Here is a 54,708-nt window from a genome sequence, read left to right as displayed (position 1 = left end):
TGATGTGCACCGTTTTGCTGAAGGCGATTTCATCACTCTGGGCGGCGTGCGGATTGCACACAGCTTCGGGCTGCTCGCCCACTCCGACGGCGACGTCTTGCTGCACTCGTTGAGCGATGCTCTGCTCGGTGCGGCGGCGCTGGGTGATATCGGTAAACACTTTCCGGACACCGACCCGCAATTCAAAGGCGCTGACAGCCGTGTACTGTTGCGTCACGTTGTCGCATTGATCCACGCCAAGGGCTGGAAGGTTGGCAACGTCGATAACACCATCATTGCCCAGGCGCCGAAAATGGCCCCGCATATCGAATCGATGCGCGCGCTGATTGCCGCGGATCTTCAAGTTGAGTTGGATCAAGTGAACGTGAAAGCTACCACCACCGAAAAGCTCGGCTTTGTCGGTCGCGAAGAAGGCATTGCCGTGCATTCCGTTGCCTTGTTGCTGCGCGCATGAATGAACTGCAACTGCTCGGCCCGCGTGCCTACGGTGAAGCCCTCGGTACCGCGGTACTGAAAGCCATCGCGGAAGATTTTCAGGTCGATGAAGTTCTCGACATTCCGTTGACCGGCGAAGGCGAACACCTGTGGATCTGGGTGGAAAAACGCGGTCTGAACACTGAAGAGGCGGCCCGGCGGATTGCCAAGGCTGCCGGCGTGCCGTTGCGCACCGTCAGTTATGCCGGTTTGAAAGATCGCCAGGCTCTGACCCGCCAGTGGTTCAGCGTGCAATTGCCCGGCAAGGCCGATCCTGACTTGTCCGCTGCAGAAAACGACACGCTGAAAATCCTCAAGACTGCACGGCACAAACGCAAGTTGCAGCGCGGCGCGCATTCGGCCAACGGTTTTACCTTGCGCCTGACTCAGTTCACCGGTGACAAGGACGCGATTGACGCGCGTCTGCAACTGATCGCCAAACAAGGCATTCCCAACTATTTCGGTGCCCAGCGTTTTGGCCATAACGGCGGCAACGTGGTAGATGCCCGTGACTGGGCGGCACGCAAAGCCTTGCCAGAGCAGCGCAACGTGCGTTCGCGTTTACTTTCCACCGCCCGCAGCTTTTTGTTCAATCAGGTGCTGGCGGCGCGAGTCGCCGATGGCAGTTGGCAGCGCGCCCAGGTGGGCGACTTGCTGGCATTCACCGACAGCCGCAGTTTCTTCCCGGCAGGTGAAGCCGAATGCAGCGATCCGCGTCTGGCGATCCTCGACCTGCACCCGACCGGGCCGCAGTGGGGCGAGGGCGAGTCACCGGCTACCGGTGCGACTCATGAACTTGAGCAACAGGTCGCGGCACGTGAAGCGGATCTGCGCGATTGGTTGATAAACGCTGGAATGAGCCATGAACGTCGCATCCTGCGGCTGCCCATTGGCGGGTTGACGTGGCATTATCCCGTGCCTGACATTCTGCAACTGGAATTCGTCCTTCCGGCCGGATGCTTCGCCACCGTATTGGTGCGTGAGCTCGTTGATCTGGTGCCGGTGGGGCAGACGGACAGCCCATGCGTATTCTGATTTCTAACGACGATGGGGTAACAGCACCCGGTCTCGCCGCGCTTCATGCTGCGCTGGCGGATTACACCGAGTGCGTGGTTATCGCCCCTGACCAGGACAAAAGCGGCGCCAGCAGTTCGCTGACGCTCGACCGTCCGTTGCACCCGCAAACTTTGGCCAATGGCTTTATCAGCCTTAATGGTACGCCGACCGATTGCGTGCACCTGGGCCTCAATGGTCTGCTGGAGCTCGAGCCGGATATGGTGGTTTCCGGGATTAACCTGGGGGCCAACCTGGGCGACGATGTGCTGTATTCCGGCACGGTCGCGGCGGCGCTCGAAGGGCGTTTCCTCACGCTGCCATCGTTTGCCTTTTCGCTGGTATCGCGGCAAGTCGAAAACTTGCCGACGGCGGCCTACTTTGCGCGCAAACTGGTAGAGGCTCATGCCGAGCTTGATTTGCCACCGCGCACGGTGCTGAACGTGAACATTCCCAATCTGCCTCTGGATCATATTCGAGGTATTCAACTGACCCGCCTGGGCCACCGTGCCCGTGCAGCGGCGCCGATGAAAGTCGTCGACCCGCGTGGCAAGTCCGGCTACTGGATTGCTGCGGCCGGCGATGCGGAGGATGGCGGACCGGGCACGGATTTCCACGCGGTGATGCAGGGCTATGTTTCGATCACGCCGTTGCAACTCGATCGCACCTTCAATGATGCCTTTGGAAGTCTCGATGGCTGGCTGGAGGGATTGCGCTGATGGCTCGTGAGCAAGACGATATTCTGCGTCGTGGTATCGGGATGACTTCCCAGCGCACGCGCGAACGGCTGATCCAGCGCCTGTATGAGGAAGGTCTGTCTAACGCCAAGGTGCTGGAGGTGATCCGTAGTACGCCGCGTCATCTGTTTGTCGATGAAGCCCTGGCGCACCGTGCGTACGAAGACACGGCATTACCGATTGGCCATAACCAGACCATTTCCCAGCCTTATATGGTGGCTCGCATGAGCGAGTTGCTGCTGGAGGCCGGTCCTCTGGATAAAGTGCTGGAAATCGGCACCGGATCCGGTTACCAAACTGCAATATTGTCGCAATTGGTCGAGCGGGTGTTTTCCGTCGAGCGTATCAAGGTCTTGCAGGATCGGGCCAAGGAGCGCCTGGTCGAGTTGAACCTGCGCAACGTGGTGTTTCGCTGGGGCGATGGCTGGGAAGGCTGGCCGGCGCTGGCGCCGTACAACGGCATTATCGTCACCGCGGCAGCCACCGATGTGCCTCAGGCGTTGCTTGATCAGCTGGCGCCCGGTGGGCGGCTGGTGATTCCGGTTGGTTCAGGGGAGGTTCAGCAACTGATGTTGATCATCCGTGAAGAACAGGGTTTTTCCAGGCGCGTTTTGGGGGGAGTTCGCTTCGTGCCATTGCTCCATGGACCACTGGCTTAAGCATTTATTCAAAGACGCTGAATTCTGTTCATTTACCTTGGTCTTACAGCGGCATTACCTGGTTAAACACGATTGAACGGCGATCGGCAAACGTGTGCGCGTATCGATTTCGCTTAGTCGACGGTAAAGCCCGAATGGCCAGTTATACTTGCGACATTTCATGCCTGAACAAGGCGATTTTTATCTTCAGCCACCACAAAGGGAGCGGCGGGTGAGTCTCACAGTCATTGCGCAGCGTATTGGTACAACAAGCTTTCAGCGCCTGGTGACTGGCCTTGTCTTGAGTTCCTTGTTGGTCGGTTGCTCCAGCACGCGTTCAAGCGATGTGCGAGTGGTCGATCGTAATAACGCGGCGGCCCAGCGGCCTGCAGTAACCACCGGGCAATACGTAGTCCGTCGCGGCGATACCTTGTTCTCGATCGCCTTTCGCTACGGCTGGGATTACAAGGCCCTGGCGGCGCGCAACAATATTCCTACGCCTTACACCATCCATCCAGGTCAGACGATTCGCTTTGATGGACGTTCCGGTTCAACACCGACAGAGGCGGTGGCCGAGTCTGGAACCAGCACTTCTTCGTCGGGCAAATTTACCGTAACCCGGCGCCCGGCATCGGGTGCGAGCCCCGCCAAGGAGGCGGCTGCGCCGTCCGTCGCAAACAAACCAGCCCCTGCGCCACTGCCTCCGGCAGGGCCCGCGCCGACAGGCTGGGGATGGCCATCTAATGGCATTCTGATTGGGAAATTCTCTTCAAACGGTAGTTTGAATAAAGGAATTGATATCGCAGGGGATTTGGGACAGCCTATTTTAGCTGCGTCTGATGGGACGGTGGTTTACGCCGGGAGTGGCTTGCGGGGCTACGGTGAGCTCGTCATCATCAAACACAGCGATACCTACGTCAGTGCCTACGGTCATAACCGCAGGTTGTTGGTTCGGGAGGGACAGCAGGTCAAAGTCGGACAGACAATTGCCGAAATGGGGTCAACGGGTACAGACCGGGTGAAACTGCATTTTGAGATTCGCCGACAAGGTAAACCTGTAGATCCGCTGCAATTCCTGCCACGTCGTTGATTTGTTACCAGCCTGTTCCGTCACGTAGAGGGAACAGGCTCCAGCGTTGCCAAGGATAAAGGCGTCGCTTGAGCTTGAGGTCGAACTCACCAAAGGACTATAACAATGGCTCTCAGTAAAGAAGTGCCGGAGTTTGACATCGACGATGAGGTTCTCCTGATGGAGGCCGGCGTCGCATCGGATGAGATGTCGAATGAAGGGTCAGCTACGCCTTCAGTTCGTGCCAAATCCAAGCACTCCGCAACACTTAAGCAGCACAAGTACATCGACTACACCCGGGCGCTCGATGCAACTCAGCTGTACCTCAATGAAATCGGCTTTTCCCCCTTGTTGTCACCGGAAGAAGAAGTTCATTTTGCGCGCCTGTCGCAAAGTGGCGATCCGGCTGGGCGCAAGCGCATGATTGAAAGCAACTTGCGACTGGTGGTGAAAATCGCCCGGCGCTATGTCAATCGTGGGCTGTCACTGCTGGACCTGATCGAAGAGGGCAACCTCGGGCTGATCCGGGCGGTGGAAAAGTTCGATCCAGAGCGGGGCTTCCGCTTTTCGACCTACGCTACCTGGTGGATTCGTCAGACCATCGAGCGTGCAATCATGAATCAGACCCGGACCATCCGGTTGCCGATTCATGTGGTCAAAGAGCTCAACGTCTACCTTCGGGCAGCACGGGAGCTGACGCAAAAGCTTGATCATGAACCCTCACCCGAAGAAATCGCCAACCTGCTGGAAAAACCGGTGGGAGAGGTCAAGCGCATGCTGGGCCTGAACGAGCGGGTTTCTTCGGTCGACGTCTCGCTGGGTCCGGATTCGGATAAAACCCTGCTGGACACCCTCACCGATGACCGCCCTACTGATCCTTGTGAGCTGCTTCAGGACGATGACCTGTCGCAGAGCATCGATCAGTGGCTCTCGGAGCTGACGGACAAACAGCGCGAGGTGGTGATCCGCCGCTTCGGTCTGCGCGGCCACGAGAGCAGTACGCTGGAAGACGTGGGCCTGGAGATTGGCCTGACCCGTGAACGAGTCAGACAGATTCAGGTTGAAGGTCTGAAACGCCTGCGTGAAATCCTTGAGAAGAATGGCCTTTCGAGCGAGTCGCTGTTCCAGTAGCAGGAACGCGTTCACCCGATGACAATAAGCCCCGCCTGTTTCGGGGCTTTTTGTTGTTCGCAGATTAGTGCGGTGTTTAACCTTTGTAAGTGCTATCTGGACTCTTTCGCAGGTTAGCGTAAGCCATGGCTTACTCTCTCGTAAGTGTTCGGTTTTTCTACCCGGTAGTGGTCGTCTATTTCTGTTGACTAAATTGACTATCTTTATGATTTATAACGATATTTTTTATAGTTAAACACATCGTTTCACCCAGGCTTGCCCGTAGCAGGTGATTGCTCTTGTCGGGGAACTCTTTAGTATCAGCACTGTGTCGACGGATAGACACAGCCATCAAGGATGATGGTTAAGGAACATCACAGGGACGTGATTCATCAGGACGATGAAAAGGAACACAGGGAATAGGGAAAAAATGTGGGCGGGTCATACCGCCCCTTTTTTTGCCCGCAATTCCCCGTAGGAGCTGCCGAAGGCTGCGATCTTTTGATCTTTGATAAAAACAAAAAAGGCCCGCAAGGGGCCTTTTCGAGAGCGCCGCGATGATCAGCGAGCGAGGTCTTTGATCTTGCCTTTGACGCCATCAAACTCCGCCGCGTCTGGCAGCGGATCTTTCTTCTCGGTGATGTTGGGCCAGATTTCGGCCAGATCAACGTTCAGCTGAATGAACTCCTTCATCTCATCCGGGACTTCGTCTTCGGAGAAGATGGCCACAGCAGGGCATTCTGGCTCGCACAGGGCGCAGTCGATGCACTCATCCGGGTGAATCACCAGGAAGTTCGGGCCTTCGTAAAAGCAGTCCACCGGACACACTTCTACGCAGTCGGTGTACTTGCACTTGATGCAGTTGTCGGTGACGACGAAGGTCATTTCTAATTCTCTCCTCAGGCGCGGCTTGCTGCGCCCCTTCACGGTGGGGTCGCCAGGTTTGGGAGCGATAGTCTGCAGACCAGGCTATTTGCCTGCAGCATCCCAAACCGCGCGAGATTCTAACAGCTTGCAGGCATCTGCGTTAGATCCGTGTCTTTAATGTATAGAGCATTTCCAGTGCCCTACGCGGGGTCATGTCATCCAGATCGAGCTTGGCCAGTTCATCGAGCACCGGATGCGGCAGGCTGGCGAACATATCGCTCTGTTGCGGCGCTGCCGGTTTGCCCTTGGCAGGTGCTGGCACTTCATGCGGCAGACTGGTGGTTTCCAGTCGGCTCAAGTGCTCGCGAGCCCGCACGATGACCTCGGTTGGCACACCAGCCAGTTGCGCAACCGCCAACCCATAGCTCTGGCTGGCAGGGCCAGGCAGCACGTGGTGGAGGAACACGATGCGCTCGTTATGCTCGGTGGCGTTGAGGTGGACGTTGGCCACCAGCGGCTGGCTTTCCGGCAGTACCGTCAGCTCGAAGTAGTGGGTGGCGAACAGTGTGTAGGCGCGCAGCTGAGCCAAACGCTCGGCTGCTGCCCAGGCCAGCGACAGGCCGTCGAAGGTGCTGGTGCCGCGGCCGACTTCGTCCATCAGCACCAGGCTACGTTCGGTGGCGTTGTGCAGGATGTTCGCGGTTTCGCTCATCTCGACCATAAAGGTCGAACGGCCACCGGCCAGGTCATCGCTGGAACCGATCCGGGTGAAGATCCGGTCCACCAGCGACAACTCGCAACTGGCTGCCGGCACGAAGCTACCGATATGCGCCAGCAGCACAATCAGCGCAGTTTGCCGCATGTAAGTGGATTTACCGCCCATGTTCGGACCGGTAATCACCAGCATCCGCGTGCTGTCGTCCAGGCTCAGATCGTTGGCCACGAACGGCGTGGTCAATACCTGCTCGACCACCGGGTGACGACCCTGGCTGATGCGCATGCACGGCTCGCTGACGAACCGTGGGCAATTCAGGTCCAGGTTCAGCGCGCGTTCGGCCAGGTTGCTCAAGACGTCCAGCTCGGCCAGTGCCGCGGCCGTGTCCTGCAGCGGTGGCAGTTGGCTGATCAGGTCTTCGAGCAGGGCTTCGTAAAGCATCTTCTCGCGGGCCAGTGCACGGCTCTTGGCTGACAGGGCTTTGTCTTCGAAGGCTTTGAGTTCTGGCGTGATGAAACGCTCGGCACCCTTGAGAGTCTGGCGGCGGATGTAATCGGCCGGCGCCTGTTCCGCCTGCTTGCTGGGCAGTTCGATGAAGTAACCGTGAATCCGGTTGTAGCCGACTTTTAGGTTGGCCAGGCCGGTACGAGCCTTCTCGCGGGCTTCGAGGTCGATCAGGAATTGTCCGGCGTTCTCGCTCAGCGATTGCAACTCGTCGAGCTCTGCGTCGTAACCGGTTTTCAACACGCCGCCGTCACGGATCACCGCCGGCGGGTTGTCGATGATGGCTTTTTCCAGCAGGGCGGCCAGCTCGGGATAGGTGCTGGTGGTCACGGCCAGTTGATTCAGGTGTGGCGCTTCAAGCTCGGTCATCGCCACTTGCAGCTCGGGCAGGGCACCGAGTGCGTCGCGCAGGCGAGCCAGATCACGAGGGCGGGCATTACGCAGGCCGATACGCGCCAGAATCCGCTCGATGTCACCGATTTCTTTCAGCTGCGGTTGCAGCTTTTCGAAGCGGTAACCGTCGAGTAGGCAGGTGATCGAGGTCTGGCGCGCCAGCAGCACGCTCAAGTCGCGCAACGGGCGGTTTAGCCAGCGGGTCAGCAAACGGCTGCCCATGGCGGTCTGGCAACGGTCGACCACAGACTGCAGGGTGTTTTCGCGGCCACCGGCAAGGTTGGTGTCCAGCTCCAGGTTGCGACGACTCGCGCCATCCAGCACCACGGTATCGTCCAGACGCTCATGACGCAGGCTGCGCAAATGCGGTAGGGCGGTGCGCTGGGTTTCCTTGGCGTAGCTCAACAGGCAACCGGCGGCACCGATGGCCAGGGTCAGGTTCTCGCAGCCGAAACCCTTGAGGTCCTGGGTGGAGAATTGCTGGCAAAGACTTTTCAGCGCCGAATCACGCTCGAAATCCCACGGTGCACGACGACGAACACCACGACGCTTCTCTGCTGGCAAATCTTTAGGCCAATCATCCGGAATCATCAGCTCGACCGGATTGACCCGCTCCAGCTCTGCCAGCAGGTTTTCCCAGCCTTTGATCTCCAGCACGCTGAAGTTACCGCTGGTGATGTCCAGCACGGCCAGACCGAACAGGCGCTCGTCACCCAGCACGGCGGCGATCAGGTTGTCGCGACGCTCATCCAGCAGCGCTTCATCGCTGACGGTGCCGGGGGTGATGATCCGCACCACCTGGCGATCCACCGGGCCTTTGCTGGTCGCCGGGTCGCCGACCTGCTCACAGATCACCACCGACTCACCGAGCTTGACCAGTTTCGCCAGGTAACCTTCCGCAGCGTGGTAAGGAATCCCGCACATCGGAATCGCCTGCCCAGCCGACTGCCCACGGGCGGTCAGGGTAATGTCCAGCAACTTGGCGGCCTTCTTCGCGTCTTCATAGAAGATCTCGTAGAAGTCACCCATGCGATAGAACATCAACTGGTCAGGGTGCTGGTTCTTCAGACGCCAGTACTGCTGCATCATCGGGGTGTGGGAAGACAGATCGGAGAGTGCTTTATTCATCAGGTAATCAGGCGAATTCGTTGAAAGGGTGGGGCAAAAATGGGGCATCGGCCCGGTTTTTCCGCGATGGGCGCAAGGTTACCATGGGCAGTCCGACCTACGCAGGGATGAAAGGCCCACTGCACATTTCTGCGATTTATGCACTGGCTATGCAAATCAGCATTTGTCATCTTCGAAAAGAACAAGCACTATGCGCGTTATGCAAAAACGCAATGTTTCTACCGTCTTAAGAGCGCTGCTCGATCAGCATGGGATCTCCCCCACGGAGCTTCACCGTCGCACGGGCGTGCCTCAATCCACCCTCTCGCGGATTCTCAGCGGGAAGATCGTCGATCCTTCGGATAAACACATCTCGAAGATCGCCGAGTACTTCCGTGTGAGCACTGACCAGTTGCGTGGCCGCGCCGACGTAGCGCCGGCCATCGCGCCTGCACGCGACGAGTCGCATTCGGAACTCAAGGACATAAGCCTGTGGGATGACGATACCCCCGTCGATGACGACGAGGTCTCGGTCCCCTTTCTTCGAGAGGTTGAATTGGCTGCTGGATCAGGAAGATTCGTCATCGAAGAAAGCGAGCGCTCAAGCTTGCGCTTCGGCAAGCGCAGCTTGCGGCATAACGGTGTGCAGTTCGACCAGGCCAAATGCGTGACGGTGCGCGGCAACAGCATGTTGCCAGTGCTGCGTGATGGCGCGACGGTTGGGGTCAACGCCGGCAAGTCCGGGATTGGCGACATCGTTGATGGTGATCTGTATGCCATCAACCATAACGGTCAATTGCGGGTGAAGCAGCTCTATCGTCTGCCTACCGGCATTCGTCTGCGTAGCTTCAATCGCGATGAACATCCGGATGAGGACTACAGCTTTCAGGAAATCCAGGAAGAGCAGATCGTCATCCTTGGTCACGTCTTCTGGTGGGGCATGTACGCCCGCTAACCCTTAGCTGTCAGACAAAACCCGCCATCGAGCGGGTTTTTTTCGCCTGACGAAAACCATCCCAGCCTTTGTTTGCAGGGCTTTCATGCGCTCGTGCATTTCTAATGCATAAATAATTGCATTAATGCATTGACTGTATATGCATCCATGCATATTCTTTGTCTCAAGCCGCTCAACAACGGCTCGTAACGAAGCTCTTTAGTTCCACAGCAAAGGCAGCGATGAACCGGCCTCAACGGTTCAGAGGGTTGGCAACTGACCCGGGTGTGCAGCGTAAAGCACCGTAAGCAGTTATCCGGCGGACAGGGTCGCGGTCGGAGGAACAATTTGAATGGATCCGTACCGCGCCAGTAGCGCCGAAAGATCAGAGAGCAGGACCGTATTACTGAAAAGCCCGGGCGACCGGGCTTTTTGGAATGCCTACCTACCGTCAGGCACACCAAGAGACAACGTTTGAACAACACACAAACCCATCACCTATTTATCAACGCAGGAGGCGTGACATGACAAACGAGCAGCAAGCGTTGCTGGACATGCCTATCTGGCTAGTCATTGCCCTGGCGGTGGTCGGCGGGGTGTCCGGCGAAATGTGGCGCGCCGACAAGGAGGGTACCCGCGGCTGGCCACTGTTGCGGCGCCTGGCACTGCGCTCCGGGGCCTGCATGGTCTGCGGGGTCTCGACCATCATGCTGCTGTATGCCGCCGGCGTATCGATATGGACCGCCGGCGCCTTTGGTTGCCTTACCGCGATGGCGGGTGCCGATGTCGCCATCGGGCTTTACGAGCGCTGGGCGGCCAAGCGGATTGGGGTAGATGACCCCACTGCGCGCAACTCTCACCCGGATCAGCAGTAAGTCCCGCATTGGGATCAGTCGCAACAGAAATATTTGAACAGGAAGCCGTTTATGTCTCCAAGAGTTATTGATAAGCCCTCGGAGCTGATTTTCGCTATCGGTGAGGCACTCAGGCCGATTTATCCAGGCCTGAAGGTCGGGAGATATCAGGACTTTGATGGCGTTGTCGATGATGCCTGGGTCCTGATCGCAATTGAACGCGATGCCCCAGGCACCCGTGCCAACGATGGGCGTAAAGCGCATGTCCTGACGATCTCGCTGCAGGGCGTGGTGGCTGGGAAAAGTGGGCTTGAGGCCTGCAACCTGGCCAGCGCGCTGAAGGATCTTGTCACGGATAACCGTTGGGGCGTGTCGGGAGGGCAATGCGACCTGCCGATGAGCATCGAGGCAGTGCCGTCGACGTTCACCCGCGGTGAGCAGGTATACGAGGCATGGACGGTTTCGTTTTCCCAGACGCTGTATTTCGGTCAGCCGTTGCTCGATGACCCAACGGGCACACCGAAGTTCGCTTTCAGCTGGGAGGTCTCGAACATCGACGATCCGGATCAATACACAGAGCTTCAGTCACCAGCACTCAAGGGGTAGCCAATGTTTGACGCTCTTCTACGTATGCAGCTCGGCCCGATCATTGAACGCTTGGCCGAGATGGAGACCGAGTTCGAAGATCTGCACCGGCGTGCCGACAGCTTTTGTCGCATCGGTGTGTGTGTGGCGGTCGATGCCGCCAGCAACACCTGCAAAGTCAGCCACGGGGATCTGCTGACGCCAGCGATCAGGTTCTTCAACCCGAGTGCTGGCGAGCAGAGCGAGTCGCGCATCCCGTCCGAAGGCGAGCAGTGCTTGCTGCTGAACTATGGCGGCGGTGATGGCGGTGGGCAATCGGTTGCCTTGTTCGGCCTCAACAGCAACCAGTTCCCGCCGGTTTCGACCGTGGCCACGTTGACGCGTCGCCGACACAAGGACGGCACTGAAAGCAGCTACGACGATGCAAGCCATGTTCTGAGCTGGACGAACGGACAGACAGCGTTCAAGGGCTCGCGTGAGTCGGTCGAGTTGAGCGTCGGCCCGGCCCGGCTGGCACTGACCCCTGAGGCAATCGAACTGAAGCTTGGCGCGGTCGGCGTGTTGCTAGACGGCTCTGGAGTTCACTTCCTCGGCCCTTTGGTGGATCACCAGGGACGAGTCATCAGTACTGCATAAGGGACTTCCCATGATTGGAGTCGATAGAAACACCGGGGCAGCGGTCGACGACTGGCTCCAGTTTGTGCAACGCGCAACCCGCGCACTGACCACGCCGCTGGGCACTCGTCAAAAGCGCCCTCTGTATGGATCGCTAATCCCTGACTTGCTGGGGCGGAACGTCGGCGACGACGTGTTGATCCTTGCGCAGAGCCATGCGGCACAGGCGTTTTACAACAAGGAGAACGGCATAGGTGATTTTGAGCCTGAGGTCATCGTCGCCAGTCGTCGAGGTGCGGGGCTGCTGTTGCGCTTCGCCGGCACCTGGAAAAACCGTAAACAGACATTCGAGGTCGTGACATGAGCATGCTGATACCCGGTCAAAACCAGTTGGCTGAGCCGGCGATTGTTACGGTCGAGACGTTCGAGGCGCTGCTCGCTGAGTTCAAGGCGTTTGTCGTTGACTACGTGGCTGCACGCTCGCCGGAAAATGCAGCCAAGTTGCAAGTCAGCCTCGACAACGAAAGCGAGCTGTTGACGCTGGCCCTTGAGGCCTTTTGTGTGCGGCTGCAAACCCACGAACGCAAATACAACGCCCGCATCAAGCAGATGCTCGCGTGGTGGGCGACCGGCAGCAACCTCGATGCCCGCCTCGCGGACATGGGCCTCGAGCGTCAGGTGCTGGACCCGGGAGACCCGGCGGCATTTCCGCCGATCAAACCCACCTATGAAAGCGACGATGACGCCCGGCTGCGTTACTACCTCGCACCTCATGCACCGGCAGCGGGTTCGCGGATGCAGTATCGACGCGAGGTATTCACCCTGGGCGAACGCCCCGTGGTGAAGGTAGAAACCACGGCTCCGGGCGTGGTGACGGTTACCTACAGCTTTGATCCAGATGGCTACGCGGCACAGGTCAAGGATGGCAACGGGCGCCGTACGGCTCCTGGCGAGGTGATGGTCACCGTGCTTTCGCGAGAGGGAGACGGCACGCCGTCTGCAGACCTGCTGGACGGAGTTCGCCGGCACTTTGCGCGTCCTGATGTCAGGCCGGAAACGGATCTGGTTACGGTGCAGGGCGCCGAAATCAAACGCTACAAGATCCGGGTCGTCGCCAAGATCAATGCCGGGCCTGACTCGGGCCTGACAAAGGCTGCCGTTGAGCAGCAATTGCAGGCGTATGCCGACTCGCGCCACCGGCTGGAGGGGCGGGTCGATCCGAGCTGGATCGATTACACCTTGCACGCCGCCGGTGCGGTGCAACTGGAGATTCTGGAGCCCTTGGCGCCGATCGTGACAACGTTCTCTCAGGCGCCTTATTGCACGGCTGTCGACGTTGAGGTGATCACGCTATGAGTGATGAAACGCCTCGCCCGAGTCTGTTGCCAGCGAACAGTTCGCCGCTGGAAAAGGCCCTCGATCTCGGTTTCGGTCAATTGCTCGATCGCATCGCGCTGCCGTTCCCCGAGCTGATGGACCCGGTCAACACGCCGTTGGCGTTCTTGCCGTATCTCGCGGCTGATCGTGGGGTTGCTGAATGGAGCTCTGAGGCTCCCGAGGCTGAAAAGCGTTTAACGGTAGAGCTCGCGTGGTCAACCGCTCGACAAGCTGGCACGCGAAAGGCTCTGGCGAACGCCGCCAAGGGCTTGCAATTAGTGCCGGAAATTCGCGCATGGTACGAGCAGACGCCGCTTGGCAAACCCTACAGTTTTTCAGTCAGGGCCTTTTCCGAGCGGCCCTACAGCGAAGAAATCGACGCGCGTCTCGATCGACGTTTGGCGGACGCCAAAAGTGAACGCGACATCGTGTCGGTGTCCGTGGGCTTGAGCGCATTTGGCAACCACGTTATCGGCGCAGCCACTGTGTGCGGTGAGCTGACCACGGTTTATCCGATTGTGATCGAAGGGCTTGAAGCCTCGGGTCAGGCCTTTATCGCCGCCGGGCTCTACAGCGTCGAAACATCCACTATTTATCCTCAGGGGTCCTAAATGGCCGACTATTACACCCTGCTCACGAATGCAGGGATCGCTTACGAAACTACCTGCAAGGCAGCGGGCGTGCCGATCAAGCTGTCACAGATTTCGGTCGGTGACGGCGGTGGCGCGGTTTACAACCCGGCCGCGACTGACACAGCACTCAAGCGCGAAGTATGGCGCGGGCCACTCAATGCGCTGTTCCAGGACGAGAAAAACCCTAGCTGGTTGCTGGCTGAAGTCACCATCCCGCCCGAAGTCGGCGGCTGGTATGTGCGTGAAGCGGGGATCTGGACTGATACCGGTATTCTGTACGCCATCGTCAAATACCCGGAGTCGTTCAAGCCGGTACTGGCGACGTCGGGATCGGGGAAAGAGTTTTATATCCGGTCGATTTTCGAGACCAGCAATGCCTCTTTGGTGACGTTGCTGATTGACGATACGGTCGTCAAGGCGACGCGGGCCTGGGTGTCGAGCTATGTCGCTGACGAGCTTGCGAAGCTCGATAGAAAGCAGTCTGTGCGGGTAGCGACGACGGGCAACATTGTTTTAAGTGGTGCGCAAACGCTTGACGGAATCGCGGTCGTCGCAGGCGATCGAGTCCTTGTTAAATCCCAAGCTTCGGCGAAAGACAACGGCATTTATGTCGCCGCAAACGGTGCATGGACTCGCGCAAAGGATGCCGATGCGAGTGTCAAAGTAACTTCGGGATTGAGTGTTCCGGTAGAGGAGGGGGGGACGCTCGCCGATACGACTTGGCAATTGGTCATGGACGGGGTGATTGTGCTGGGCACTACTGCTCTGACTTTTCAGAACGTGACCCAAGGGTTTGCATCGATAAACTCGCCAGTGCTGATCGATCCAACTGCAAACACCCCACCTCGGTTTGATAATACCAAGAAGATTGTAACGACTGAGTGGGCTAGATCCAGAGGATTTGAGCTTAATGGTTTCTATGTATTCACCGCCGCATTAACCGGTATTGCGGCGCACATTGGCGGCATGGTTCACGCTTACGGTAGTGGTCCTGCCTCCTACAGTATTCCCGACTCGGTGGCCAACAGCGTTCTGCCTGGCGGCACTATTCGTTTGCAGAACTGGTCAACCGCGAAACTGATCCTGGTCACCCAAGGTGCAGACAAGATGCAGGAAAGTCTCTCTGTACCGTCTTCTTCTGCCAGCCGTTCCATTCCCCCAGACACCTATGTAGACATCACCTTCATTGGCAACGGGAACTGGTTGCTGCTGGGGACTGGGGTGCTTGGTGCTACTGCCCCCTTTGCCTCATCGCTTGGTGGGACTGGTTTTCAAAAAATTGCGGGGGGATTAATTCTTCAATGGGGGGTGGCTGTTACTAATAGTGCTGGTAGGGCCTCTGTTACTTGGCCTATTGCCTTTCCTAATTTTTGCTCTATGGCAGTGGGAACTCATAGCGGTGGCGGCGGCGCGATTGTAATCGTTGACACCGGAAACGGCGGTTTGACGAGTACCGTCGGGAGTTTTGCACTTGCGAGTTCGGCGTTCGGCGCAGTGGGTGGCAGCGGGTTAAGTTTTTACTGGTTTGCACTTGGGAAGTAGTGGGGGGTTCTAATGGCTATGTTTTATTCAGTGTCGCGAAATACGTGCTATGGCGGAGACAGTCGTAATGATTACGATCTTGCAGGAAGTTGGCCGGAGGATGCTGTTGAGATTACGAATGAAACTTTCGAGAGAGTTGTTTTGCATCGTCCGCCTGACAAAGTGATTTCCCCGGGGGCGGATGGCCTACCAGAACTTGCAGATATGCCTGTCCCATCAGCGACCGACTTGGCCGCTTACGAAAGGTCATGGCGCAACAGTCAGTTGCTAGCAACCGACCCGCTGGTCGCTCGTCATCGCGACGAGCTAGAGGAAGTCTCGGAAACCACATTGACTCCCGCGCAGTACGCCGAACTTCAGGCGTACCGCAGAGCACTGCGCAACTGGCCGGAGGCGGGAGAGTTCCCGTTGATTGATCACCGTCCGCCGTCGCCTCTTTGGCTGATTGCCCAGCTCCAATAAACGCCCCGCACCGACGGGGCGTTTTCTTTTCCGCTGCACATAACGCGGCACATCCCTAACAGCCCCGCTCATGCGGGGCTTTTCGCTTCTGGAGATCCTGAAATGGCAGAACGCCAAACGTACACCGTGCTCCTCCCATTCCCCACCGGTGGTGGCCATTGGTCGAGTGTCGGCCAACAGCTTGAGCTGCTCGATGTGGAGGCCAACGCGCTGCGTAGCGCTGGCCGTCTCGAGCTAACCAGCGTCCTCGAGGCCGAGGCCACCCCAACCACCCCGGCCCAAACGGCCGCCACCAAGAAGGCTGAATAACCATGGCTGAGGTTTTGAACTTCGAGCACAACGGCATTACCGTCAATGCCACCGAATCCCCCGAGGCCATGGGTGGCCTCGGTGACAACGTCATCGGTCTGGTCGGCACCGCGCCGAAAGCGGATCCACTGATTCCGCGTAATACCCCGTTCCGCATCAACAGCTTCACCACCCAGGCGCTGCTCGATCCGACAGGTGCCGAGTCGGGCACGCTGTATCAGGCGGTTTACCAGATCCTGAAAGTGGTCAAGGTGCCGGTCTATGTGGTCATCGTCGAAGAGGGCGCGACCCCGGCCGACACCCTGAACAACGTGATCGGCGGCAACGAAGCGCTGACCGGTCGCAAGCTGGGCCTGGCCGCGCTGAGTGGTGTGCCTGAAGACCTGACCATCATCGGTGCGCCGGGCTTTACCGGCACCAAAGCGGTGGCCAGCGAGTTCGCCTCGTTCGGCAAGCGCATCAAGGCCCGTGTGGTACTCGATGGCAAGGACACTTCGGTCGCCGATCAGGTGACCTACAGCAAGGAACTGGGCGGTGCGGATCTCGGTTTCGACCGCTGCCTCGTCGTGCACAACATGCCCGCGGTTTACTCCAAAGCGGCGAAGAAAAACGTGTTCCTGGCGCCGTCGAGCCTGGCCATCGCCGCATTGGCCAAAGTCAAGCAATGGGAGAGCCCGGGCAATCAAGTGACCTACGCCGAGGACGTATCCCGGACCGTGGAATACAACATCCTCGACGCCTCGACCGAGGGCGATCTGCTCAACCGTTACGGCATCAGCTACTACGCACGGACCGTCCTCGGCGGGTTCTCGCTGTTGGGTAACCGCTCCATCACCGGCAAGTTCATCAGCTACGTGGGCCTGGAAGATGCGATCAGTCGCAAGCTGGTCAAAGCCGGTCAGAAGGCCATGGCCAAGAACCTGACCAAGTCGTTCATGGATCAGGAGGTCAAGCGTATCAACGACTGGCTGCAAACCCTGGTCGCCGACGAAACCATCCCCGGCGGTAGCGTGTACCTGCACCCGGAATTGAACAGCGTCGAGAAGTACAAAAACGGCACTTGGTTCATCGTCATCGACTACGGCCGCTACGCGCCGAACGAACACATGGTTTATCAACTCAACGCCCGCGATGAAATCATCGAGCAGTTCCTGGAGGATGTTCTCTAATGTTTACCAACCGCGTAAGACAGGCCATCGCGGCCACCCTGCAGGGCCTGCCGTTGTCGGCGACGGTGGAGGATTTCACTCCGCCGAAGATCGATTTCGACATGGAGCCGATGACCGGCGGGCGCTTTATCGCCGAGGAAATGGCCAAGAGCGGCAAAGTGCTCAATGCCACGTTGAACCTGCAAGGCACTGGCCCGGAAATCATGCTGGCGCTCGGTGTGAAACTGGGTGAAGACATCCTGTTGAATGTCCGCGAAGCCGGTCAGGACCAGGACGGTAACACCTGGTTCACCTACCACACCGTCGGCGGCAAGCTGAAATCCCTGGCCGAGGCCAAGCTGAAGATGGGCGACAAATCCATCACCACCCTCGAGCTGTCCTGCCGCACCTACAACCGCCTGGAAAACGGCATCCCGGTGATCGACATCGACGTGCGCACGCAGAAATTCGTGCTCAACGGCGTCGACATTCTCGGCGACGCCCGCCGCGCCGTGCTGCTGCCGTAAGCCTCGCAACATCCTCGATGCCTCTCAGTTAAAGCGGTAAACCTGTGGGAGCGAGCCTGCTCGCGATAGCGGTGTGTCAGACACATTGATTTTGAATGTACCGCCGCCATCGCGAGCAGGCTCACTCCCACAGAGTGCTTGCCAGACTTGAGATTTGTGTTAGCTGACCGGCATTGCGCAACACCTTCCCATGATTCACAAAGGAATTCATTTCATGTCCTGGATGCCTCCTAAACATGTCCTGTTGTCGCCGATCACCGGTGACGATCAGTCGCAGATCGAGCAGATCCAACTCAAACCGCTGTACTACGCCGCGCAGAAAGAGGCGTTAGCCCGCGCCGGCGATGATGAGGACGATCAGTTCTTCGAGTTGGCCAAATTGGCCACGGGGTTGTCGGTCAAGGAACTGGACCAGCTCAAACGCCCGGACTACGTGAGCATTGCGCAGTACGTGCATGAGATGTCGACGCGGCCGGCTTCGTACTTTCTGCAGCAGCCTACCGAGGCTGACGAAGCACCGGGCGTCGAACCGTCGGACGATCCCGATCAAGTGCAACTGCTGCAACCGCTCAATGTGGCGGGCCGCAGCATGACTTCGCTGACTCTGGAAATGCCGGTGCTGCGTGCGACCAAGGCGATGAAAAAACTGAAGACGGCCAAGGAGCGCGCCGAGTTCATCACCGCCCATTGCACCGGGCTGATGCTTCCCGACCTGGCCTCGCTGACCGTGCCCGACTGGACCCAGTTGCAGGTGCGCATCGACGATTTTTTAAACAAACCGGCGGACTTCTTTCGGAACGCGACATCGAAGTAATCCTCGATGTGGTGCCACTCATTTACCCGGTAAGTGAGGCGGAAATTCTGGAGTGGGACGCTGGCAAGGCATTACGCCGCTACGACATCGCGATCACTCGCCTTGGCGTGAAACAGGAGTAGAGCGGGATGGCGGACGATAGATATTCGCTCAAATACGCGGCCCTCGACGACAGTGGGTTGGCGTTCGGTAATACCAGCCTGACTACGGCAGTCACGAGCGTTGTGTCAGCACAAGGTACGGGCACGTCCGCCAGGGATCAGATGTCTGGCCTCGGTCTGGCGCTGGAAAACGTCGGGCTCAAGCTCGGTCTGCTGACGACGGCTATCGAGTCGTTGACCTTGAAACTTTCGTCGCAACGATTGTTGTCCCAAACGATGGGCGCCGGTGCCAGGAGTGAACCGGCCAGCGAGCAAAGGAGTGCGGGCAAGTCGGGTAGCAGTATCGAACCGCCGGACCTGCTCAAACCCGCGATAGCGATGGATTCGGCCATGGCCGATCTGAAGCAGGCAGCCCAATTTACCCCGCGCCAGAGCGAAGAGATGGCGCAGTCAACCCAGCACATCGCCAGCGCTCCGCTGGTGGCGGCCGGGGGGACCAAGGTGGTTGATTTGGTGAAGATTGAAAGTCTGGCTGCCAGGGCAGGAATCGTTAGCGATCTGCCCAATGCGTCGGACCGACAGTTAGAGCTGCAGCGCTTCGCCAGTGACGCCGGCGTGGCCGCGTCGGCGTTCAAAATGCCGGCCATGGATGTCGCCGAGATGATGGTCGGCTGGCGCACCTCCATGAAGCTCAACGGTGCTCAGGCCTTTGACCTTGCGGATGCAACCAACCATCTGGGCAAGATACCCAATGGTGCGAAAGCGGCCGACATCGGTGCCGTCTTGCAGCGTGACGGTGCAGCGGCTACGGCGGCAGGCCTGTCCCCTGCGCAAGCAGCAGCGTTGACGGCGGCATTGCTCAATACCGGTACGCAAAAGGCTGATGCCGGCGTAGCGCTAAAAAGCATCACCACGGTCATGGGCAAGGGTGATCAGTCCTCGGCATCTGAGCAAGCGGCCTGGAAGCAGCTGGGGCTGGAGCCGAAAGCGGTGGCGAGCGGCTTGCGTGACAAGGACGCAGCGCCTGGCACGGTGATGTCGGTGCTTGCGGCCTTGAACGCACAACCTGCCGAGAATCGCGCGACGCTTGCCTCCACGCTATTTGGCGATGGTGATAAGGCCGCGCTGAACATGGCGCAAAACCTTACCGATGTGAATGGAGCCTTCTGGCAGGTAAAAGACAAAGCCCAGTACGCCACGTCGGAGCTGGGTGACAAGGGCTCGGTGAGGCAAGACGCACTCGCACTGTCGAAAACCCGGCAAGGTCAGTGGAACGTCTTGAGTGCAAGCAATGATCGTCTGTCGGTGGCCACGGGTAATGCTCTGGCGCCCGTGACGGATAGTTCGCTCCACTCGCTTGGTTCGCTGGTGGACGGCTTGAGTGAATTGGCTGAAGCCTCCCCGAAAACCACCGCTGCAATTGTGCTGGTTGCAGCGGCAATCAAACCGCTGGTGGGGGCGCTGTTCAAAGCCATAGCGGATGAGCTGACCAATCGGATGGCCAAGCGAGTGTTGGGTGGGGTGGCCGCACGGCTCCCTGATCGATTGGGTGAGGCGATTTCCGACGATTTCAGAAACAAAGGTCGGACGGACAAACCGAATGCCAGCGAGACAAACAGGAGTCCAGAATCCAGAAATGGCCCGTCTGTACGTGTGAGTCCGCGAGGCTCGCGTGCGAGCACTCCTCGCTGGGGCGGCGTGACGGCCTCGATGCGTTCGATACCCCGCAAGCTTCCCGGCCCATTGAAAGGAGTCGGTGCCGTCGCTGATGTGGCCGAGGGGCTGCTTGTCGGCAACACCCGGATGGTGGGAGCAGGCCTGGGGGCTGCAGGTGGTGGCTGGGCGGGAGCTTCGGCCGGTGCGGCCGCGGGTGCCGCTTTGGGCAGTGTCGTTCCGCTGCTGGGTACAGCCATCGGTGGGCTTCTTGGCGGGCTGGTAGGCGGCTGGATGGGCAGTGAGTCAGGTGCCTGGCTGGGTGAAAAACTCGCAGCGCCTGCCGACAAACTCGCCGCTCCGGAACAGGTCAGCAAAGACCTGACCAACGCCCAGACGAGCAATCAGCAGAACACGGTTAACGCGAACATCTACATCAATGGTCAGGATCAGGCCAGCGCCACTCAACTGGCGAACCTGGTGGTGCAACAGATTTCCGGCCAATTCGGGCTAATGACCATGCCCAACTCACTCGCCATGCGAAGTGACGCGGCCCTGACTGATGGAGGTACGTGATGCGTCAGCAAATGGTGTTGGGCAGTTTTATTTTCGGCCTGTCCAGAAACTTCGCTTACCACAGTCTGGTGCGCACGTCGGACGGCGGCTGGAAGAGCATCGACATCCTCACCAGTAAACCCAAATCCAGTCAGATCGGCCAAGGCCTGCAAGGGCTGACGATAACGGGCAAGTCGATGTACGCGACCGCCATGGATCGGCTCGATGAGCTGCGTGCATTGCAGGCGCTGCGCATCCCTGTGCCGTTGGTTGACGGCATCGGCCGCAACTGGGGCCTGTGGCAGATCAGCAAGGTATCGGAGACCCAGAGTGACGTCATTGATGACGGCACCGCGATGGTGGTTGGCTGGGTGATCGAATTGACGGAGTTCGCCAATGCGTAGGGTTCGAAGTATTGCCGGTGACTCGGTAAATCTGTTGCTCTACCGCGAGCTCAATCGTTGCGACGATGCAGCCGAAGAGGCGCTGTGGCGCCTCAATCCGACGCTGGCCGAACCGGGCCCGGTATTGCCTGCGGGTGTCTGGGTGGTTCTGCCGGAGCTTGAATCAAAACCCGCTGCGATCGTACCGATAATGGCCTGGGATTAAGGAGGCACCATGGCCCTGGGTTTCACGCCAGCAGTAGAGATTTACGGGGCGAATGCGGCCCTGATCAACGAGCGTTTGATCAACTGGACGCATATCGATGCCGCCGGTATCGAGTCCGATCAGCTGACGCTGACCCTCGATCTGGAAGGACTTGAAGGGCTGCCGAGTCTGGGTGGAAAAATCGGCCTGCGGGTCGGTTATCTGGAGTCGGGATTGGTGGATAAAGGCGAGTTCGTCATTACCCGGCGCACGCCGACCCTGTTTCCCTTGCGGCTGACGCTGGTGGCCACGGCGGCGCCGTTCAGTGCTGCGGATCAGACCGGGTTTAAGCAGCGCCGCTCGGCCAGCCACGGTCCGACAACGCTGGGGGCGCTGTTTCGTCAGTTGACCTCCAAGCACGGTTTTTCCCCGCGTGTCGCCCCCGAACTGGCGTCGATCAAGATCGAACACATCGACCAGTCCAACGAGACCGACATGGGCTTTCTGACCCGACTTGCCTACCTGCACGACGCCGTCGCCAAACCGGTCAACGAGCTGTATGTGCTGGCGCGGCGTGGTCAGGCGAAATCGTTATCGGGCAAAGTTCTGCCGGACATAAAACTGTCAGTGACGACCAACAATCGTCCCGGCGATAACGCCTTTATCTCCGCCACCCTGGATGAAACCGCCCGGGCGAAATACCAGGGCTGCAAAACCAGCTGGTGGGACGCGGCGGCGGGCAAAGTGCGCGTCGAGGAGAGCGGCATCGCGCCGTTCAAGACTGTTCGTCAGCGCTACCAGAGCGCCGACGATGCCCGGGCCGCCGCTGAAGGCGAGGTGCGCCGGATGATGCGCGAAGCGCTCAAAGTGAAAATCGGCTGCCCCGGAAATCCGGGCCTGGCCGCCGAAGGGATCGTGCTGCTGGACCCCACCTGGCCGGACTTCATGCGCGGTCGCTGGTCGATTGACAAGGTCACCGCCAGCGGCGATCGCCAGAACAGCTATCGCTGCATGATCGAGGCGACTTGCCTGGACGCCAAGGCATAACCCCCCCCTTGTGGGAGCGAGCTTGCTCGCGAAAGCGATTTCATACTCAACGTTGATGTTGTTGGTTACTCCGCTATCGCGAGCAAGCTCGCTCCCACAGTTAACTCAACTTGACTGGCTGGCATTGAGGTATGCCCGAATGCGATCGGGTGGTTGCCGCCTGGGCCTCAATCGCACCTTTCATTCAATTCTGGAGCGCCTCCAATGAAGATCTCTCCGATCCTCACGCAACTGCGTGAGCAATGCCCCAGCTTTGCCAACCGTATCGCTGCCGGTATTGATCTCCAATCACTGCAAACCAACACACCGCTGCAAACCCCTTGCGCCTACGTCGTCCCCATTGCCGATCTGGCGAGCAAGAGCGTGGCGCAAAACCTGTTGCTGCAACCGATCCGCGACCGTTTCGAAGTGACCCTGGTGCTCGACACCACGGACGCTACAAAAGCGCTGGATCTGTTGCACGACTTGCGCGCCGAACTCTGGCGGGCACTGGTGGGTTTCAAGCCCGGTAGCGTCTACGACGCCATCGCCTACGACGGCGGCGAACTGGTGTCCATCAATAGCAGCCGCGTGCTGTATCGCCTGCGCTTTTTTACCGAGTTTCAGCTTGGCCGCAATCTGCCAGGTCAGCCTGCGGAAACCTGGCACGAGCGTGAACTGGACGGCTTGTCGTCCTTTACCGGGGTGACCGTGCGGGTCGATGCGATCGACCCGGCGGACCCCAACCTGAAACGTCCGGGGCCTGACGGGCGCCTGGAACTGACTTTCTCTGGAGATGTAAAGCAATGAGCAAACGCATCACTGTGCTGCCGGCCGAAGGCCGTGCCGTGCCCGACCCGGAAGCGGGCGATCTGTTGCCTCTCGAAGGCCGTGAAGTGCCGGACAACGCCTGGTGGCGTCGACGTTTGGCCGATGGCGATATCACTACCAAAGCCGTGGAAGCGGCAACACTACAGGGAGCCAAATAATGGCGATCGGATTCAGCAACATTCCCGCGGACATTCGTGTTCCGCTGTTCTACGCCGAGATGGACAATTCGGCAGCCAATAGCGCGTCGTCGGCCATGCGCCGGTTGATCGTCGCTCAGGTCAACGACAACGTTGCCGGCGCCGATGTCGGCAAACTGGTGCTGGTGTCCAGCGTGGCGCTGGCCAAAAGCATCGGCGGCCAAGGCTCGATGCTGGCCTCGATGTACGAAACCTGGCGCAAGACCGATCCGGTCGGAGAAATCTGGTGCCTGCCGGTGCACAACACGGTGGGCAGCATTGCCAAAGGCGTGCTGACCCTGACCGGCACCGCAACAGAAAGCGGTGTGCTCAACCTGTACGTCGGTGGCGTGCGTGTTCAAGCGGCCGTGGTCAACGCTGCAACTGCGGCTCAGGCCGCAACGGCACTGGCCTTGAAAATCAACGCCAGCGCCGATCTGCCGGTTACCGCCGCTGCGGTAGAAGGCGTGATCACCCTGACCGCCAAATGGACCGGTGACAGTGCCAACGACATCAGCCTGCAGTTCAATCGCCTGGGCAAGAGCAATGGCGAAGACACTCCGGCAGGTCTGACCACTGCTATCACCGCAATGGCCGGTGGCGCTGGCGTGCCGGATCAGGTGGCGGCCGTGGCTGCACTGGGTGATGAGCCGTTCGAGTTCATCTGCATGCCGTGGACTGACACTGCGACCCTCAATACCTGGCAAGCCGTCATGGATGACAGCGTCGGTCGTTGGTCGTGGGCCAAGCAATTGTTCGGTCACGTCTACACCGCCAAACGCGGTACCGTTGGTACCTTGGTCGCCGCCGGTCAAACCCGCAACGACCAGCACGTGACCATTCAGGCGCTGGAGTTGGGTGTCCCTCAACCGTTCTGGGTTCAGGCTGCCGCACTGGCTGCGCGCACTTCGGTGTTCATCTCTGCCGACGCCAGTCGTCCGACCCAAAGCGGCAGCCTGCCGGGCGTCGAGCCGGCTCCGGCCAGTGAGCGTTTCACCTTGACCGAGCGCCAGTCGCTGCTCAACTACGGCATCGCTACCGCGTACTACGAGGGCGGCTACGTGCGCATTCAGCGGGCGATCACCACCTATCAGAAAAACGCTTACGGTCAGGCGGACAACTCCTACCTGGACAGTGAAACCATGCACCAGTCGGCATTCATCGTGCGTCGCCTGCAAAGCGTGATCACCAGCAAGTACGGTCGCCACAAACTGGCCGCCGACGGCACCCGTTTCGGCGCCGGCCAGCCGATCGTTACCCCGAGCACCATTCGCGGTGAACTGATCGCCCAGTACGCCAAGCTCGAACTGGAAGGCCACGTGGAGAATGCCGAGCTGTTCGCCGAGCACCTGATCGTCGAGCGCGACAGCCAGGACCCGAGCCGCGTCAACGTGCTGTTCCCGCCGGATTACATCAACGGCCTGCGTGTGTTCGCACTGCTTAACCAATTCCGTTTGCAGTACGACAACGCGGCTTGAATGCCGCGTTTCACTGTATGAGTTCAGCCCACCTCGAGTGGGCTTTTTATTGAAGGGAGAAACACCATGGGTCAACTGATTGCGGGCACCTGCTACGTCAAAGTGGACGGCGCTCAACTGACCATCAACGGTGGCTGCGAAGCGCCGCTGATGTCCACCAAGCGCGAAACACTGGTGCCGGGTTTCTACAAGGAAACCGACATCACTCCATCGTTCAAGGTTACGGCGCTGCATACCCCGGACTTCCCGCTCAAGCAACTGATCGCCGGCACCGACATGACCGTCACCTGCGAATTCAGCAACGGCAAAGTCTTCGTGCTGGCCGGTGCCTACCTGATCGATGCGCCGATCTCCAAGGGCGATGACGCGTCCATCGCGTTGGTCTTCGAAGGCGTGAAGGGGACCTGGCAATGACTCAAGCCGTGAAGCTGCAAGTGGCCATCGAGGCCCACGGCGAGCCGCTGACCGAACTGACCCTGCGCCGTCCGACGGTGCAGGAAGTGCGGGCGATCAAGGCGCTGCCGTACAAGATCGACAAGAGTGAAGAAGTCAGCCTGGACATGGACGTCGCGGCCAAATACATCGCGGTTTGCGCCGGCATCCCGCCGTCGTCGGTCAACCAGTTGGACCTGGCTGACCTCAACGCGCTGAGCTGGGCTGTCGCGAGTTTTTTCATGAGTGCGGCATCGGCGCCATCACCGACCTGATCGCTGTCGCCTATGACCTGGCCTGGTTCTGGAAGGTTGACCCCGAACAGATGATGGCCAGGCCACTGGACGTGCTCCGCGAGTCACTGGAGCACGCGCAACGAATCAATGCGATGCAGCAGGTGCAGTGATGGCAGAGACAGAAAAAATTGAGAAAAAAGCGATCTTGCTGACAGGCATCGATGAACTTTCACCCAAGCTCAAGGACCTTCGGGCGAAAGTCGATGGCTTCAAAAACAACCTTGAGCAGGCCGGCATGGGCAAGCTGGATATCAGCGGCTTGTTCAAGGGCGGCAGCGTGGTCACGCCCTTCGTCGAAGGTATCAAGTCGGCGGCAGCGTTTCAGGGCAAATTGGCCGAGGTCGGTGAGACGGCAAAAAGCGTCGATATGCCGAGCGTGCCCAAAAGTGCTGCGCAAAACCTGAACGTTTTCAGCGCGTCGATGGACAAGGTGTCGGTCGCGGTTGACGCGGCATTGCTGCCGGCGGTCAGCGCGGTGGTGGTTGGTCTTGAACCGTTGCTCAATGGCGTCGGGACGTTGCTCAACGACAACCCGGAGCTGGTCCAGGGCATTGCCGCGGGTGCTATTGCGTTCTCGGCGATTCAAACCGCGGTCACCGCCACCACGCAAGCGCTTGACCTGATGAGCACGGTGCTCAAGACCAGTCCGCTGATGTTGATTGCCATGGGTATTGCGTTGGTGGCCGGGGTGATCGTTGCGAACTGGAAGCCGATCTCGGGGTTTTTCGCCGGGCTCTGGCAAGAGATTGCGCCAGTGGTGATGCCGATGGTCGAGTTCTTCAAGACGATGTTCGCCTTCACGCCGCTGGGGATGATCATCAACAACTGGGGGCCGATCAGTCAGGTGTTCGCGGCGATCTGGGACGTTATCAAAGCAGTGGCTTCGCTGCTGTTCGATGCGTTCAAAGTGATTTTCAGCTGGACGCCGCTGGGGATGATCATTGCCAACTGGAGCCCGATCAGCGGGTTCTTCAGTTCGCTTTGGCAAGGGATCAAATCCGTTGCTGCGCCGGTTATCGACTTTTTCAAGACGCTGTTTTCCTGGTCCCCGATGGGGGTGGTCGTTAACAACTGGCAACCGCTGATTGGATTATTTTCAGCGATCTGGGATTTGCTTCGGGCACTGTCCGTGCCACTGCTCGACTTTTTCAAAGGGATGTTCGACTGGTCGCCGATGGAAATGGTCAACACGGCCTGGGGACCACTGGGTGGATTCTTCTCTGGCTTGTGGGACTCGCTGACCAGTGTCACGGCCCCGGTCGGGGAACTGTTCAAAACGCTGTTCGACTGGTCACCGATGGAGATGATTACCGAGCACTGGACGCCGATCATCGCGTGGTTCAGTGGGCTGTGGGAAAAACTCAAGGCGATTATCGAGCCGATCAAGGACATGTTCGGCGGCAGTTTCAGTGGCTTCATTGCGAAGATCACCGGCAAGGTTGAAGGCTTGACCGCGGCGCAACAGAAAACCAACGCCGAGGGCAAAGGTGAACTGGCGCCAGCGTTTTTCGGTGCCAGTAACGATCAATCGTCGCTGCCGAGCGATTTGCCCAAAGGCTCCAACGCCCTGGTGCAACAAAGCGCTGCCAACAACCGTGCGCAACTGGAAGGCGGCCTGACGGTGCGCTTTGAAAATGCACCGGCCGGCATGCGTACCGATCCGCCGCAAACCAACCAACCGGGTCTGGCCCTGACGTCACAGATCGGCTATCGCTCACTTTCTCTCGGAGGTTCCAATGAGTTGGCGTGATCGTTTGTTGCCGGCGTCGTTTCGCGGCGTCGGATTCTGGGTCGATCAGGCGAAAACTCCGGTCGGCCAGAAAGGTCAGTTGCATGAGTATCCCCAGCGTGACCAACCGTTCTTCGAAGGCCTTGGCCAGCAGGCGAAGATCCACGACCTGACGGCCTTTATCGTCGGGCCGGATTGCCTGGAGCAGCGTGACAAACTGCTCAAGGCACTGGAGGAGGGCGCGGGTGAACTGGTTCATCCGTGGCTGGGGCGGATGCAGGTCAAGGTCGGTGAGTGCGAAATGACCCAGACCCGCCAGGACGGCGGGCTGGTGACGTTTGCCCTGAAGTTCTACCCCGACCAGCCGCTGCAGTTCCCCACCGCTCAGGTCAACACTCGCGAGCAATTGCTGGTGTCGGCTGACAGCTTGTTGGGATCGATGGTGCGGCGCTTCGAAGACGCCATGAGCGTCATCAAGGCGGCGCGGATCGGCATCAAAGAGCTGCGCGATAGCCTCAAGGAGGTCTACGAGGTTATCGAGCACGAGTTCAAGGAGCTGATCGAGACCTACAAGGAGCTCAGTTCGCTGGTCAAGGCCATCAAGGAATTGCCCCGCGAAGTGAGCGCTGAGTTCAAGGGTTTGCTCGGCGACATCAAGGAGCTCGGGGACTTTGCGCGTGAGGGTTACCGTGGCGTGCTCGCCAACGCCTCACAGCAGGTCGAAGCCGTGAAAAAGATCGACGCCCCCAAGCTCACTACCGGCAAGGACACGGTGGCGGCGGCTCAGGCCATGGCCAATCTGGTGCAGGACGCGTTGTTGGTGAAACTCGGCTATCAGGTGGCGTTGATGCCAGTGGCCACCCCAGTGGTCAAATTGAACTCGACGCCGTCCCTCGCCCAGCAAGCCGTACAACCGGTGCGGCGGGTAGACGTGCCGGTGGCCGACGATGTGCTGGCCTTGCGTGAGGCGCTCAACGAAGCGATCTGGCAAGCCGCCCTCAAGGCAGACGCTGTGCATTATCAAGCGCTCAATGCGTTGCGCCAGCAACTGTTCGGGCATCTGACGGCCGTGGCGTCGTCCGGTGTGCGGTTGATTACCCTGTCTCCCAATCAGAGCATGCCGGCATTGGTGCTCACCTATCAGTACCTGGGGGATGCCACTCGGGTGGGTGAAGTGACACAGCGCAACGGTGTGATTCACTTTGGATTCCTGCCCCCGGGCGACCTGAAAATCGCCCAGGAGTAAGCCATGACCGAACTTGCAAATGCCGTCAGCCTGACTGTTGACGGTCTGGATTATGGCGGCTGGAAAAGCGTTGAAATCAGTGCGGACCTGGAGCGTCAGTTCCGCACCTTCACACTCAACATCACCTGGCAATGGCCGGGGCAAACCCTGGCGGTGCCGATCAAACCCGGTTCGCGTTGTCAGGTACGGATCGGTTGCGATCTGGTGCTCACCGGTCACGTCTACAAGGCACCGATCAGTTACGACGGCAAGCAGATCAGCCTGAGTATCGCGGGCAGTTCGCTGACCCAGGACCTGGTGGATTGCGCGGCGATCAACCGTCCGAGCCAATGGCAGGAACAAAGCGTGCTGAGCATCGTCCAGGCCCTGGCATCGCCTTATGGCGTGGGTGTGGTCAGCGAGATTCCACAAACCGCCAAGCTGAACAAACACAGCATCGTTCCGGGAGAAACGGTGTTTCAGTCCATCGACCGTTTGCTGACGCTGTACCGGGTGTTCTCCACCGACGATGCCGAAGGCCGGGTGCTGTTGGCGAAACCGGGCAGCGGCGGGCGCGCCAGCGATGTGCTGGAACTGGGCAAAAACATCCTCTCGGCCAACGCGCCGATGGATTTCAGCCAGGTGTTTTCCGAATACCGGGTGATCGGTCAGCACAAGGGCAGCGACACCAAAAGCGGTAGCGCCGTGAGCGAGGTGTCGGGTGTGGCAACCGACGCCACGGCCCAACGCAAGCGGGTCACGGTGATCAGCGAAAGCGCTCAACTGACGCCAGAGCTGGCGCAGCAACGCGCCGACTGGGAAAGCGCCACCCGCACCGACAAGGCGTTGACGACGACCTACCGCGTGCAAGGCTGGCGGCAATCCAACGGTGATTTGTGGCGGCACAACACGCTGGTACGGGTGATCGACAAGGTGCTGGGGTTTGATCAGGACATGCTGATCTCGAAGGTCACTTACTCGCTCTCTGAGCAGGGCTCCATTACCACCTTGCAAGTGGCGCCGCCGCATACCTTTGATGCCAACCCGGTGCCACCCAAGAAGTCTTGAGGTTGACGCTGAACCTGTGGGAGCGGGCTTGCTCGCGAAAGCGTCTTGCCTGACACACCGCGTCGTCCCATTCGCAGGCAAGCCAGCTCCCACAAAAAAGCGCGCTCGCCATTCAAGGAAAACCCAATGAGCCTACTGACACGCCTCTTGGCGCGCGGCACTGTCGTGCTCGCCAATTCGGCTACCAAACTGCAATCGCTGCAAATGCGCCTGACCGCTGGCGAAGTGAACGACGACATGGAGCACTTCGAACCCTACGGTTTCACCAGCAACCCGCTGGCCGGTGCCGAGGGTATCGCGACCTTTCTCGGCGGGGATCGCTCTCACGCCGTGGTACTGGTGGTCGCCGACCGCCGCTATCGCCTCAAGGCACTCGCCCCCGGTGAAGTGGCGATCTACACCGACGAAGGTGACAAGGTCCACTTCAAGCGTGGACGGATCATCGACATCGAAACCGGCACGCTGAATATCCGCGCCAGCACCGCTGTGAACATCGACACGCCGACCCTGACCCAGACCGGCAAGATCGTCTCTCAGGGCGACCAGATCGCCGGCGGTATCAGCCAGATCAAACACGTGCACCCAGGCGTCCAGCCGGGCAACGGCCAGACCGCTGCCCCCGCAGGAGGTCAGTGATGTTTATCAGTCGTGACCTCAAATCCGCGCTGACTCGTTCGGTACTGATCAGCCTCTTCACCTGGCGCCGCGCCGCCGACGATGACTTCCTCGATGACGAGGAGCGCTTCGGCTGGTGGGGCGACAGTTTTCCCACGGTGGCCGACGACCGCATTGGCTCGCGGTTGTGGTTGCTGCGCCGGGTCAAGCTGACCCGGCAGACCCAGCTCGACGCCGAATTTTATGCCCGCGAAGCTCTGCAATGGCTGATCGACGACGGCCATTGCAGCGCCATCGAGATCCTCAGCGAACGCCTCGACGACCAGCGCTTGAACCTGCGCACGGTACTGACGCTGGCCGACGGTGAGCGTCTGGACATCAACCCTGAACACAGTTGGCAGGTGACCTATGCCGTTTGAAACGCCTTCGCTGCCGGTGCTGATTTCGCGCACCCAAAGCGACCTGGCCAGCGATTCGCTGCGCCAGTCCGATGCGCAAGTTCTGGCCCGAACCCTCGGTGGTGCAGCCTTTGGCCTGTATGGCTATCTGGACTGGATCGCCGAGCAGATTCTGCCGGACAAGGCCGATGAACCGACCCTGGAACGCATCGCCGCGCTACGCCTCAACCAGCCGCGTAAAGCGGCGCAATCAGCTCGCGGAGCCGTCAGCTTCAGCGCCACGGCGGGCGCGGTGCTGGATGTCGATACTCTGCTGCAATCGAGCGACGGTCGCACCTACAAAGTGACCGCTGCGCTCACCACCGGCAATGGCCTCAACAGCACCACCATCGCCGCGCTGGACGCCGGATCTCTCGGCAATGCCGACGCGGGCATGACGCTGATTCCGGTGCAACCGATCCAAGGTATTGGCGGAGTCTTCAGCGTGCTGGCGCCGGGGTTGACCGGCGGCATTGCCCGCGAAAGCGTCGAATCGCTGCGCTCGCGGGTGATTCGCTCGTACCGGATTATCCCTCACGGTGGTTCGGCACAAGACTATGAAACCTGGGCGCTGGAGTGCCCGGGAATCACCCGCGCCTGGTGTCGTGGCAGCTATCTGGGGCCAGGCACGGTCGGTTTGTTCGTCATGCGTGACGACGATCCGCAACCGGTTCCGGACGCGACGCAACTGGCGTTGGTCCAGGCCTACATCGAGCCGTTGCGCCCGGTCACCGCCGAGCTGCATGTGCTGGCGCCGGTGCAGTTGCCGGTGACCTACAGTCTGCGCCTGACCCCCGACACCAGCGCCGTGCGCGCCGCCGTCGAAGCGCAGTTGCGTGACTTGCACAACCGCGAGGCCGGGCTCGGTGAAACCTTGCTGCTGACTCACATCGCCGAAGCCATCAGCAGTGCCACCGGCGAGAGCGATCACAAACTGGTCACGCCAGCCGCCGACATTACCGCCGCGAGCAATCAGCTGCTGACGTTCGGAGGCTGCGTATGGCTGCAATAAGAACCGCCGAGCAATACCAGGCCCAACTGCGCAGCCTGCTGCCCAGTGGTCCGGCCTGGGACCCGGAGCGAGTGCCGGAGCTGGAACACGTCCTGGAAGACGTCTCCCAGGAACTGGCCCGCCTCGACGCCCGCGCCGCCGACCTGCTCAACGAAATGGACCCGGCCGGCGTCAGCGAACTGGTGCCCGACTGGGAACGGGTGATGAACCTGCCCGACCCGTGCCTGGGACTGACCCCGCTGTTCGACGACCGCCGCCTCGCTGTACGCCGGCGACTGCTTGCAGTTGGCAGCCAAGCCGTTAGCTATTACATCGAAATCGCCCGCACCCAGGGCTACCCGAACGCCACCATCACCGAACTCGAAGCCCCGCGCATGGGCCGCTCGCGTTTCGGTGTGGCGCACTTCGGTACCTGGCAGGCGCAGTTCATGTGGACCCTCAACACCGGTGGCCGCTTGCTGCTGGGCCGGCGATTCGGCGCCAGCTACTGGGGCGAACGTTTCGGCATGAACCCGGGCTCCGCGCTGGAGTGCCTGATACATCGCAGCGCACCGGCGCATACGTTGGTGCACATTAATTATGACTAGGGGATAGGAAATGGATTATCCGAAGAGTGTGCCCAGCGCCGGCCTGGTGAATGGCAAGTTTGTAGATGAAAACCCGTTGACCGGGACGCCGGGGTCGCTGATTCCGGCGGCGTGGGGAAATGGGGTGACGAGTGAAATTCTTGAAGTGATCACCGCCGCGGGCCTGACGCCCAGTGAGTCCAACCTTGCTCAGCTCTTGAGCGCCATTCGCAGTATCAGTCGTTCGACTGCCGGCCTAGGGATTCAGCGATTCACTTCAAGCGGTAGTTTCACTGTGCCGGCCGGTGTGACGACTATCTGGCTCAGTGGATGTGCCGGTGGTGGCGGTGGCGGCTCGTGCCCAGCAGGACCCAATGGGACGGCCTCTGGTGGCAGTGGCGGCGGTGCGGGGCAGCCTGCAATTAAAGTCCCTGTCGTTGTTAGTCCCGGGCAAGTGATACCTGTCTCAATAGGTGCGGCAGGTGTTGGAGGGGTCAATGGAGTGACTGTCTCCACGGGAGGGGGCAATACCCTTGTTGGAGCCGGAGGTGCGTTGCTGGTGCTGACGGGAGGCAGTGCCGGGAATTCAGGTTTGAACATTGCGGCAGGACTCGTAGCAGGGCCAAGAGGCGGCGAGGGTTTTCCTGCCGGCGGAGACGCAACCGATGTTGCAGCCAATATGGCGACGGGCTTGGCAGGGACTGGTGCAAGCGGCCCCTTTGGCACTGGCGGTAGCGCCTCCCGATATGGAACAGGGGGAGGGTACCCAGGGAAAGATGCGTATGGCTTTGGCTCTGGAGGTAGCGGCGGCGGAGGCTGGTACATATCAGGTGGTACAGCATCTACAGGGGGGCGTGGCGCCCCGGGCCTCATGATCATTGAGTGGTGAGAGTATGACCAAGCAAGTTCTTTACTGCCTTGCGTCTGGCGCAGTCATCGAGTGGCAGGACACTGAACTATTTGCCTATGCAACTCCTCCTGTTGCTGCGGGTGTTTTGCAGGTTACTGCTGAGCAATGGAAGCAGAAGCATGTTCTGGGCCGTGTAGCTGAGGGTGAATTGACGAAAGTCGAACCGCCTCGACCTTCGTCAGCGCACAGCTGGGATGGCTCTGAATGGGTGCTGGACCCCGCCAAAGTGACAACGGTAGAGCGTCAGGAAACAGAAAACCTTTGCTCCCAAGTGGACGCGGCGGCCGACAGCGCCCGTAAGGCTCTGACCGGTGATCCGCTGCGCGCTATGGAATATGCGAGCGCTGCCAACGAGGCGCTGGCCTTCAAGGATGCGGGTTATCCCAAAAAAGCTGTCCCGCTGTCTGTGAGCGCGTGGGCCGTCAAAGGCCGAACGGCCCAAGAGGCAGCTGACGACATTCTTGGTAAGTCTGCCGGGTTCAATAACAGCTTGTTGGCCGTGCGCACCCTGCGCCTGAAAGCCAAGGAGCAGATCCGGGCGCAAGTCGCCAAGGGCAAGACAGAACGGGCCAAAGAAGTGTGCGATGCCGCCATTCTGGCCCTGCATAACGTCGTGAGCGATCTGTCGCAGTAGAGCGCAGCGGGTTAGCCCCGGCTCACGATAAGCATGAGTCTCTTGAAAGACATGTCTGACGCCCACTAACCCAGTGGGCGTTTTTGTTTTCGTTGAAATATTCCGGTCAAACAAGGCAGGAGGATAAACACTATGGACTATCCAAAAAATACACCCGGCGTAGGGCTGGTGAATGGCAAGTTTGTCGATGAAAACCCGGTGGCTGGTACACCGGGTTCGTTGATTCCGGCAAGTTGGGGTAACGCGGTAACACAGGAGATTGTGAGTGCGATCAGCGCGGCGGGAATGGTGCCAGCAGAAAATCAAACCAATCAGCTGACATTGGCTATCAAGGAACTGGCAAAACTTGATCCACAGCAGCGTTTCCCGGTTCAGGTTTATCGCAAGAATCTTCTGATCAACGGGAATTTTGATGTCTGGCAGCGTGGTGTTACCAACCTTGCTCCCAATACGGGTGCCTTTATTGCTGACCGCTTTCGTTGTGATTGGAATGGTAACGCAGGTATCAATATTTCCCGGCAGAACTTTGTATTAGGCCAGACGGAAGTTCCCAATGAACCTCGGTATTTCCTGCGCTGGCAGCAAATTACCGCGGGTGCTGGCGCCAATATACACAAGATTTCACAGACTATTGAATCGGTCAGAACCTTGGCAGGGAAGTTGGCAACAGTAACGTTCTGGGCAAAAGCGGATTCCGCACGTCAGGTAACTGTAACGTTAGCGCAGTTTTTTGGCGGTGGCTCGGAACCTATTGTGACGACTGTAGGGAGCTTTCAATTAACCAGTTCCTGGGCTCGATTCAGTGCGACTGTTCAGGTTCCTTCCATTGCTGGCAAGACGCTGGGGGGGACCGGTAATGATTGTCTCAGGCTAGCGTTCGACCTCCCATTGAATGTTTTGCAGACCATCGACCTGGCTCAGGTCCAACTCGAAGAAGGACCAGTGTCCACGCCCTTTGAGTTTCGTACTCCGGCAGATGAATTGATGCTTTGTCAGCGTTATTACGAAAAAACCTTCAACCAGGATATTCAGCCGGGAGACGCCACAGGTTCGATCGCCGGATCTCTTATCTCGATAGTCAAAGTGGGTCAGTCCGGCTTTACCTCCCAGCCGTTAGCGCAGTGGTCCTTCAAGGTTGAAAAAAGAGCAACTCCAAGCATTAGCCTATACAGACCCATGTTGAACGGAACACTGGGTCAATGGCGATCGGGGAGCGATCTGATTTCATCCGTCAATGCTCGGCCCTATGCAGTGTCTACGCGAGGCGCCTGGGTGGATAACTCCGATGTGGCAGTCGTCCCCCAGACTTATTACATCCACGCTACGGCTGATGCTGAACTTTAGGAGTGACGCAAGATGCGCTATCAATTAATGACGAGCGGAGTTCTTCGTCTCGCTGACTCGGTTTTTATTCCCGAAGATCCAGCCAATCGTGACTGGATTACCTACCAGGAGTGGCTGAGTCACGGCGGCGAATCACTCCCGATGAACTCTACTCTTGGACAAGATGGGGCTGAACGCGCCTGGCGTGATTCCGAACTGTTTCAAACCGACGGTTTGGTTGCAAGGCATCGTGACGAGCTGGAAACGGGGGTTGCAACGACGTTATCCGCCGCAGAGTACGAAAGCCTGCAAACCTATCGCCGTGACTTGCGCAATTGGCCGGCTACCGAAGCGTTTCCCGAACTGACAGGGCGGCCGGTGTTGCTTGCCCCAATCAGCGTTGCGGCTGCTCCGGTTAGAAAAACACGGGTCAGAAAATCTGTGACACCGGTAGACGCCTCCATCACTCAATAGAAAATGTATCAGGAGTGGAACATTGGACTATCCAAAGAGTGTGCCCGGCATTGGGCTGGTGAATGGCAAGTTTGTTGATGAAAACCCCGTGGCTGGTACTCCGGGTTCGTTGATTCCCGCGACATGGGGTAACAGTGTTACCCAGGAACTGCTGGCGGTTATTACGAGTGTCGGTTTGGCACCGTCTGAAGCAGACAACGGCCAGTTGCTCAAGGCATTGCAAGTAATCATGGCGAAGGCGAGTCCGATGCTTTCGTTGGTGAAAACCGTGGCCGTCTCTCAAGTATTGGCTCCCGATGAACTGGGGCTTGTGTTGGCCAATGGCGGAGCGAATGCGGTCACCCTCACACTGCCTGCTGCCAATACAGCGCTGGGTGTTCGTGATGTGATCGTGCGTCGAGTGGATAACAGCGGCAACCGGTTGGTTGTTCAATGTTCGGGTACAGATACCCTCAAAGTTCACACGCATCTTCGTACTAACGGTTATCCGTTTCTGGTGTTGATGGGCGCGGGAGACTGGTGGCATTTGCGTAGTGATGGCGCCGGTAGCTGGTGGCCTGTAGGGCGGTTTGATGGGACCCCGCTTGGGCGGCCTGTCTTTGAAACGACCGTGGCATTGATGCCGGGCGGTTACGGTGCCCTGAATGGATCAATCCTTAATCGCGCTGAGTGGCCTTGGCTGTGGGATCACGCGCAGCAGTCGGGAATGTTGCGCCCAGAAACCGATCGCGGAGGTGCATGGACGCCGGGGGATGGTTCCACGACTTTTCGCGCTCCCGAAGCGCGTGGTGAGTTTCTTCGGATATGGGCTGAGGATTATTCCGTCGATACCGGACGTGTACCAGGTACGTGGCAAAAGGGGTCATTGGTGCACGGCGATAATGGCTATGCAGATAACATCATTTTTGCCACAGATATGATCGGTCAAAGAAAGTTATTGGGTTTTGATGTGGGTTCTTTGGGTGACTATGTTGGGTCGGTTGTTAAGTACATCACACCCAATACTCAAATTTTGCAGCTCACTGATTCTGAATTGATGAATCACAGTGGTGTGGCTCGTCCGCGAAATATTGCTTACCCCGGCCGTATCAAACTCATTTGAGGTTTAAATGCGAAATTATTTAATCAATGACGTCCGCCAATTGGTTGGGCCAATTACGTTTCCTGTCGTCCCGGGGCTTGGCGTTCAGTTACCGAGTAATGCCGTCGAGTTACCTTACGAGCTCGCCGAACCCGAAAGCGGTTTTGCATGGGCCTGGGTTAATGGCATTCCCGAGGCATTACGTGACCGCCGCGGCACCATATTTCAAACGCAAACAGGCGCATCGACCACCTGGGAACAGTTGGGTGAACTGCCGGATGGTTTCACCGATAAACCCTGGCCCGGTCAGTATTACGTTTGGCTCGATGGCGACTGGCAACTTGATCAACCGGCGAAAGCGGCGGCTGAACTGGCAAGTGTTCTGGAGGAACGAGACAGCCGCCTGCGCGACGCTGCCATGCGCATCGCGCCCCTTCAATATGCCGTCGATCTAGGCGATGCGACCCAACAGGAGCAATCCGCGCTGCTGGACTGGAAACGCTACTGCGTTGCCTTGAACCGCATCGAACAGCAAGCCGGTTATCCCCTTGCAGTCGAGTGGCCGATATTGACGTTTTCTGAACTTAGGGAACCGACCAATTCACTGCTCTCGCTCTTCGGCCTTAAACAAAAGTAACCAAGGGACATCCCCATGCCTGTAACAGAAGGGCAACTGCTCAAGATCATGCCCAACGCCCGCCCTCAAGCGGGCGTTTTCGTTTCTGCCCTCAACACCGCCATGACCCACCGGAACATCAACACCCCCAAACGCATCGCCGCTTTCCTCGCGCAAGTCGGTCATGAGTCGGGGCAGTTGCGTTACGTGCGTGAACTGGGCAACGACCAGTACCTCAGTAAGTACGACACCGGCGCGCTGGCCATTCGCTTGGGCAACACGCCTGAAGCTGACGGTGATGGTCAGCGCTATCGCGGGCGCGGGCTGATTCAGATCACCGGCCACGACAACTATCGCCGATGCAGCTTCGCGTTGTTTGGCGATGAGCGTTTGCTGGCTCTGCCGGAGTTGCTCGAGCAGCCGCAATGGGCGGCTGAATCGGCGGCCTGGTTCTGGGAGCTGAACGGTTTGAACGAGTTGGCCGATCGTGACCAGTTCAACAGCATCACCCGCCGGATCAATGGCGGGTTGAATGGGCTGGAAGAACGTTTGCAACTCTGGGCGCGGGCGAGGGCAGTGTTATGCCAGCCTTCGGTCTGATGCCGGTTTCTTACCGGGTTATCGCTGTCGCTGTATTGCTGGCCATTGTGGCTGGCGGTGCCGCGACACTGGCCTGGCACATTCAGGATTGGCGTTACGGCCAGCAACTGGCAGAACAAGCCAGATTGCACGGCGAGACGCTGAACCAACTGACCCTGGCGGCGGCGAATCAACAGCGCGCCGAACAGGATAAACGCCTGGCCCTGGAGCAACGGCTCCAGGCCAGCGATCAAACTTACTCGAAGGCTTTGAGCGATGCGCAACGTGATCAAGGTCGCCTGCGCGACCGTCTTGCCAGTGCTGATTTGCGGCTGTCAGTCCTTATCGACCCCAGTGATGCCGGCACCGGTTCTGGTGTGTCAGCCGCCTCCGGCACCGGCGGCATGGTTCATGGAGCCTTACGAGCCCGACTTGAGCCGGCGCATGCTCAACGAATTATCGGCATCACCGACGCAGGCGACCGCGGACTGATTGCCTTGCAGGCCTGTCAGGCCTATGTCAGAGCGCTTGCTCGCTAACATTTTGATCTAGCCTGCGTCTTGCAAGCGTGATTCGCTCGTGTACGGTAGAGCGCATGCCCGCCTGATCAAGGAGAGAGTCGTGAACGAAATCACCCAGCTTGCCGCGCAACTAGGCCGGCGTTTGCAGGTTCTCAATGCCCATGTCAGCACCGCCGAGTCCTGCACGGGCGGCGGGATCGCCGAAGCGATCACCCGGATTGCCGGCAGCTCGGCGTGGTTCGAGGCCGGCTATGTCACCTATTCCAATCGTCAGAAGACCCTGCAACTGAATGTGCCCGCCGAGTTATTCACTGAGGTCGGGGCGGTCAGCCGTGAAGTGGTCGAAGCCATGGTGCGTGGCGCCCAGCACAATAGTCGCGCACGTTTTACTGTGGCGGTCAGCGGTATTGCGGGGCCGGACGGCGGTACGCCGAACAAACCGGTAGGCACCGTCTGGCTGGCCTGGGGTGTCGGAGATGCAGTGTATTCGGAGCGCCGACACTTCCCCGGCAACCGCGATGAAGTCCGCCGACAAACGGTGAAGGCCGCGCTAGAGGGGTTGCTGCAGTATGCCGCCGGAGAAATCTCAAATCAGGGGTAGGCGATCCGGAAACGCTGTGGAATAATACTGGCTACTTATACAGGTGTTGGCCGTCAGGCCTTATTGATTACGTGAGGACTTTAATGGACGACAACAAGAAGAAAGCCTTGGCTGCGGCCCTGGGTCAGATCGAACGTCAATTCGGCAAGGGTGCCGTAATGCGTATGGGCGATCAGGACCGTCAGGCGATCCCGGCTATTTCCACTGGCTCTCTGGGTCTGGACATCGCACTTGGCATTGGCGGTCTGCCAAAAGGCCGTATCGTTGAAATCTACGGTCCTGAATCCTCCGGTAAAACCACGCTGACACTGTCCGTGATCGCCCAGGCTCAAAAAGCCGGCGCGACCTGCGCATTCGTCGACGCCGAGCACGCACTGGACCCGGAATACGCCGGCAAACTGGGCGTCAATGTCGACGACCTGCTGGTTTCCCAGCCGGACACCGGTGAGCAAGCCCTGGAAATCACCGACATGCTGGTGCGTTCCAACGCGGTTGACGTGATCATCGTCGACTCCGTGGCGGCCCTGGTACCGAAGGCTGAAATCGAAGGCGAAATGGGTGACATGCACGTGGGCCTGCAAGCCCGTCTGATGTCCCAGGCGCTGCGTAAAATCACCGGTAACATCAAGAATGCCAACTGCCTGGTGATCTTCATCAACCAGATCCGGATGAAAATCGGCGTGATGTTCGGCAGCCCGGAAACCACCACCGGTGGTAACGCTCTGAAGTTCTACGCTTCGGTTCGTCTGGACATCCGCCGCACCGGCGCGGTGAAAGAAGGCGACGAAGTAGTTGGCAGCGAAACCCGCGTCAAAGTCGTCAAGAACAAGGTGGCTTCGCCGTTCCGTCAGGCCGAGTTCCAGATTCTTTACGGCAAGGGCATTTACCTCAACGGTGAGATGATCGACCTTGGTGTCCTGCACGGCTTCGTTGAGAAATCCGGTGCCTGGTATGCCTACAACGGCAGCAAGATCGGTCAGGGCAAAGCCAACTCGGCCAAGTTCCTGCAGGACAACCCGGACATCGCTGCCACCCTTGAGAAGCAGATTCGCGACAAGCTGCTGACGCCGACTCCAGACGTCAAAGCTTCGCCGGTCAAAGAGACTGCCGATGACCTGGCTGACGCTGATATCTGATTGATCCGATGACCGCCGTACTCGATACCCTCGTCGCGGTGCGGCGAACCGCAATGGACCTGCTCGCGCGACGCGAGCATGGTCGAGTCGAGCTGACGCGTAAACTGCGTCAGCGCGGTGCTCCAGATGAGCTGATCGACACAGCACTCGACCGTCTGACGGAAGAGGGGCTGCTGTCCGAATCCCGATACCTCGAAAGCTTCGTTTCCTACCGTGCCCGTTCCGGCTATGGCCCTTTGCGCATCCGCGAAGAGTTGAGCCAGCGCGGCTTGCAACGTGCCGATATTGAACTCGCCCTGCGTGAAAGCGGAATCAGTTGGCAAGAAAACCTGGAAGACACCTGGCGACGCAAGTTTGCCGGGCATTTGCCGATAGACGCCCGTGAGCGCGCCAAGCAAGGGCGCTTCCTCGCCTATCGGGGCTATTCCATGGAAATGATTGGCCGCTTGTTCAGCGGCCGAGGAATGGATGACTGACTGAAAAGGCCCGACTATTGAAATAGTCGGTATTGAAATAGTCGGGCCTTTTTTTGATCAGGTAACCTTGATCTGTTCCCGATTGCGCTGTGGCGTCGGGGGTTGAGCCGTGGCCCAGTTTTCCGGCAGGTTGATGTAGTTGACCAGCTCACGCAAGCGTCCGTGATCACGGGCGTTGAAGGTGAAGGCCAGTCGCGCCAGGTGACTGAATTGAGCCTCGTCGTGCTCCTCGCCACTGTAAGTATGTTGATGAAAATGATCGCTCAGGCACAGGTCGGCAAAGGCCTCCTGCATATGCTCGAGCGCTTGGTCGTTGAGTGTGTGATTCATGCGGATCACGAACTGATGTTTCAGCCAGCGACTTGAGTGGAAGTTGCTGTAGAACTGATTGATCTCCTCAACGGCTTCATCGACGTTGTACACCAGACGAATCAGCTTCAGGTCGCTCGGCAGGATGTAACGGTTGGCCTCCAGTTGATTGCGGATGAAGTCCAGCGCCCCTTCCCAGAAAGTGCCGCCGGGAGCATCCAGCAACACCACGGGAACCAGCGGGCTTTTGCCGGTCTGGATCAGGGTCAGCACCTCCAGGGCTTCGTCCAGTGTGCCGAAGCCGCCTGGGCAGAGCACCAGCGCGTCGGCCTCTTTGACGAAAAACAGTTTGCGGGTAAAGAAAAAGTGGAAGGGCAGCAGGTTGGCGGTGCCGTCTACGGTCGGATTCGCATGCTGCTCGAAGGGCAGGGTGATATTGAATCCGAGGCTGTGATCCCGGCCTGCACCTTCATGGGCGGCGGCCATGATGCCGCCACCGGCACCGGTGATGACCATCAGGTTCGACTGAGCGAGTTTTTCGCCCAGTTCCCGGGCCAGGGCGTACAGCGGATGTTCGACCGGCGTACGTGCCGAGCCGAAAACGGTCACTTTACGCCGCCCCTTGAACTGCTCCAGCACACGGAAGGCGTGCTCCAGTTCGCGCAGGGCTTGCAGCGTGATCTTGGCGTTCCAGCGATTGTGGTCCTCTTGCGCCATGCGCAAGACAGTCAACATCATGTCGCGATAAATCGGGATATTCGGGCTATTGGGTGAAACCAGGTTGAGTTGCTCTTCGATCTTGCTGGTGAGATCGACGCCGATGCTTTGAAAATGACGCACCAGAAGGTCATTCGGTTGGTAAGGCATTCAACTTCTCCTTCTACACAGAACCTTCGGCTCGAACGAGAAATTCGCCTGAGCCGCGACACTGCTTGTGTCGCTGTCAGCCCGCAAGAGGGCTGGGCACTACACCCGACTCGACATCGCCATGAAGCGTTGAAGTGGCGGTCGAGTCATCCAGACGGGTTCTGTTTATCCCTTGGATGAAAGAAACGTTCGCACTACAAGACTCTGAATGGGCAGCCCCTTTTCTGCCTTGAACATTTAACACGAATACACTGAATCTAGACGTTCGCGGTGAGTTGCGCTGACTTGATCATGGTCCTCGAAAGTCTTCGCTGGCAATAACTTATTACGGGTTTGCAATTGGCTTCCACCGCCCGTCAGAACCTCTGCTGGATGGCCAGAGCTCTGATTTACTAAGTTACAGACACAACAAGACAGCATTGCGTCCAGGGCAAGGCGCAACGCTTCAGGAGCTGTGGGGAATCATCGCGCAATCATTGGCGATCAAGTGCAAGGAGGCTGGCAATGAGTCTGGTGATTCTAGAGGTCGATACGCAACTGTATCGATTGCTGCAGTCGGCGGCCGAACGCAATCACGTGAGCCTCGAAGAGGAGTGTCGTCGGCGTCTGGAAGGGCAAGAGTGGCGCTCGCCTTATTTGCAGGCGCTGGTGGCAGAACTGCGCGCCGATGATGAGCAACGACGCGCTGGCTCGCAGTGATTACTTTTTCTTTTGCGCAGTCTGCGCAGGGCAATCCGATTCCTGGTAGCTGGCCGAGCCTACGGGCCGATTGGTTTTGTTTTCCGAGAAGTCGTAACGCATGATCGCGCCCTTGGCCATCAGCTTGCGGTAGTTCGCGTTGCGGCAAACGCTGGCGCCCAGTTGCAGATAAACCGCTTTCGGATTGGCACGCATTTCGTCGGCATAACCTGATTGCACGCTGATATGGTCGATCAGCTGTTTGCCTTCAACCGTGTAGCCTTGGTCGAGAAGGTTCTCATTGATTTCCCGAGGCAAGCCGACGTTACTTTCCGCAGCAACCTTTTCCAGCATCTTGCCCAGATTCAAGTCATTCAAAGAGGCCGCTTGAGCGCTGAAGGGCAGGGCCAGCAGAAGGGCAGCGGTGGGAACGATAAGGCGCAGCATGAAACTCTCCTGGTTCAGTGACTGGTGCTTCGACCAGCCACATGGCGGTGCGTTCAGTGGCGGCGGATTATAGGCGAGCGGGGGGTAGGTGGTACAGGTTTGGGCGGCCCGCTCTGGTAAACTGCCACGACTTTCTGTCCTGCCGAGTGTGTTTCGTGTCGATTTTCCTTCCCTGCCGGTGCTGCCTGCGATGAGCAATGCAGCCTCACGTTTTGCCATGAACGCCGTAGCCCGTCTGCGCGATGAGCGCGAAGAGGAAAGTACCAAGCCTTTTCTGGCTCGCGGTTCACGGGCACCCCGTTGCCATACGTGCCGGGTGATTGAGAGTCACTGCCTGTGTAACTGGCGTCCCCAGGTCGAATCGCGAGCGGGCGTGTGCCTGATCATGACCAGGAAGGAAGTGTTCAAGCCGAGCAACACCGGCTGGCTGATCGCTGACGTGGTCAGGGACAACTTTGCCTTTATCTGGTCGCGTACCGAAGTCGACCCCGAACTGATCAAGCTTTTATCCGACCCGCAGTGGCAGCCTTACCTGGTCTTTCCCGGCGAATACGTTGCTCCCGAACGCGTGACTCATGCGGTTGAGGATACTGGCGAGAAGCGCCCGCTGTTCATCCTGCTGGATGCGACCTGGACCGAGGCGAGAAAGATTTTTCGCAAAAGCCCTTATTTCGACGGGTTTCCGATTCTGAGCCTGCTCCCCGAAAAGCTCTCACGGTACCGCTTGCGAAGGTCTACCCGGAGCGAGCACCTGTGCACCGCCGAAGTGGCTGCGTTGTGCCTGGATCTGGCGGGAGATATAGAGGCTGCATCGGCGCTGGATGCCTATTTTGATGTGTTCAGCCAGCATTACCTCGATGCCAAACATCAGCTGGAATTGAATGTCTCGACCCCTGCTCATACAGAACTGCTGCCATTCGTTGAGCACACAGCGCCGGTCATGTCCTGATAGTCACCCATACTGACAGGCAACCACGGGTTTGCGGCTTGACCACCCAGGCTTCGCTGGGCATCCTTGGCGCCGATTGGGTGCGGCCGAAGATTGAAACGCCGGTTTTATGGGCTCTTGGCGTTGAACGTGCCCTGTTGGGGCCGCTGTCTGGCGGTACCTCGAGTTGCCTTGGCGAGGCCTGAATGCATCAGGTCTGCCATAAAAACAGGATCATTTGAAAAATGGCCACATACGAAATCCTGATTGCCGATGACCACCCGCTCTTTCGCAGCGCGCTGCATCAGGCCGTGACCCTGGGCCTTGGCCCGGAGGTTCGTCTGGTGGAGGTGGCGAGCATTGCCGAGCTGGAAGCCCGTCTGACCGAAAAGGCTGACTGGGATCTGGTGCTGCTGGATCTCAACATGCCGGGCGCGTACGGTTTTTCCGGGCTGGTGCTGTTGCGCGGTCAATACCCGCAGATCCCGGTGGTGATGGTTTCGGCTCAGGAAGAAGCATCGATCATGGTGCGTTCCCGTGAATTCGGGGCCAGCGGTTTCATCCCTAAATCCAGTTCGCTGGAAGTGATTCAGCAAGCCGTGCGCACAGTACTGGATGGCGACGTCTTCTGGCCGCCCCAGGCATTCGAAGCGGTCAGCGTTTCGGACGAGGCCAAGGCAGCCAGCGAAGGCTTGGCCAGTCTGACACCACAGCAGTTCCGTGTATTGACCATGGTCTGCGAAGGTTTGCTGAACAAGCAGATAGCCTACGAACTGAGTGTTTCGGAGGCAACGATCAAGGCGCACGTGACGGCGATTTTCCGCAAGTTGGGTGTGCGTACCCGGACTCAGGCGGCGTTGCTCTTGCAACAACTTGAGTCAATATCTAGCCATTAAAGGCGCTTCCATTCACGCTTTTTTAACTTTAGTTGATCTAGCTTTCCCACTCCTTTTGGTTCAGTTGCTTACTCTATGTCACCTTTCAAAGGTCAAACCGGTCTCAAGCGCATTCTCAATGCAGGTGGTTATTCCCTTGACGGTCTGCGTGCAGCCTTCACCGGTGAAGCCGCTTTTCGTCAACTGGTCCTGCTGAATGTCATTCTGATTCCGCTAGCATTTGTGCTGAACGTCAGCCACGTCGAACGTGCCTTGCTGATTGTCGTCTGTATGCTGGCGCTGATCGTCGAGTTGCTCAATTCGGCCGTGGAAGCAGCGATTGACCGGATTTCCCTCGAACGGCACCCGCTGTCGAAAAATGCCAAGGACATGGGTAGCGCTGCTCAGTTAGTGGCGCTGAGCATGATCGCGCTGGTGTGGGCAATTATCCTGATCTGACGCCTTCAGGCGATCGTCGGCAGAACGATCTCGTCGCTGCGCTGAACCCCAGCGGTGAAAGCGCGGCACAATTCGAGAAACTCGCGCATGGCCGATGTCTGATATTTCTGTTTGTGCCAGATGAAATAGAACTGCCGCGCCAGATCCAGATCCGGCGTTTCCACCGCCACCAGACTGCCGCGGCGGAACGCGTCGCGTAGCGCCAACCGTGAAATACAGCCAATCCCCAAACCAGATTCGACCGCACGTTTGATCGCCTCGGTGTGTTCCAGCTCAAGCCGAATATTCAACGCGCTACGGTGATGACGCATGGCCTGGTCAAAGGTCAGGCGCGTGCCGGAACCCTGTTCGCGAAGGATCCACGCCTCATGGGTCAGTTCCTCCATGGTCGCCTGGCCACGGGCGGCCAGCGGGTGTTGCGGGGCACAAAACACCACCAGCTCATCCTCGACCCAGCTTTGTACCTCGATGTCCGGGTGGCTGCAGTCGCCTTCGATTAGACCCAGATCAATTTCATAGTGGGCGACTTGTTGCACGATGTTGGCAGTGTTCTGCACGTGCAGCTTTACCTGGCTTTCCGGATGGCGCTGCATGAAGCTGCCGATCAGCAAAGTCGCCAGATAGTTGCCGATGGTGAGGGTGGCACCGACCGCCAGCGAGCCGAAACCGGACTTGCCGTTGAGCAGGTCTTCGATTTCCTTGGCCTGGTCGAGCAAGGCCACCGCCTGTGGCAACAGTTGTTTACCCATGGCGTTGAGGCTCAGCCGCTTGCCGGCGCGGTCGAACAATTGGCAGCTGGATTGACGCTCGAGCTCGGTGATCGAGGTGCTGGCCGCCGACTGCGAAAGATTGAGCAGACCCGCAGCACGAGACACACTCTCTTGCTGAGCGACGGCGACGAAGACTTGAAGTTGACGTAGAGTAAATCGCATATCGATATAACCGATAACCCTTATCTTAATAATCCAGTTAACAGATATTGTCGCCGCCATTAGAATGCTATGCAATTGCGCTCGGCAGCTCATTTTTTGCAGGGCAGGCGCAGAGCATGCGCAGACAAATCTCCAGGAGTCCCCCGTACATGAGCAACATGAACCACGAGCGTGTCCTCAGTGTTCATCACTGGAACGACACTCTGTTCAGCTTCAAGTGCACCCGCGATCCGGGCCTGCGCTTCGAGAACGGCCAGTTCGTGATGATCGGCCTGCAACAGCCCAATGGCCGCCCGCTTATGCGCGCTTACTCGATTGCCAGCCCGAACTGGGAAGAGCATCTGGAGTTCTTCAGCATCAAGGTTCCCGATGGTCCGCTGACTTCCCAGTTGCAGCATCTGAAGGAAGGCGACGAGATCATCATCAGCAAAAAACCGACTGGCACCCTGGTGCTGGACGATTTGAAGCCTGGTAAACATTTGTACCTGCTCAGCACCGGCACTGGTCTGGCGCCGTTCATGAGCGTCATCCAGGATCCGGAAACCTACGAGCGTTTCGAAAAAGTGATCCTGTGCCACGGCGTACGTTACGTCAACGAAGTCGCTTACCGCGAGTTCATCACCGAGCACCTGCCGCAGAACGAATTCTTCGGCGAGGCTCTGCGTGACAAGTTGATCTACTACCCGACCGTGACTCGCGAACCGTTCGAAAACGAAGGTCGTCTGACCGACCTGATGCGCAGCGGCAAGTTGTTCAGCGATATCGGCCTGCCGCCGATCAATCCTGAAGACGACCGCGCCATGCTCTGCGGCAGCCCGAGCATGCTCGACGAAACCAGCGAAGTGCTCAACAGCTTCGGTCTGAAAGTTTCGCCACGTATGCGTGAGCCGGGTGACTACCTGATCGAGCGCGCATTCGTCGAGAAGTAAGCCTTTTCCTTTGGGATAGGGCTTTTGTGGGAGCGAGCCTGCTCGCGATGGCGATGTATCAGTCGACATTGATGCTGAATGTCTGACTGTAATCGCGAGCAAGCTCGCTCCCACATAAAAGCAAAAGCCCGCGTTGCCTGAGAAGGCAGCGCGGGCTTTTGCGTTTCTGGTGTTCAGGTTTTCGCGGGGATGACTTCCAGGACACGGATCAGCCCGGCTTCCGGGTAATGCCAGCGCACGTCCAGATCCCAGAACTGGGCGCCGTATTCGCGTTCGGGTGCAGGCGTCTGGTAGGCCGGGCGTGGGTCTTGCGCCAGACATTGCTCGATCAGCTCGACCAAGGGCTCTTCAAGGCGCTGAGCGTGCGTATGAGCTTGTTGCAGTGCTGCGTCTGCCCACTGCACCGGAATCAGCTGCGGCGCGGCGCTGGCGATCTCGTTGGATGCGCCCGGGATGATATCGGCGTAGGGCACGTAGGGTTTGATGTCGAGAATCGGCGTGCCGTCCAGCAGGTCAATGCCGGAGATCCACAGGCGATTGGCTTCAACCTTGTCCAGCTTGACCACCGATTGCCCAATGCCATTGGGCCGATGGGTCGCGCGCGTGGCGAACACACCCATGGACTTGTTACCGCCCAAGCGCGGTGGGCGGACCTTGAGTCGCGGTTTGTCTTCCAGCGCCTGATGAAACAGGAACAGCAGCCAGACATGGCTGACCTGCTCCAGGCCTTGCACCGCATCACCCTGATCGAATGGCGCCACCAGCTCCAGAATGCCGCGAGCGGCCGGAGCCAGTTGCGGCTGACGCGGAATAGCGAACTTCTCCTTGAAGCAGGAACGCACGAAGCCGATGGGGGAAACGCTGTAGGTCATGGTTTGGGGTCGAGGCGGGAAAGAGGTGGGCATGATAACCCGAGCAACCGCTGGATCGGTGGCGCCCGTCAGTCCGCCATCGCGAGCAGGCTCGCTCCCACATGTGATCTGTTGTGCTTACACATTCTGTATTCACAGAAGATCTACTGTGGGAGCGAGCCTGCTCGCGATGGCCGCACCGCCGATTTCAGAGGCTGAACCCACCATCCAGCGGAATGATGTTCCCGGTCATGTAGGCCCCGGCGGTACTCGCCAGGCTGATGGCCAGAGCGGCCATTTCTTCTTCGCGGCCCCAGCGTTTCATCGGGATCAGTGCCGTGTCTTCGGCCAGCGCCTGTTCATCATTGCCGATGTGTTGGGTCATTTTGCTCGGGAAGCGACCGGGGGCGATAACGTTGACGTTGATATGCTGGCCGACCAGTTCGCGGGCAAGAATTCGCGACAGTTGATGTAAGGCCGCCTTGCTCGGGCCGTAGGCATACGCCTGTTCGCCGAAGGACGAAATCCCGGCCACCGAGCCGATATTGATGATCCGCGCTGGATTGGCGGCCGAGCCGGCCTTGCGCAACAGCGGCAGGAATTGCTGGATGCAGTTGAACACCGAGGTCACGTTGAGCTGCATGACTTTCTCCCAGCCCTTGACCGGGTAGCTTTCCAGCGGTGCACCCCAGGTGGTACCGGCGTTGTTCACCAGAATATCCAGATGGCCGATCTGTTCGCCCAGGCGAGCAGCCAATTGCTCGACACCTTCTTCATGGGCCAGGTTGGCAGCCACCCCGTGGCAAACTCCGAAGATGCTCAGTTCCTCTGCGGTTTGTTGGCAGGCTTGCGCATCGCGGGCACACACGTAAACGGTAGCGCCAGCCTCGACGAAAGCTTTGGCGATCATTTTGCCGATACCACGGGTGCCGCCGGTCACCAGAGCGGTGCGGCCTTGCAGGGAAAAGTAGGGATGCATGGCGAATCCTGAGCGCTGTAGGGGAGTACTTACCCTAGTCGTCAGGCGCGAGAAGCGGAGCCACTATTGTCGAGCGGAATGGACGCTCATGCGTATCTGCGGTGACCGAAGCGGTCACCGCAAGTCAGGGGGATCAGCCGCGAACGCGCAGGGTCAGGCCCTTGAGGAAGTTGCGCAGCAACTGGTCACCGCATGGGCGGTAGTTGGTGTGGCCGAATTTGCGGAACAGCGCGCTCAGCTCCGGCTTGGAGACGGGGAACTCGGCAGCCTTGAGAATCGCGTGCATGTCGTCTTCTTTCAGTTCGAAGGCCACACGCAGTTTCTTCAGAATGATGTTGTTGGTGATCGGCAGCTCGATCGGCTGCGGCGGACGGCTTTCGTCCTTGCCGCGCTTGAAGAACACCAGGCCATCGAGGAAATGCGCCATGACGTCGTCCGGGCAGCGTACGAAGCCTTCCTCGTCTTCTTCTTTCTTGTCGAGGTACGTCACCAGGTCGGGCAGGGTGACATCCATACCGCCGAGCTTGATGATCTCGATGACTTTCTTGTCGCTGATGTCGAGCATGTAGCGCACGCTGCGCAGTACGTCGTTATGAATCATGTGTGCAGTCCTGATCATTCAGCTGTGGGCGTTGCCGGTAACGGCGACGCCGAAATGTGTGGCCGCCTTAGAATTTCTCTTTGGCAGACAGATAGCGCCATTGCCCCAACGGCACTTTGCCAATGGAAACACCGCCGATGCGGATGCGGCGGATGGCGACGACCTTCAGGCCGACGGCCTGGCAGAACAGGGCAATCACGCCCGGTTGTGGGTTTTTCATCGCAAAGCGCAGGCGATTTTCGTTCTGCCAGCTGGCTTTGACCGGCGGCAGTTCCTTGCCCTTGTAGGTCAGGCCGTGGTTCAAGCGGTTGAGGCCGTGAGCCACCATCTCGCCTTCAACCTCGACGACATACTCTTGCTCGATCTTGGCGGAGTCGGCGGTGAGCTTGCGCAGGATCTTCCAGTCCTGGGTAAACACCAACAAACCGCTGGCATTGGCCTGCAGGTCGGTACTGGCGGTCAGCCGCAGGAAGTGGCCCTTGAGCGGACGTTTGCTGAAGCGGTGTTCTTCGCTCAGGGTCTCGGCGCTGATGGTTGCCATGGCAGTTTCTGCGTCCATGCCAACAGGCACGTTTAGCAGGATGGTCACGGGCTCCGGCGCGGTGGCCTTGGCTTCGGGGTCGAGTTCGACTTTCTGGGTGTCGACCTTGAACTGCGGCTCATCGATGACTTCGCCGTCCACGGTGACCCAGCCGCCCTCAATGAACAGCTCAGCCTCCCGACGGGAACAGCCGACGAGCTCGATGAGGCGTTTGGAGAGACGAATCGGGTCAGTCATGACAGGGGCCGTTACAAAAGGGGGGAGGCATTGTACCTGCCTCGCGCCGGTTAATCGCGAATCCATTTCAGTACTGTGGCTTTTTGTGGGAGCGGGCTTGCTCGCGAAAGCGGTTTGTCAGTCAGCATTGATGTTGAATCTGATGGCCTCTTCGCGAGCAAGCTCGCTCCCACATTTGTTCCGTGTTGTGTCAGCGATGCTGTGAACGTTGCTGGTTTTGACGCAAACGCATGTGCAGCAGCGGATAAGGCTGGCCCATGCCATCGACCTCCGAGCGTCCGATGACTTCGAAACCCTGTTTGAAATAAAACCCCAAGGCTTGCGGGTTTTGTTCGTTGACGTCCAGTTCATCGGCATTCAGGTGTTCGAGTGCGTAGTGCAGCAGTTGTTTGCCCAGGCCCTCGCCACGGTGTTCGGGGGCGATAAAGAGCATTTCGATCTTGCCTGCCGCAACGCCGGCAAACCCGGTGATGTGCAGGCTTCGGTCGCGGGTGCAGATCAGCATGACGGAATCCAGATAACGGGTGAGCACCAGATTCTTCAGCCGCTCGATGTAACTGTCGGGTAAAAAGTCATGCGTGGCGCGTACCGACGCCTCCCAGACCCGGGTCAGTTCTTCGTAGTCGCTTTGTTTCGGTGTATGGATGACCGAATGATGGCGCATGCCCGCCTGCCCCTTGTGCTGTGCGTGAGGTGAAATCCTCTTGCTGAACAAAACGATAGACGTAAAAAAGCCCCGCATCTCGTGAAGAGAGCAGGGCTTTTCATATTTTTTACGTTTAGATCTGTTCAGCCCACAGGTCGTATTCGTCGGCGTCGGTCACTTTGCACCAGACCTTGTCGCCCGGCTTGAGGTTGCTGCCGTTGTCGATGAACACGTTGCCGTCGATTTCCGGGGCATCGAAGAAGCAACGGCCGACCGCGCCTTGCTCGTCGACTTCATCGACCAGCACTTCGATTTCACGGCCGATGCGCATTTGCAGGCGCGCCGAGCTGATGGCCTGCTGGTGCGCCATGAAGCGATCCCAGCGGTCTTGCTTGACGTCATCCGGAACGATATCCAGGTCCAGATCGTTGGCCGGTGCGCCTTCAACCGGCGAGTACTGGAAGCAGCCGACGCGGTCGAGCTGGGCTTCGGTCAGCCAGTTCAGCAGGTACTGGAAGTCTTCTTCAGTTTCGCCAGGGAAGCCGACGATGAAGGTCGAACGGATGATCAGGTCCGGGCAGATCTCGCGCCAGTTCTTGATGCGCGCCAGGGTCTTGTCTTCGAACGCCGGGCGTTTCATCGCCTTGAGGACTTTCGGGCTGGCGTGCTGGAACGGGATGTCCAGGTACGGCAGGATTTTCCCGGCGGCCATCAGCGGGATCAGCTCGTCGACGTGCGGGTACGGGTAAACGTAGTGCAGACGAACCCAGACGCCAAGGGTGCTGAGCGCTTCGCAAAGTTCGGTCATGCGGGTTTTCACCGGCGCGCCGTTCCAGAAGCCGGTGCGGTACTTGACATCAACGCCGTAGGCGCTGGTGTCCTGGGAAATGACCAGCAGCTCTTTGACGCCGGATTTGACCAGGCGCTGGGCTTCGTCGAGCACATCGCCCACCGGACGGCTGACCAGTTTGCCGCGCATCGACGGGATGATGCAGAAGCTGCAGCTGTGGTTGCAGCCTTCGGAAATCTTCAGGTAGGCGTAGTGACGCGGCGTCAGCTTGATGCCTTGCGGCGGCACCAGGTCGATCAGCGGGTTGTGATCCTTGCGCGGCGGCACCACGTCGTGCACGGCGTTGACCACTTGCTCGTACTGCTGCGGACCGGTCACGGCGAGCACGCTCGGGTGCACGTTACGGATGGTGCCTTCTTCGACGCCCATGCAGCCGGTGACGATGACCTTGCCGTTTTCCTTGATGGCTTCGCCAATCACTTCCAGGGATTCGGCCTTGGCCGAGTCGATGAAGCCGCAGGTGTTGACCACCACGACATCGGCGTCCTGATAGGTGGACACGACGTCATAGCCTTCCATGCGCAGTTGGGTAAGGATGCGCTCGGAGTCGACCAGTGCTTTCGGGCAACCCAGGGATACGAAGCCAACTTTAGGGTTGGCCGGCGTTGTGGTGGACATGTCTAACCTCGGTGTTTTGTGACGCCTCCAGCCGAAGACGGCAAGGCGACAGATGGGCACTTGAAGTGCCTCTGATCAAAAAGTGCGCAATTCTAGCGATGGTCAGCGCACTTGACCAGCTTTATGCAGGGAAATACGACGAGTGCTGCGCTATGCTTCGCGCCGTTACACCCAGGCGTATTTTTTCAGTCAACAAATCGTCTGTATCAATAAGTAAAACGGTGCATGCTGCACAGCAGTCTGCGCAGGTTGGCAAAGCGTAGGTGCTTGCTCGACGTCGTGCTTTTTATATGAAGCCCCGGTCTTGGTGGCAGGAGTGGTTGATGGGTCAGGCAAGTAGTCAGGCAGTAGGCTCAGGGCATTCCGGGGCAAAGCCCTTGGGGATGTTGGTAGCGGCGGTCGGGGTGGTTTATGGCGATATCGGTACCAGCCCGCTGTACACCCTCAAAGAGGTGTTTACCGGTGGCTATGGGGTACAAGCCAACCATGACGGGGTGTTCGGGATTCTGGCGCTGATTTTCTGGTCGCTGATCTGGGTGGTCTCGATCAAGTACGTGTTGTTCATTTTGCGTGCCGACAACCAGGGCGAAGGCGGGATCATGGCCCTGACCGCGCTGGCGCGGCGAGCCTCGGCATCGTATCCGCGGCTGCAGTCGGTGCTGGTGATCCTCGGCCTGATCGGCGCAGCGCTGTTCTACGGCGATAGCATGATCACCCCGGCGATTTCCGTATTGTCGGCGGTGGAAGGTCTGGAACTGGCATTCGACGGCCTCGAACGCTGGGTCGTGCCGTTGTCGCTGATCGTGCTGGTGGGGTTGTTCCTGATCCAGAAACACGGCACCGATCGTATCGGCAAGTTGTTCGGCCCGGTGATGGTGTTGTGGTTCGTGGTGCTGGGTGTACTGGGTGCGCATGGCATCTCCCAGCATCCGGAAGTGCTGCAAGCGCTGAACCCGGCCTGGGGCGTGCGCTTCTTCGTCGTTCACCCAGGCATGGGCATCGCGATTCTCGGCGCTGTGGTGCTGGCGCTGACCGGTGCCGAGGCGCTGTACGCGGACATGGGGCACTTCGGTCGCAAGCCGATTGCCCGTGCCTGGTTTGCGTTGGTGCTGCCGGCGTTGGTGCTCAACTATTTCGGTCAGGGCGCCTTGCTGCTGGAAAACCCGGATGCAGCGCGTAACCCGTTCTACCTGCTGGCGCCGGGTTGGGCGTTGATTCCATTGGTCGTGTTGTCGACGCTGGCGACGGTGATCGCCTCTCAGGCGGTGATTTCCGGTGCGTTCTCCCTGACCCGTCAGGCGATTCAACTCGGTTACATCCCACGCATGTACATTCAGCACACTTCCAGTGCTGAGCAGGGCCAGATCTACATCGGTGCGGTGAACTGGGCGCTGATGGTCGGGGTGATTTTGCTGGTGATCGGTTTCGGCTCCTCCAACGCGCTGGCCTCGGCTTACGGTGTGGCGGTGACCGGGACCATGCTGATCACCAGTATTCTGGTGGCGGCGGTGATGCTGTTGCTGTGGAAATGGTCGCCGATCCTGACGGTGCCGATCCTGATCGGCTTCCTGCTGGTGGACGGGCTGTACTTCGCCGCCAACGTGCCTAAAATCGTGCAGGGCGGTGCTTTTCCGGTATTGGCGGGGATTGTGCTGTTTATCCTGATGACGACCTGGAAACGCGGTAAAGAGCTGTTGGTGGACCGGCTGGATGAGGGCGGGCTACCGCTGCCGATTTTTATCAACAGTATTCGCGTGCAGCCTCCGCATCGGGTCCAGGGCACGGCGGTGTTCCTCACGGCACGGGTGGATGCGGTGCCCCATGCGTTGTTGCACAACTTGCTGCACAACCAGGTGCTGCATGAGCGGGTGGTGCTGCTGACCGTGGTTTACGAGGATATTCCGCGGGTGCCGAAGCAGCGGCGGTTCGAGGTCGAATCCTACGGTGAAGGCTTCTATCGGGTGATCCTGCATTTCGGCTTTACGGACGAACCGGATGTGCCGCAAGCGCTGAAGCTGTGTCCTCTCGATGAGCTGGACTTCAGTCCGATGCGTACGACGTATTTCCTCAGTCGCGAGACGGTCATCACCTCCAAGCTCGTCGGCATGGCCCGTTGGCGCGAAGCGTTGTTCGCCTTCATGCTGAAAAACGCCAACGGCAACCTACGGTTCTTCAAGTTGCCGGTGAACCGGGTGATTGAGCTGGGTACACAGGTAGAAATGTAAGCCCCACAAAAAGATCGCAGCCTGCGGCAACTCCTACGCGAAACCCGCGAATAACCCGTAGATACTCTGTTTCCGGTCAAGCTTTCGCGAAGTGCTTTTCGCTGAAAAGCTTGGCCGTATCAAAATCCTCT

At 58.8% G+C, this 54,708-nt stretch carries 63 protein-coding genes (1 of these 63 only partly in view); 52 read left to right on the top strand and 11 right to left on the bottom strand.

The window, feature by feature from the left end:
- From ispF to rpoS, 6 genes are all read left to right on the top strand, one after another.
- Positions 1–454, top strand: partial view of a 2-C-methyl-D-erythritol 2,4-cyclodiphosphate synthase gene (gene ispF / locus AC1RKH_RS12670; RefSeq protein WP_123428468.1) — the 3' portion only. 20 nt of this gene lie to the left of the window's left edge; the window shows 454 of its 474 coding nt (coding positions 21–474); its start codon lies beyond the left edge, outside the window; its stop codon occupies positions 452–454.
- Positions 451–1,509 carry a tRNA pseudouridine(13) synthase TruD gene (gene truD / locus AC1RKH_RS12665; RefSeq protein WP_493062297.1) on the top strand — a complete coding sequence of 353 codons (1,059 nt, stop codon included), beginning with the start codon at positions 451–453 and terminating at the stop codon, positions 1,507–1,509. The genes ispF and truD overlap by 4 nt, the downstream gene beginning before the upstream one ends.
- On the top strand, positions 1,497–2,246 hold the full coding sequence (surE, locus tag AC1RKH_RS12660; RefSeq protein WP_493062296.1) for a 5'/3'-nucleotidase SurE: 750 nt from the start codon (positions 1,497–1,499) through the stop codon (positions 2,244–2,246). The genes truD and surE overlap by 13 nt, the downstream gene beginning before the upstream one ends.
- A 41-nt stretch (positions 2,247–2,287) precedes the next feature.
- Positions 2,288–2,923, top strand: a complete 636-nt coding sequence (locus AC1RKH_RS12655) for a protein-L-isoaspartate(D-aspartate) O-methyltransferase (protein WP_185015482.1) — start codon at positions 2,288–2,290, stop codon at positions 2,921–2,923.
- 211 nt (positions 2,924–3,134) lie between these two features.
- Positions 3,135–3,992: a peptidoglycan DD-metalloendopeptidase family protein gene (locus tag AC1RKH_RS12650; RefSeq protein WP_493062554.1), complete on the top strand. Its 858-nt coding sequence runs from the start codon at positions 3,135–3,137 to the stop codon at positions 3,990–3,992.
- 105 nt (positions 3,993–4,097) lie between these two features.
- On the top strand, positions 4,098–5,102 hold the full coding sequence (gene rpoS / locus AC1RKH_RS12645) for an RNA polymerase sigma factor RpoS (RefSeq protein WP_123428458.1): 1,005 nt from the start codon (positions 4,098–4,100) through the stop codon (positions 5,100–5,102).
- A 540-nt stretch (positions 5,103–5,642) separates the two neighbouring features.
- Here rpoS and fdxA read toward each other — a convergent pair.
- Positions 5,643–5,966, bottom strand: coding sequence for a ferredoxin FdxA (fdxA, locus tag AC1RKH_RS12640; RefSeq protein ID WP_123428456.1), 324 nt, complete (start codon positions 5,964–5,966; stop codon positions 5,643–5,645).
- 142 nt (positions 5,967–6,108) lie between these two features.
- Entirely contained in the window at positions 6,109–8,688 is a 2,580-nt protein-coding gene (gene mutS / locus AC1RKH_RS12635; RefSeq protein ID WP_493062295.1) for a DNA mismatch repair protein MutS, read from the bottom strand.
- A 199-nt stretch (positions 8,689–8,887) separates the two neighbouring features.
- Here mutS and AC1RKH_RS12630 point away from each other — a divergent pair, with 199 nt between their 5' ends.
- From AC1RKH_RS12630 to recX, 40 genes are all read left to right on the top strand, one after another.
- A complete protein-coding gene (locus AC1RKH_RS12630) occupies positions 8,888–9,622 on the top strand; it encodes an XRE family transcriptional regulator (RefSeq protein ID WP_493062553.1) in 735 nt (244 codons plus the stop codon).
- A 503-nt stretch (positions 9,623–10,125) separates the two neighbouring features.
- Complete coding sequence (locus AC1RKH_RS12625) at positions 10,126–10,476, top strand: phage holin family protein (RefSeq protein WP_123428452.1); 351 nt, start codon at positions 10,126–10,128, stop codon at positions 10,474–10,476.
- A 51-nt stretch (positions 10,477–10,527) separates the two neighbouring features.
- Complete coding sequence (locus tag AC1RKH_RS12620; protein WP_493062294.1) at positions 10,528–11,061, top strand: hypothetical protein; 534 nt, start codon at positions 10,528–10,530, stop codon at positions 11,059–11,061.
- 3 nt (positions 11,062–11,064) lie between these two features.
- Positions 11,065–11,676, top strand: a complete 612-nt coding sequence (locus AC1RKH_RS12615) for a phage baseplate assembly protein V (RefSeq protein WP_493062293.1) — start codon at positions 11,065–11,067, stop codon at positions 11,674–11,676.
- Between the two features lie 10 nt (positions 11,677–11,686).
- Entirely contained in the window at positions 11,687–12,019 is a 333-nt protein-coding gene (locus tag AC1RKH_RS12610; RefSeq protein ID WP_123428447.1) for a phage baseplate protein, read from the top strand.
- Positions 12,016–13,011 carry a baseplate J/gp47 family protein gene (locus AC1RKH_RS12605; RefSeq protein WP_493062292.1) on the top strand — a complete coding sequence of 332 codons (996 nt, stop codon included), beginning with the start codon at positions 12,016–12,018 and terminating at the stop codon, positions 13,009–13,011. Before AC1RKH_RS12610 ends, AC1RKH_RS12605 begins: the two co-directional genes overlap by 4 nt.
- Positions 13,008–13,643: a phage tail protein I gene (locus AC1RKH_RS12600; RefSeq protein WP_493062291.1), complete on the top strand. Its 636-nt coding sequence runs from the start codon at positions 13,008–13,010 to the stop codon at positions 13,641–13,643. The genes AC1RKH_RS12605 and AC1RKH_RS12600 overlap by 4 nt, the downstream gene beginning before the upstream one ends.
- On the top strand, positions 13,644–15,206 hold the full coding sequence (locus tag AC1RKH_RS12595; RefSeq protein WP_493062290.1) for a phage tail protein: 1,563 nt from the start codon (positions 13,644–13,646) through the stop codon (positions 15,204–15,206).
- A 12-nt stretch (positions 15,207–15,218) separates the two neighbouring features.
- Positions 15,219–15,668: a tail fiber assembly protein gene (locus tag AC1RKH_RS12590; RefSeq protein ID WP_493062289.1), complete on the top strand. Its 450-nt coding sequence runs from the start codon at positions 15,219–15,221 to the stop codon at positions 15,666–15,668.
- Positions 15,669–15,770: 102 nt separating this feature from the next.
- A complete protein-coding gene (locus AC1RKH_RS12585; protein WP_493062288.1) occupies positions 15,771–15,977 on the top strand; it encodes a hypothetical protein in 207 nt (68 codons plus the stop codon).
- 2 nt (positions 15,978–15,979) lie between these two features.
- Positions 15,980–17,146: a phage tail sheath protein gene (locus tag AC1RKH_RS12580; protein WP_493062287.1), complete on the top strand. Its 1,167-nt coding sequence runs from the start codon at positions 15,980–15,982 to the stop codon at positions 17,144–17,146.
- Positions 17,146–17,652 carry a phage major tail tube protein gene (locus AC1RKH_RS12575; protein ID WP_493062286.1) on the top strand — a complete coding sequence of 169 codons (507 nt, stop codon included), beginning with the start codon at positions 17,146–17,148 and terminating at the stop codon, positions 17,650–17,652. Before AC1RKH_RS12580 ends, AC1RKH_RS12575 begins: the two co-directional genes overlap by 1 nt.
- 214 nt (positions 17,653–17,866) lie before the next feature.
- On the top strand, positions 17,867–18,466 hold the full coding sequence (locus AC1RKH_RS12570) for a phage tail assembly protein (protein WP_493062285.1): 600 nt from the start codon (positions 17,867–17,869) through the stop codon (positions 18,464–18,466).
- 128 nt (positions 18,467–18,594) lie between these two features.
- A complete protein-coding gene (locus tag AC1RKH_RS12565) occupies positions 18,595–20,796 on the top strand; it encodes a phage tail tape measure protein (protein WP_493062284.1) in 2,202 nt (733 codons plus the stop codon).
- A complete protein-coding gene (locus tag AC1RKH_RS12560; RefSeq protein WP_123428429.1) occupies positions 20,796–21,179 on the top strand; it encodes a phage tail protein in 384 nt (127 codons plus the stop codon). The genes AC1RKH_RS12565 and AC1RKH_RS12560 overlap by 1 nt, the downstream gene beginning before the upstream one ends.
- Positions 21,172–21,384, top strand: coding sequence for a tail protein X (locus AC1RKH_RS12555; RefSeq protein WP_493062283.1), 213 nt, complete (start codon positions 21,172–21,174; stop codon positions 21,382–21,384). Before AC1RKH_RS12560 ends, AC1RKH_RS12555 begins: the two co-directional genes overlap by 8 nt.
- A gap of 9 nt (positions 21,385–21,393) precedes the next feature.
- The gene (locus AC1RKH_RS12550) at positions 21,394–22,410 is read left to right on the top strand and encodes a phage late control D family protein (protein ID WP_493062282.1); all 1,017 of its coding nucleotides are present in this window, start codon (positions 21,394–21,396) and stop codon (positions 22,408–22,410) included.
- Positions 22,411–22,614: 204 nt separating this feature from the next.
- Complete coding sequence (locus AC1RKH_RS12545; RefSeq protein ID WP_493062281.1) at positions 22,615–23,199, top strand: phage tail terminator protein; 585 nt, start codon at positions 22,615–22,617, stop codon at positions 23,197–23,199.
- Positions 23,196–23,378: a DUF2635 domain-containing protein gene (locus tag AC1RKH_RS12540; protein WP_493062280.1), complete on the top strand. Its 183-nt coding sequence runs from the start codon at positions 23,196–23,198 to the stop codon at positions 23,376–23,378. Before AC1RKH_RS12545 ends, AC1RKH_RS12540 begins: the two co-directional genes overlap by 4 nt.
- A complete protein-coding gene (locus tag AC1RKH_RS12535) occupies positions 23,378–24,874 on the top strand; it encodes a phage tail sheath subtilisin-like domain-containing protein (RefSeq protein WP_123428421.1) in 1,497 nt (498 codons plus the stop codon). The genes AC1RKH_RS12540 and AC1RKH_RS12535 overlap by 1 nt, the downstream gene beginning before the upstream one ends.
- 66 nt (positions 24,875–24,940) lie before the next feature.
- Positions 24,941–25,288 carry a phage tail tube protein gene (locus AC1RKH_RS12530; protein WP_123428419.1) on the top strand — a complete coding sequence of 116 codons (348 nt, stop codon included), beginning with the start codon at positions 24,941–24,943 and terminating at the stop codon, positions 25,286–25,288.
- The gene (locus AC1RKH_RS12525; RefSeq protein ID WP_054595954.1) at positions 25,285–25,581 is read left to right on the top strand and encodes a phage tail assembly protein; all 297 of its coding nucleotides are present in this window, start codon (positions 25,285–25,287) and stop codon (positions 25,579–25,581) included. The genes AC1RKH_RS12530 and AC1RKH_RS12525 overlap by 4 nt, the downstream gene beginning before the upstream one ends.
- 130 nt (positions 25,582–25,711) lie before the next feature.
- A complete protein-coding gene (locus AC1RKH_RS12520) occupies positions 25,712–27,352 on the top strand; it encodes a phage tail protein (RefSeq protein ID WP_493062279.1) in 1,641 nt (546 codons plus the stop codon).
- A complete protein-coding gene (locus tag AC1RKH_RS12515; RefSeq protein WP_493062278.1) occupies positions 27,339–28,577 on the top strand; it encodes a DNA circularization protein in 1,239 nt (412 codons plus the stop codon). The genes AC1RKH_RS12520 and AC1RKH_RS12515 overlap by 14 nt, the downstream gene beginning before the upstream one ends.
- Positions 28,578–28,580: 3 nt before the next feature.
- On the top strand, positions 28,581–29,624 hold the full coding sequence (locus tag AC1RKH_RS12510; protein WP_493062277.1) for a phage baseplate assembly protein: 1,044 nt from the start codon (positions 28,581–28,583) through the stop codon (positions 29,622–29,624).
- A gap of 126 nt (positions 29,625–29,750) precedes the next feature.
- Positions 29,751–30,260 carry a phage baseplate assembly protein V gene (locus AC1RKH_RS12505; RefSeq protein WP_493062276.1) on the top strand — a complete coding sequence of 170 codons (510 nt, stop codon included), beginning with the start codon at positions 29,751–29,753 and terminating at the stop codon, positions 30,258–30,260.
- Positions 30,260–30,658 (top strand): phage GP46 family protein, encoded by a 399-nt coding sequence (locus tag AC1RKH_RS12500; RefSeq protein WP_123428409.1) that lies wholly within the window; start codon positions 30,260–30,262, stop codon positions 30,656–30,658. The genes AC1RKH_RS12505 and AC1RKH_RS12500 overlap by 1 nt, the downstream gene beginning before the upstream one ends.
- Entirely contained in the window at positions 30,648–31,688 is a 1,041-nt protein-coding gene (locus AC1RKH_RS12495) for a baseplate J/gp47 family protein (RefSeq protein WP_493062275.1), read from the top strand. Before AC1RKH_RS12500 ends, AC1RKH_RS12495 begins: the two co-directional genes overlap by 11 nt.
- Positions 31,676–32,275: a YmfQ family protein gene (locus AC1RKH_RS12490; RefSeq protein ID WP_493062274.1), complete on the top strand. Its 600-nt coding sequence runs from the start codon at positions 31,676–31,678 to the stop codon at positions 32,273–32,275. The genes AC1RKH_RS12495 and AC1RKH_RS12490 overlap by 13 nt, the downstream gene beginning before the upstream one ends.
- A gap of 10 nt (positions 32,276–32,285) precedes the next feature.
- Positions 32,286–33,143, top strand: coding sequence for a glycine-rich domain-containing protein (locus AC1RKH_RS12485; protein WP_493062273.1), 858 nt, complete (start codon positions 32,286–32,288; stop codon positions 33,141–33,143).
- Between the two features lie 4 nt (positions 33,144–33,147).
- Entirely contained in the window at positions 33,148–33,798 is a 651-nt protein-coding gene (locus AC1RKH_RS12480) for a hypothetical protein (RefSeq protein WP_493062272.1), read from the top strand.
- Positions 33,799–33,930: 132 nt separating this feature from the next.
- The gene (locus AC1RKH_RS12475) at positions 33,931–35,142 is read left to right on the top strand and encodes a carbohydrate-binding protein CenC (protein ID WP_493062271.1); all 1,212 of its coding nucleotides are present in this window, start codon (positions 33,931–33,933) and stop codon (positions 35,140–35,142) included.
- Positions 35,143–35,154: 12 nt separating this feature from the next.
- Positions 35,155–35,595, top strand: coding sequence for a tail fiber assembly protein (locus tag AC1RKH_RS12470; RefSeq protein ID WP_493062270.1), 441 nt, complete (start codon positions 35,155–35,157; stop codon positions 35,593–35,595).
- Positions 35,596–35,617: 22 nt separating this feature from the next.
- Positions 35,618–36,697: a phage tail protein gene (locus tag AC1RKH_RS12465; RefSeq protein WP_493062269.1), complete on the top strand. Its 1,080-nt coding sequence runs from the start codon at positions 35,618–35,620 to the stop codon at positions 36,695–36,697.
- 7 nt (positions 36,698–36,704) lie between these two features.
- Positions 36,705–37,313, top strand: coding sequence for a tail fiber assembly protein (locus tag AC1RKH_RS12460; RefSeq protein ID WP_493062268.1), 609 nt, complete (start codon positions 36,705–36,707; stop codon positions 37,311–37,313).
- Between the two features lie 15 nt (positions 37,314–37,328).
- On the top strand, positions 37,329–37,892 hold the full coding sequence (locus AC1RKH_RS12455; RefSeq protein WP_493062267.1) for a glycoside hydrolase family 19 protein: 564 nt from the start codon (positions 37,329–37,331) through the stop codon (positions 37,890–37,892).
- Positions 37,874–38,410, top strand: a complete 537-nt coding sequence (locus AC1RKH_RS12450; protein WP_493062266.1) for a lysis system spanin subunit — start codon at positions 37,874–37,876, stop codon at positions 38,408–38,410. The genes AC1RKH_RS12455 and AC1RKH_RS12450 overlap by 19 nt, the downstream gene beginning before the upstream one ends.
- Before the next feature lie 82 nt (positions 38,411–38,492).
- Entirely contained in the window at positions 38,493–38,993 is a 501-nt protein-coding gene (locus AC1RKH_RS12445; protein WP_493062265.1) for a CinA family protein, read from the top strand.
- Between the two features lie 83 nt (positions 38,994–39,076).
- Positions 39,077–40,129: a recombinase RecA gene (recA, locus tag AC1RKH_RS12440; protein ID WP_054595966.1), complete on the top strand. Its 1,053-nt coding sequence runs from the start codon at positions 39,077–39,079 to the stop codon at positions 40,127–40,129.
- A gap of 8 nt (positions 40,130–40,137) precedes the next feature.
- Positions 40,138–40,605, top strand: a complete 468-nt coding sequence (recX, locus tag AC1RKH_RS12435; RefSeq protein ID WP_123428391.1) for a recombination regulator RecX — start codon at positions 40,138–40,140, stop codon at positions 40,603–40,605.
- A gap of 57 nt (positions 40,606–40,662) precedes the next feature.
- On the opposite strand, the gene AC1RKH_RS12430 is transcribed toward recX, so the two are convergent.
- Positions 40,663–41,781, bottom strand: a complete 1,119-nt coding sequence (locus AC1RKH_RS12430; RefSeq protein ID WP_493062264.1) for an LOG family protein — start codon at positions 41,779–41,781, stop codon at positions 40,663–40,665.
- 504 nt (positions 41,782–42,285) lie between these two features.
- Here AC1RKH_RS12430 and AC1RKH_RS12425 point away from each other — a divergent pair.
- On the top strand, positions 42,286–42,480 hold the full coding sequence (locus AC1RKH_RS12425) for a hypothetical protein (protein ID WP_123428388.1): 195 nt from the start codon (positions 42,286–42,288) through the stop codon (positions 42,478–42,480).
- On the opposite strand, the gene AC1RKH_RS12420 is transcribed toward AC1RKH_RS12425, so the two are convergent.
- Positions 42,481–42,906 carry a PA3611 family quorum-sensing-regulated virulence factor gene (locus tag AC1RKH_RS12420; RefSeq protein ID WP_071551585.1) on the bottom strand — a complete coding sequence of 142 codons (426 nt, stop codon included), beginning with the start codon at positions 42,904–42,906 and terminating at the stop codon, positions 42,481–42,483.
- Positions 42,907–43,096: 190 nt separating this feature from the next.
- Here AC1RKH_RS12420 and AC1RKH_RS12415 point away from each other — a divergent pair, with 190 nt between their 5' ends.
- The 3 genes from AC1RKH_RS12415 to AC1RKH_RS12405 all read left to right on the top strand — a co-directional run bounded on the left by AC1RKH_RS12415 (position 43,097) and on the right by AC1RKH_RS12405 (position 45,168).
- Positions 43,097–43,855: a tRNA-uridine aminocarboxypropyltransferase gene (locus AC1RKH_RS12415; protein WP_493062263.1), complete on the top strand. Its 759-nt coding sequence runs from the start codon at positions 43,097–43,099 to the stop codon at positions 43,853–43,855.
- Between the two features lie 224 nt (positions 43,856–44,079).
- Complete coding sequence (gene erdR, locus AC1RKH_RS12410; RefSeq protein WP_493062262.1) at positions 44,080–44,730, top strand: response regulator transcription factor ErdR; 651 nt, start codon at positions 44,080–44,082, stop codon at positions 44,728–44,730.
- Positions 44,731–44,805: 75 nt separating this feature from the next.
- Complete coding sequence (locus AC1RKH_RS12405) at positions 44,806–45,168, top strand: diacylglycerol kinase (protein ID WP_493062261.1); 363 nt, start codon at positions 44,806–44,808, stop codon at positions 45,166–45,168.
- 5 nt (positions 45,169–45,173) lie between these two features.
- On the opposite strand, the gene AC1RKH_RS12400 is transcribed toward AC1RKH_RS12405, so the two are convergent.
- On the bottom strand, positions 45,174–46,100 hold the full coding sequence (locus AC1RKH_RS12400) for a LysR family transcriptional regulator (RefSeq protein WP_185015472.1): 927 nt from the start codon (positions 46,098–46,100) through the stop codon (positions 45,174–45,176).
- 149 nt (positions 46,101–46,249) lie between these two features.
- Here AC1RKH_RS12400 and fpr point away from each other — a divergent pair, with 149 nt between their 5' ends.
- The gene (gene fpr / locus AC1RKH_RS12395; protein WP_003189055.1) at positions 46,250–47,029 is read left to right on the top strand and encodes a ferredoxin-NADP reductase; all 780 of its coding nucleotides are present in this window, start codon (positions 46,250–46,252) and stop codon (positions 47,027–47,029) included.
- 173 nt (positions 47,030–47,202) lie between these two features.
- Here the strand turns inward: fpr and tsaA are convergent, their stop codons facing one another.
- The 6 genes from tsaA to rimO all read right to left on the bottom strand — a co-directional run bounded on the left by tsaA (position 47,203) and on the right by rimO (position 52,352).
- Positions 47,203–47,901 (bottom strand): tRNA (N6-threonylcarbamoyladenosine(37)-N6)-methyltransferase TrmO, encoded by a 699-nt coding sequence (gene tsaA / locus AC1RKH_RS12390; protein WP_493062260.1) that lies wholly within the window; start codon positions 47,899–47,901, stop codon positions 47,203–47,205.
- A gap of 187 nt (positions 47,902–48,088) precedes the next feature.
- Positions 48,089–48,859 carry an SDR family oxidoreductase gene (locus tag AC1RKH_RS12385; RefSeq protein ID WP_493062259.1) on the bottom strand — a complete coding sequence of 257 codons (771 nt, stop codon included), beginning with the start codon at positions 48,857–48,859 and terminating at the stop codon, positions 48,089–48,091.
- A gap of 133 nt (positions 48,860–48,992) precedes the next feature.
- The gene (locus AC1RKH_RS12380; RefSeq protein ID WP_123428375.1) at positions 48,993–49,460 is read right to left on the bottom strand and encodes a YehS family protein; all 468 of its coding nucleotides are present in this window, start codon (positions 49,458–49,460) and stop codon (positions 48,993–48,995) included.
- A 67-nt stretch (positions 49,461–49,527) separates the two neighbouring features.
- Positions 49,528–50,238, bottom strand: coding sequence for an rRNA pseudouridine synthase (locus AC1RKH_RS12375; protein ID WP_493062258.1), 711 nt, complete (start codon positions 50,236–50,238; stop codon positions 49,528–49,530).
- A gap of 190 nt (positions 50,239–50,428) precedes the next feature.
- On the bottom strand, positions 50,429–50,902 hold the full coding sequence (locus AC1RKH_RS12370) for a GNAT family N-acetyltransferase (RefSeq protein ID WP_493062257.1): 474 nt from the start codon (positions 50,900–50,902) through the stop codon (positions 50,429–50,431).
- A gap of 115 nt (positions 50,903–51,017) precedes the next feature.
- Positions 51,018–52,352 (bottom strand): 30S ribosomal protein S12 methylthiotransferase RimO, encoded by a 1,335-nt coding sequence (rimO, locus tag AC1RKH_RS12365; protein WP_123428369.1) that lies wholly within the window; start codon positions 52,350–52,352, stop codon positions 51,018–51,020.
- Positions 52,353–52,675: 323 nt separating this feature from the next.
- Between rimO and AC1RKH_RS12360 the strand changes: the two genes are divergently transcribed.
- Positions 52,676–54,577, top strand: a complete 1,902-nt coding sequence (locus tag AC1RKH_RS12360) for a potassium transporter Kup (RefSeq protein WP_493062256.1) — start codon at positions 52,676–52,678, stop codon at positions 54,575–54,577.
- The last annotated feature ends 131 nt before the right edge of the window (positions 54,578–54,708 follow it).

Source organism: Pseudomonas sp. GW822-FHT06B12, assembly GCF_058799675.1.
This window is presented reverse-complemented; position numbering and strand designations above follow the sequence as displayed.

Bases quoted from the DNA above. Each gene is read 5' to 3' on its own strand.
- truD (WP_493062297.1), top strand. From the start codon at position 451: ATGAATGAACTGCAACTGCTCGGCCCGCGTGCCTACGGTGAAGCCCTC.
- surE (WP_493062296.1), top strand. From the start codon at position 1,497: ATGCGTATTCTGATTTCTAACGACGATGGGGTAACAGCACCCGGTCTC.
- AC1RKH_RS12655 (WP_185015482.1), top strand. From the start codon at position 2,288: ATGACTTCCCAGCGCACGCGCGAACGGCTGATCCAGCGCCTGTATGAG.
- rpoS (WP_123428458.1), top strand. From the start codon at position 4,098: ATGGCTCTCAGTAAAGAAGTGCCGGAGTTTGACATCGACGATGAGGTT.
- fdxA (WP_123428456.1), bottom strand. From the start codon at position 5,966: ATGACCTTCGTCGTCACCGACAACTGCATCAAGTGCAAGTACACCGAC.
- mutS (WP_493062295.1), bottom strand. From the start codon at position 8,688: ATGAATAAAGCACTCTCCGATCTGTCTTCCCACACCCCGATGATGCAG.
- AC1RKH_RS12630 (WP_493062553.1), top strand. From the start codon at position 8,888: ATGCAAAAACGCAATGTTTCTACCGTCTTAAGAGCGCTGCTCGATCAG.
- AC1RKH_RS12625 (WP_123428452.1), top strand. From the start codon at position 10,126: ATGACAAACGAGCAGCAAGCGTTGCTGGACATGCCTATCTGGCTAGTC.
- AC1RKH_RS12620 (WP_493062294.1), top strand. From the start codon at position 10,528: ATGTCTCCAAGAGTTATTGATAAGCCCTCGGAGCTGATTTTCGCTATC.
- AC1RKH_RS12615 (WP_493062293.1), top strand. From the start codon at position 11,065: ATGTTTGACGCTCTTCTACGTATGCAGCTCGGCCCGATCATTGAACGC.
- AC1RKH_RS12610 (WP_123428447.1), top strand. From the start codon at position 11,687: ATGATTGGAGTCGATAGAAACACCGGGGCAGCGGTCGACGACTGGCTC.
- AC1RKH_RS12605 (WP_493062292.1), top strand. From the start codon at position 12,016: ATGAGCATGCTGATACCCGGTCAAAACCAGTTGGCTGAGCCGGCGATT.
- AC1RKH_RS12600 (WP_493062291.1), top strand. From the start codon at position 13,008: ATGAGTGATGAAACGCCTCGCCCGAGTCTGTTGCCAGCGAACAGTTCG.
- AC1RKH_RS12595 (WP_493062290.1), top strand. From the start codon at position 13,644: ATGGCCGACTATTACACCCTGCTCACGAATGCAGGGATCGCTTACGAA.
- AC1RKH_RS12590 (WP_493062289.1), top strand. From the start codon at position 15,219: ATGGCTATGTTTTATTCAGTGTCGCGAAATACGTGCTATGGCGGAGAC.
- AC1RKH_RS12585 (WP_493062288.1), top strand. From the start codon at position 15,771: ATGGCAGAACGCCAAACGTACACCGTGCTCCTCCCATTCCCCACCGGT.
- AC1RKH_RS12580 (WP_493062287.1), top strand. From the start codon at position 15,980: ATGGCTGAGGTTTTGAACTTCGAGCACAACGGCATTACCGTCAATGCC.
- AC1RKH_RS12575 (WP_493062286.1), top strand. From the start codon at position 17,146: ATGTTTACCAACCGCGTAAGACAGGCCATCGCGGCCACCCTGCAGGGC.
- AC1RKH_RS12570 (WP_493062285.1), top strand. From the start codon at position 17,867: ATGTCCTGGATGCCTCCTAAACATGTCCTGTTGTCGCCGATCACCGGT.
- AC1RKH_RS12565 (WP_493062284.1), top strand. From the start codon at position 18,595: ATGGCGGACGATAGATATTCGCTCAAATACGCGGCCCTCGACGACAGT.
- AC1RKH_RS12560 (WP_123428429.1), top strand. From the start codon at position 20,796: ATGCGTCAGCAAATGGTGTTGGGCAGTTTTATTTTCGGCCTGTCCAGA.
- AC1RKH_RS12555 (WP_493062283.1), top strand. From the start codon at position 21,172: ATGCGTAGGGTTCGAAGTATTGCCGGTGACTCGGTAAATCTGTTGCTC.
- AC1RKH_RS12550 (WP_493062282.1), top strand. From the start codon at position 21,394: ATGGCCCTGGGTTTCACGCCAGCAGTAGAGATTTACGGGGCGAATGCG.
- AC1RKH_RS12545 (WP_493062281.1), top strand. From the start codon at position 22,615: ATGAAGATCTCTCCGATCCTCACGCAACTGCGTGAGCAATGCCCCAGC.
- AC1RKH_RS12540 (WP_493062280.1), top strand. From the start codon at position 23,196: ATGAGCAAACGCATCACTGTGCTGCCGGCCGAAGGCCGTGCCGTGCCC.
- AC1RKH_RS12535 (WP_123428421.1), top strand. From the start codon at position 23,378: ATGGCGATCGGATTCAGCAACATTCCCGCGGACATTCGTGTTCCGCTG.
- AC1RKH_RS12530 (WP_123428419.1), top strand. From the start codon at position 24,941: ATGGGTCAACTGATTGCGGGCACCTGCTACGTCAAAGTGGACGGCGCT.
- AC1RKH_RS12525 (WP_054595954.1), top strand. From the start codon at position 25,285: ATGACTCAAGCCGTGAAGCTGCAAGTGGCCATCGAGGCCCACGGCGAG.
- AC1RKH_RS12520 (WP_493062279.1), top strand. From the start codon at position 25,712: ATGGCAGAGACAGAAAAAATTGAGAAAAAAGCGATCTTGCTGACAGGC.
- AC1RKH_RS12515 (WP_493062278.1), top strand. From the start codon at position 27,339: ATGAGTTGGCGTGATCGTTTGTTGCCGGCGTCGTTTCGCGGCGTCGGA.
- AC1RKH_RS12510 (WP_493062277.1), top strand. From the start codon at position 28,581: ATGACCGAACTTGCAAATGCCGTCAGCCTGACTGTTGACGGTCTGGAT.
- AC1RKH_RS12505 (WP_493062276.1), top strand. From the start codon at position 29,751: ATGAGCCTACTGACACGCCTCTTGGCGCGCGGCACTGTCGTGCTCGCC.
- AC1RKH_RS12500 (WP_123428409.1), top strand. From the start codon at position 30,260: ATGTTTATCAGTCGTGACCTCAAATCCGCGCTGACTCGTTCGGTACTG.
- AC1RKH_RS12495 (WP_493062275.1), top strand. From the start codon at position 30,648: ATGCCGTTTGAAACGCCTTCGCTGCCGGTGCTGATTTCGCGCACCCAA.
- AC1RKH_RS12490 (WP_493062274.1), top strand. From the start codon at position 31,676: ATGGCTGCAATAAGAACCGCCGAGCAATACCAGGCCCAACTGCGCAGC.
- AC1RKH_RS12485 (WP_493062273.1), top strand. From the start codon at position 32,286: ATGGATTATCCGAAGAGTGTGCCCAGCGCCGGCCTGGTGAATGGCAAG.
- AC1RKH_RS12480 (WP_493062272.1), top strand. From the start codon at position 33,148: ATGACCAAGCAAGTTCTTTACTGCCTTGCGTCTGGCGCAGTCATCGAG.
- AC1RKH_RS12475 (WP_493062271.1), top strand. From the start codon at position 33,931: ATGGACTATCCAAAAAATACACCCGGCGTAGGGCTGGTGAATGGCAAG.
- AC1RKH_RS12470 (WP_493062270.1), top strand. From the start codon at position 35,155: ATGCGCTATCAATTAATGACGAGCGGAGTTCTTCGTCTCGCTGACTCG.
- AC1RKH_RS12460 (WP_493062268.1), top strand. From the start codon at position 36,705: ATGCGAAATTATTTAATCAATGACGTCCGCCAATTGGTTGGGCCAATT.
- AC1RKH_RS12455 (WP_493062267.1), top strand. From the start codon at position 37,329: ATGCCTGTAACAGAAGGGCAACTGCTCAAGATCATGCCCAACGCCCGC.
- AC1RKH_RS12450 (WP_493062266.1), top strand. From the start codon at position 37,874: ATGCCAGCCTTCGGTCTGATGCCGGTTTCTTACCGGGTTATCGCTGTC.
- recA (WP_054595966.1), top strand. From the start codon at position 39,077: ATGGACGACAACAAGAAGAAAGCCTTGGCTGCGGCCCTGGGTCAGATC.
- recX (WP_123428391.1), top strand. From the start codon at position 40,138: ATGACCGCCGTACTCGATACCCTCGTCGCGGTGCGGCGAACCGCAATG.
- AC1RKH_RS12430 (WP_493062264.1), bottom strand. From the start codon at position 41,781: ATGCCTTACCAACCGAATGACCTTCTGGTGCGTCATTTTCAAAGCATC.
- AC1RKH_RS12425 (WP_123428388.1), top strand. From the start codon at position 42,286: ATGAGTCTGGTGATTCTAGAGGTCGATACGCAACTGTATCGATTGCTG.
- AC1RKH_RS12420 (WP_071551585.1), bottom strand. From the start codon at position 42,906: ATGCTGCGCCTTATCGTTCCCACCGCTGCCCTTCTGCTGGCCCTGCCC.
- AC1RKH_RS12415 (WP_493062263.1), top strand. From the start codon at position 43,097: ATGAGCAATGCAGCCTCACGTTTTGCCATGAACGCCGTAGCCCGTCTG.
- erdR (WP_493062262.1), top strand. From the start codon at position 44,080: ATGGCCACATACGAAATCCTGATTGCCGATGACCACCCGCTCTTTCGC.
- AC1RKH_RS12405 (WP_493062261.1), top strand. From the start codon at position 44,806: ATGTCACCTTTCAAAGGTCAAACCGGTCTCAAGCGCATTCTCAATGCA.
- AC1RKH_RS12400 (WP_185015472.1), bottom strand. From the start codon at position 46,100: ATGCGATTTACTCTACGTCAACTTCAAGTCTTCGTCGCCGTCGCTCAG.
- fpr (WP_003189055.1), top strand. From the start codon at position 46,250: ATGAGCAACATGAACCACGAGCGTGTCCTCAGTGTTCATCACTGGAAC.
- tsaA (WP_493062260.1), bottom strand. From the start codon at position 47,901: ATGACCTACAGCGTTTCCCCCATCGGCTTCGTGCGTTCCTGCTTCAAG.
- AC1RKH_RS12385 (WP_493062259.1), bottom strand. From the start codon at position 48,859: ATGCATCCCTACTTTTCCCTGCAAGGCCGCACCGCTCTGGTGACCGGC.
- AC1RKH_RS12380 (WP_123428375.1), bottom strand. From the start codon at position 49,460: ATGATTCATAACGACGTACTGCGCAGCGTGCGCTACATGCTCGACATC.
- AC1RKH_RS12375 (WP_493062258.1), bottom strand. From the start codon at position 50,238: ATGACTGACCCGATTCGTCTCTCCAAACGCCTCATCGAGCTCGTCGGC.
- AC1RKH_RS12370 (WP_493062257.1), bottom strand. From the start codon at position 50,902: ATGCGCCATCATTCGGTCATCCATACACCGAAACAAAGCGACTACGAA.
- rimO (WP_123428369.1), bottom strand. From the start codon at position 52,352: ATGTCCACCACAACGCCGGCCAACCCTAAAGTTGGCTTCGTATCCCTG.
- AC1RKH_RS12360 (WP_493062256.1), top strand. From the start codon at position 52,676: ATGGGTCAGGCAAGTAGTCAGGCAGTAGGCTCAGGGCATTCCGGGGCA.